This is a genomic window from Dactylosporangium sp. NPDC050588 (genome assembly GCF_040654975.1).
In the GTDB taxonomy this organism is placed as follows: Bacteria; Actinomycetota; Actinomycetes; order Mycobacteriales; family Micromonosporaceae; genus Dactylosporangium; species Dactylosporangium maewongense.
On record NZ_JBFAJA010000051.1, the window covers coordinates 1 to 57,671 of the forward strand.

General features: G+C 73.6%; 43 protein-coding genes and 1 pseudogene (1 of these 44 running past the window's edge). 17 read left to right on the plus strand and 27 right to left on the minus strand.

The window, feature by feature from the left end:
• Positions 1 to 106 precede the first annotated feature (106 nt).
• Both urtA and AB0I21_RS31775 read right to left on the minus strand, forming a co-directional pair.
• Entirely contained in the window at positions 107 to 1,351 is a 1,245-nt protein-coding gene (urtA, locus tag AB0I21_RS31770; RefSeq protein ID WP_360566668.1) for an urea ABC transporter substrate-binding protein, read from the minus strand.
• A 398-nt stretch (positions 1,352 to 1,749) separates the two neighbouring features.
• Positions 1,750 to 2,880 (minus strand): substrate-binding domain-containing protein, encoded by a 1,131-nt coding sequence (locus tag AB0I21_RS31775; protein ID WP_360566670.1) that lies wholly within the window; start codon positions 2,878 to 2,880, stop codon positions 1,750 to 1,752.
• A gap of 97 nt (positions 2,881 to 2,977) precedes the next feature.
• Between AB0I21_RS31775 and AB0I21_RS31780 the strand changes: the two genes are divergently transcribed.
• Positions 2,978 to 3,445, plus strand: a complete 468-nt coding sequence (locus AB0I21_RS31780; RefSeq protein ID WP_360566671.1) for a MarR family transcriptional regulator — start codon at positions 2,978 to 2,980, stop codon at positions 3,443 to 3,445.
• A gap of 13 nt (positions 3,446 to 3,458) precedes the next feature.
• On the opposite strand, the gene AB0I21_RS31785 is transcribed toward AB0I21_RS31780, so the two are convergent.
• Positions 3,459 to 4,574, minus strand: a complete 1,116-nt coding sequence (locus AB0I21_RS31785) for a MerR family transcriptional regulator (RefSeq protein ID WP_360566672.1) — start codon at positions 4,572 to 4,574, stop codon at positions 3,459 to 3,461.
• A 123-nt stretch (positions 4,575 to 4,697) separates the two neighbouring features.
• Here AB0I21_RS31785 and AB0I21_RS31790 point away from each other — a divergent pair, with 123 nt between their 5' ends.
• The 5 genes from AB0I21_RS31790 (at position 4,698) to AB0I21_RS31810 (ending at position 15,364) form a co-directional block, all read left to right on the plus strand.
• Positions 4,698 to 6,101: an MFS transporter gene (locus tag AB0I21_RS31790; RefSeq protein ID WP_360566674.1), complete on the plus strand. Its 1,404-nt coding sequence runs from the start codon at positions 4,698 to 4,700 to the stop codon at positions 6,099 to 6,101.
• Between the two features lie 335 nt (positions 6,102 to 6,436).
• On the plus strand, positions 6,437 to 8,830 hold the full coding sequence (locus AB0I21_RS31795; RefSeq protein WP_360566676.1) for a hypothetical protein: 2,394 nt from the start codon (positions 6,437 to 6,439) through the stop codon (positions 8,828 to 8,830).
• A 323-nt stretch (positions 8,831 to 9,153) separates the two neighbouring features.
• Positions 9,154 to 9,651 (plus strand): sigma-70 family RNA polymerase sigma factor, encoded by a 498-nt coding sequence (locus AB0I21_RS31800; RefSeq protein ID WP_360566678.1) that lies wholly within the window; start codon positions 9,154 to 9,156, stop codon positions 9,649 to 9,651.
• Positions 9,648 to 10,847 (plus strand): hypothetical protein, encoded by a 1,200-nt coding sequence (locus AB0I21_RS31805; RefSeq protein ID WP_360566679.1) that lies wholly within the window; start codon positions 9,648 to 9,650, stop codon positions 10,845 to 10,847. The genes AB0I21_RS31800 and AB0I21_RS31805 overlap by 4 nt, the downstream gene beginning before the upstream one ends.
• On the plus strand, positions 10,844 to 15,364 hold the full coding sequence (locus AB0I21_RS31810) for an FtsK/SpoIIIE domain-containing protein (protein ID WP_360566681.1): 4,521 nt from the start codon (positions 10,844 to 10,846) through the stop codon (positions 15,362 to 15,364). Before AB0I21_RS31805 ends, AB0I21_RS31810 begins: the two co-directional genes overlap by 4 nt.
• Positions 15,365 to 15,377: 13 nt before the next feature.
• On the opposite strand, the gene AB0I21_RS31815 is transcribed toward AB0I21_RS31810, so the two are convergent.
• From AB0I21_RS31815 to AB0I21_RS31825, 3 genes are read right to left on the minus strand one after another with little or no spacing between them, the layout of a single operon-like run.
• Positions 15,378 to 16,217, minus strand: coding sequence for a ricin-type beta-trefoil lectin domain protein (locus AB0I21_RS31815; protein WP_360566682.1), 840 nt, complete (start codon positions 16,215 to 16,217; stop codon positions 15,378 to 15,380).
• Positions 16,218 to 16,234: 17 nt separating this feature from the next.
• Complete coding sequence (locus tag AB0I21_RS31820; protein ID WP_360566684.1) at positions 16,235 to 18,610, minus strand: right-handed parallel beta-helix repeat-containing protein; 2,376 nt, start codon at positions 18,608 to 18,610, stop codon at positions 16,235 to 16,237.
• On the minus strand, positions 18,607 to 26,403 hold the full coding sequence (locus AB0I21_RS31825; protein WP_360566686.1) for a hypothetical protein: 7,797 nt from the start codon (positions 26,401 to 26,403) through the stop codon (positions 18,607 to 18,609). The genes AB0I21_RS31820 and AB0I21_RS31825 overlap by 4 nt, the downstream gene beginning before the upstream one ends.
• Before the next feature lie 94 nt (positions 26,404 to 26,497).
• On the opposite strand from AB0I21_RS31825, the gene AB0I21_RS31830 reads away from it, so the two are divergent.
• Positions 26,498 to 27,382, plus strand: a complete 885-nt coding sequence (locus AB0I21_RS31830; protein ID WP_360566688.1) for a hypothetical protein — start codon at positions 26,498 to 26,500, stop codon at positions 27,380 to 27,382.
• A 15-nt stretch (positions 27,383 to 27,397) separates the two neighbouring features.
• Positions 27,398 to 27,703 carry a hypothetical protein gene (locus tag AB0I21_RS31835; RefSeq protein WP_203844309.1) on the plus strand — a complete coding sequence of 102 codons (306 nt, stop codon included), beginning with the start codon at positions 27,398 to 27,400 and terminating at the stop codon, positions 27,701 to 27,703.
• 106 nt (positions 27,704 to 27,809) lie between these two features.
• Here AB0I21_RS31835 and AB0I21_RS31840 read toward each other — a convergent pair whose 3' ends face one another.
• Entirely contained in the window at positions 27,810 to 28,283 is a 474-nt protein-coding gene (locus tag AB0I21_RS31840) for a DUF3995 domain-containing protein (RefSeq protein ID WP_360566690.1), read from the minus strand.
• 15 nt (positions 28,284 to 28,298) lie between these two features.
• Positions 28,299 to 29,105: a polysaccharide deacetylase family protein gene (locus AB0I21_RS31845; protein ID WP_360566692.1), complete on the minus strand. Its 807-nt coding sequence runs from the start codon at positions 29,103 to 29,105 to the stop codon at positions 28,299 to 28,301.
• 161 nt (positions 29,106 to 29,266) lie between these two features.
• On the opposite strand from AB0I21_RS31845, the gene AB0I21_RS31850 reads away from it, so the two are divergent.
• Positions 29,267 to 30,271, plus strand: a complete 1,005-nt coding sequence (locus AB0I21_RS31850; RefSeq protein ID WP_360566694.1) for an alcohol dehydrogenase catalytic domain-containing protein — start codon at positions 29,267 to 29,269, stop codon at positions 30,269 to 30,271.
• A gap of 703 nt (positions 30,272 to 30,974) precedes the next feature.
• Here AB0I21_RS31850 and AB0I21_RS31855 read toward each other — a convergent pair.
• Positions 30,975 to 31,595, minus strand: a pseudogene (locus AB0I21_RS31855) (phosphoribosyltransferase family protein); the annotation flags it as partial.
• A 108-nt stretch (positions 31,596 to 31,703) separates the two neighbouring features.
• Between AB0I21_RS31855 and AB0I21_RS31860 the strand changes: the two are divergent.
• Entirely contained in the window at positions 31,704 to 32,102 is a 399-nt protein-coding gene (locus tag AB0I21_RS31860) for a hypothetical protein (protein WP_360566696.1), read from the plus strand.
• Between the two features lie 72 nt (positions 32,103 to 32,174).
• Entirely contained in the window at positions 32,175 to 33,080 is a 906-nt protein-coding gene (locus AB0I21_RS31865; protein ID WP_360566698.1) for a universal stress protein, read from the plus strand.
• Between the two features lie 42 nt (positions 33,081 to 33,122).
• Here the strand turns inward: AB0I21_RS31865 and AB0I21_RS31870 are convergent, their stop codons facing one another.
• The 9 genes from AB0I21_RS31870 to AB0I21_RS31910 form a co-directional block, all read right to left on the minus strand.
• On the minus strand, positions 33,123 to 34,028 hold the full coding sequence (locus AB0I21_RS31870) for a universal stress protein (protein ID WP_360566700.1): 906 nt from the start codon (positions 34,026 to 34,028) through the stop codon (positions 33,123 to 33,125).
• Positions 34,029 to 34,310: 282 nt separating this feature from the next.
• A complete protein-coding gene (locus tag AB0I21_RS31875; protein ID WP_360566702.1) occupies positions 34,311 to 34,787 on the minus strand; it encodes a response regulator in 477 nt (158 codons plus the stop codon).
• Between the two features lie 224 nt (positions 34,788 to 35,011).
• Positions 35,012 to 35,605 (minus strand): hypothetical protein, encoded by a 594-nt coding sequence (locus tag AB0I21_RS31880; RefSeq protein ID WP_360566704.1) that lies wholly within the window; start codon positions 35,603 to 35,605, stop codon positions 35,012 to 35,014.
• 193 nt (positions 35,606 to 35,798) lie between these two features.
• Positions 35,799 to 36,980: an MFS transporter gene (locus AB0I21_RS31885; protein WP_360566706.1), complete on the minus strand. Its 1,182-nt coding sequence runs from the start codon at positions 36,978 to 36,980 to the stop codon at positions 35,799 to 35,801.
• 66 nt (positions 36,981 to 37,046) lie between these two features.
• Positions 37,047 to 37,346 carry a GlsB/YeaQ/YmgE family stress response membrane protein gene (locus AB0I21_RS31890; RefSeq protein WP_360566708.1) on the minus strand — a complete coding sequence of 100 codons (300 nt, stop codon included), beginning with the start codon at positions 37,344 to 37,346 and terminating at the stop codon, positions 37,047 to 37,049.
• A 52-nt stretch (positions 37,347 to 37,398) separates the two neighbouring features.
• Complete coding sequence (locus tag AB0I21_RS31895) at positions 37,399 to 38,139, minus strand: peptidylprolyl isomerase (protein ID WP_360566710.1); 741 nt, start codon at positions 38,137 to 38,139, stop codon at positions 37,399 to 37,401.
• Between the two features lie 21 nt (positions 38,140 to 38,160).
• A complete protein-coding gene (locus AB0I21_RS31900; protein WP_360566711.1) occupies positions 38,161 to 39,354 on the minus strand; it encodes an MFS transporter in 1,194 nt (397 codons plus the stop codon).
• 97 nt (positions 39,355 to 39,451) lie between these two features.
• Positions 39,452 to 40,072: a class F sortase gene (locus AB0I21_RS31905; protein WP_360566712.1), complete on the minus strand. Its 621-nt coding sequence runs from the start codon at positions 40,070 to 40,072 to the stop codon at positions 39,452 to 39,454.
• Positions 40,073 to 40,155: 83 nt separating this feature from the next.
• A complete protein-coding gene (locus AB0I21_RS31910) occupies positions 40,156 to 41,004 on the minus strand; it encodes a DUF4397 domain-containing protein (RefSeq protein WP_360566714.1) in 849 nt (282 codons plus the stop codon).
• A 123-nt stretch (positions 41,005 to 41,127) separates the two neighbouring features.
• On the opposite strand from AB0I21_RS31910, the gene AB0I21_RS31915 reads away from it, so the two are divergent.
• Together AB0I21_RS31915 and AB0I21_RS31920 are read left to right on the plus strand one after the other, a co-directional pair.
• Positions 41,128 to 41,427, plus strand: a complete 300-nt coding sequence (locus AB0I21_RS31915; RefSeq protein WP_360566715.1) for a hypothetical protein — start codon at positions 41,128 to 41,130, stop codon at positions 41,425 to 41,427.
• Between the two features lie 292 nt (positions 41,428 to 41,719).
• Entirely contained in the window at positions 41,720 to 44,293 is a 2,574-nt protein-coding gene (locus AB0I21_RS31920; protein ID WP_360566716.1) for an ATP-binding protein, read from the plus strand.
• A 74-nt stretch (positions 44,294 to 44,367) separates the two neighbouring features.
• Here the strand turns inward: AB0I21_RS31920 and AB0I21_RS31925 are convergent, their stop codons facing one another.
• Positions 44,368 to 45,480 (minus strand): hypothetical protein, encoded by a 1,113-nt coding sequence (locus tag AB0I21_RS31925; protein ID WP_360566718.1) that lies wholly within the window; start codon positions 45,478 to 45,480, stop codon positions 44,368 to 44,370.
• Between the two features lie 259 nt (positions 45,481 to 45,739).
• Entirely contained in the window at positions 45,740 to 46,252 is a 513-nt protein-coding gene (locus tag AB0I21_RS31930; protein ID WP_360566720.1) for a DUF2231 domain-containing protein, read from the minus strand.
• A 160-nt stretch (positions 46,253 to 46,412) separates the two neighbouring features.
• Between AB0I21_RS31930 and AB0I21_RS31935 the strand changes: the two genes are divergently transcribed.
• Both AB0I21_RS31935 and AB0I21_RS31940 read left to right on the plus strand, forming a co-directional pair.
• Complete coding sequence (locus AB0I21_RS31935) at positions 46,413 to 47,075, plus strand: response regulator transcription factor (RefSeq protein ID WP_360566722.1); 663 nt, start codon at positions 46,413 to 46,415, stop codon at positions 47,073 to 47,075.
• Entirely contained in the window at positions 47,072 to 48,304 is a 1,233-nt protein-coding gene (locus tag AB0I21_RS31940; RefSeq protein ID WP_360566724.1) for a HAMP domain-containing sensor histidine kinase, read from the plus strand. The genes AB0I21_RS31935 and AB0I21_RS31940 overlap by 4 nt, the downstream gene beginning before the upstream one ends.
• A 194-nt stretch (positions 48,305 to 48,498) precedes the next feature.
• On the opposite strand, the gene AB0I21_RS31945 is transcribed toward AB0I21_RS31940, so the two are convergent.
• From AB0I21_RS31945 to AB0I21_RS31970, 6 genes are all read right to left on the minus strand, one after another.
• Positions 48,499 to 49,656, minus strand: coding sequence for a multicopper oxidase domain-containing protein (locus AB0I21_RS31945; protein WP_360566725.1), 1,158 nt, complete (start codon positions 49,654 to 49,656; stop codon positions 48,499 to 48,501).
• Between the two features lie 566 nt (positions 49,657 to 50,222).
• On the minus strand, positions 50,223 to 50,807 hold the full coding sequence (locus tag AB0I21_RS31950) for an ATP/GTP-binding protein (protein WP_360566727.1): 585 nt from the start codon (positions 50,805 to 50,807) through the stop codon (positions 50,223 to 50,225).
• Entirely contained in the window at positions 50,785 to 51,237 is a 453-nt protein-coding gene (locus AB0I21_RS31955; protein ID WP_360566729.1) for a DUF742 domain-containing protein, read from the minus strand. Before AB0I21_RS31955 ends, AB0I21_RS31950 begins: the two co-directional genes overlap by 23 nt.
• Positions 51,234 to 51,716, minus strand: coding sequence for a roadblock/LC7 domain-containing protein (locus AB0I21_RS31960; protein ID WP_360566731.1), 483 nt, complete (start codon positions 51,714 to 51,716; stop codon positions 51,234 to 51,236). The genes AB0I21_RS31955 and AB0I21_RS31960 overlap by 4 nt, the downstream gene beginning before the upstream one ends.
• Positions 51,713 to 54,211, minus strand: a complete 2,499-nt coding sequence (locus AB0I21_RS31965; RefSeq protein ID WP_360566733.1) for a nitrate- and nitrite sensing domain-containing protein — start codon at positions 54,209 to 54,211, stop codon at positions 51,713 to 51,715. The genes AB0I21_RS31960 and AB0I21_RS31965 overlap by 4 nt, the downstream gene beginning before the upstream one ends.
• A complete protein-coding gene (locus tag AB0I21_RS31970) occupies positions 54,201 to 55,223 on the minus strand; it encodes a hypothetical protein (RefSeq protein ID WP_360566735.1) in 1,023 nt (340 codons plus the stop codon). Before AB0I21_RS31970 ends, AB0I21_RS31965 begins: the two co-directional genes overlap by 11 nt.
• A 340-nt stretch (positions 55,224 to 55,563) precedes the next feature.
• Between AB0I21_RS31970 and AB0I21_RS31975 the strand changes: the two genes are divergently transcribed.
• Entirely contained in the window at positions 55,564 to 56,247 is a 684-nt protein-coding gene (locus AB0I21_RS31975) for a 2'-5' RNA ligase family protein (protein WP_360566737.1), read from the plus strand.
• A 199-nt stretch (positions 56,248 to 56,446) separates the two neighbouring features.
• Positions 56,447 to 56,872, plus strand: coding sequence for an archease (locus AB0I21_RS31980; protein ID WP_360566738.1), 426 nt, complete (start codon positions 56,447 to 56,449; stop codon positions 56,870 to 56,872).
• 127 nt (positions 56,873 to 56,999) lie between these two features.
• Here the strand turns inward: AB0I21_RS31980 and AB0I21_RS31985 are convergent, their stop codons facing one another.
• Positions 57,000 to 57,671 carry the final stretch of an RtcB family protein gene (locus AB0I21_RS31985; RefSeq protein ID WP_360566740.1) on the minus strand. Its footprint extends 750 nt past the window's final position, so 672 of the gene's 1,422 nt are visible here — the last part of the coding sequence; its start codon lies off the right edge, out of view; it ends in the stop codon at positions 57,000 to 57,002.

The following is a 57,671-nucleotide window of genomic DNA, read 5'->3' on the forward strand; positions in this document are numbered from 1 at the left end:
ACGAGGCGCCGGCGCGACCCGGGTGGGAGCTCCACCGGCCGTTCCGCGAGGCGTGCGCGCGGGTCGGGCCGCAGGACGGGCCGTCCTGCGCCACCGGGCCGGGAGGTCAGGACAGGCCGGTCGCCCAGGGGTAGCCCTTGAGGTACGGGTCTGGCTTGACGGGCTGTCCGGAGTTCCACACCTCGGTGATCAGGCCGTCGGCGCCGACCTTGCCGATCCGGGCCGTCTTGTAGATGTGCTGGGTGGCGCCGTCGACGGTCACCTTGCCTTCGGGAGCGTCGAACGTGATGCCGTCGGAGGCGGCCTTGACCTTCTCCACGTCGAAGGTGCCGGCCTTCTCGACCATGGCCTTCCACAGGTAGACCGAGGTGTACGCGGCCTCCATCGGGTCGGACGTCGGCTTGTCCGCCCCGTACTTGGCCTTGTACGCCTTGACGAACTTGTCGTTCGCGGCGCCCGTCGTGGTCTGGTAGTAGTTCCACGCGGTGAGCTGGCCGTCGAGGTACTGGGTGCCGATGCTCTTGACCTCCTCCTCGGCGATCGACACGGACACCACCGGCATCGACGCGGCGGTCAGGCCGGCCGACTTGTACTCCTTGAAGAAGGCCACGTTGCTGTCGCCGTTGAGCGTGTTGAACACCGCCGCCGCCTTGGACGCCTTGACCTTGTTGACGATCGTGCCGAACTCGGTGGAGCCGAGCGGCGCGTAGTCCTCGCCGAGCACGGTCATCCCGTTGGCCGCGGCGTACGCCTTGATGATCTTGTTGGCGGTACGCGGGAACACGTAGTCGCTGCCGACCAGGTAGATCGAGGTCTTGCCCTGCGACTTGAGGTAGTCCAGGCCGGGCACGATCTGCTGGTTGGTGGTGGCGCCGGTGTAGAAGATGTACGGCGACTGCTCGAGCCCCTCGTACTGCACCGGGTAGAACAGCAGCGCCTTGTTCTTCTCGAAGACCGGCTTGACCGCCTTGCGGCTGGCCGAGGTCCAGCAGCCGAACACGGCGGCGACCTTGTCCTGCTTGATGAGCTTCTCGGCCTTCTCGGCGAAGGTGGGCCAGTCGGAGGCGCCGTCCTCGCTGACCGGCTGGATCTTCTTGCCGAGGACGCCGCCGGCGGCGTTGATCTCCTCGACGGCGAGCTTCAGCGAGTCGCGGACCGTGACCTCACTGATGGCCATGGTGCCGGACAGCGAGTTGAGCAGGCCCACCTTGACGGTGTCACCCGAGGTGTCGGCGGCCGCGCCGGGGCCGGCCGCGCTCTCGCCGGTCTTGCTGCCACATGCGGCGAGCGTCAATGCTGCCGCGAGCATCGCTGCACACGCCGCGACGCGGCGTCCGCGGAACCTGGACATGGAACCTCCTTGCTCCCCACAGGAGCACGAAATTCGGCATTCGGTGTTTGGCGCACGCATTCGTCGTGCCTGAACATCGGCGGCCGCGGCTCGTGGCGAGCGGCACTACGCGTCCAGGTGCTGGTGTGCGGTCAGCGTCATCGAGATTGATTTCTGCGACGTTTCCCAGCCCTTAATTCACCGTTTCTGCACGCTGCGTCGCAGGGCTTGCGGACGTGAAAAAAATAGCCGGCCAATAGGCCGGCAGAATGGGACACGACGAAGGCCCCCACCGCGGCGAACGGGCATGCGGGCGGGGGCAGTCCAACATCCGGAAGGTCCGCGACGTGCGGAGGTTCCCGAGATGCTTCACGCAGGAAGCATCTTCGAGGTCCGCGGCTCACGCTGTCAAGAGCGTCCTACAGCTGGGTCACCACGTCGAACTCGAGCCCCCGGGCCTCGGCAAGGTATATACGCTGGCGCATGTGCCGGGCCCGCATCCGCAGCAACCCGCGCGGCCCCTCGTAAGAAACCGTCCCGGCACTGGCGTCAATGGCCCGGACATCGAGTGACTGAGCCCGTTCGATCAGCGCCGCGAGCAGCAGCACCCCTTCGTAACAGGACTCGCCCAGGCTGCCCAGCGGCGGGGCGTCGACCCCGAACCGGCGCGCGTACTGCCCGTGGAAGTCCAGGTTCTCCGCGGTCACCAGCGACGCGAAGAACCCCGCGGCGCTGAACAGCCCACGGGTCGCCGCCGCGCCGCTGCCCAGCAGCATGTTCTCGTCCATCAGCGTGCTCAGCCGCAGGCACCGCTGGTCCAGCCCGTACCGGGCGAACGCCCGGTTGAACCGCACCGCGTCGTTGCCGACCAGCAGCATCAGGACCGCGTCGGCCTCGGCGTGCTCGACGCGGCGCAGCACGCCGGCGAAGTCGTGCGTGCCCAGCGGCACGTACGCCTCGCCGCAGATGCGTGCGCCGCACTGCGCCGCGTACCGCCGCGCCGCCCGCGCGGTGCGCCTCGGCCAGACGTAGTCGTTGCCGACGACGAACCAGCGCCGCAGCCCGCGCTCCCGGGCGAGGGTCCGCATCGCCGGGTACAGCTGCTGGTCGGGCGTCTCGCTGGTCAGGAACACCCCGTCGGTGCGTTCGCCGCCCTCGTACAGCGCCGTGTAGACGTACGGCACCCGGCCCGCGATCCGCGGCGCCACCGCCTGGCGCACCGACGAGATGTGCCACCCGGTGACACCGTGCACCGCCCCGACCGCCACCAGCGCCTCGACCTCGGCGGCCACCCGCTCGGGCGCGGCACCGCCGTCGACCGGGACCAGGCGCAGCTCGCGCCCCAGCACGCCGCCGGCCCGGTTGACCTCCTCGACCGCCAGCTCCGCGCACAGCTCACAGCTCGGCCCGAAGATCCCGGCCGGCCCCCGCATCGGCACGACCAGCGCCACGTCCAGCGTCTCGCCGCTCACGCGCAGCAGCTCGGAATGCCCGCGCGGCAACGGATCCGGCAGCACCGGACCGGGGACCAGCCGGTCAGACCGAGACATAGCGTCATGCTTCCCGGTGCCGCGCATGAACTCCAGAGCGTTCCCGCAGATGCGGCTGTTCTGTAGCATGACACTGCTCACCGGCCCAAGGAGTGGCATGACGATCTCGCGCACGCCTCAGCCACAGGACCTGATCCGGCTGCTGACGCGGGCCGAGCGGCTGCTGGGCCGGCGCCTGGCCACGGTCCTCGACGCCGAGGGCTGCACGCCGGAGGCCTGGCGGGTCATCACCCTGCTCTCCGACGGCGCCGGCCACCACATGACCGAGATCGCCGAGCACGCCTTCCTCCCGCCGGCCACGCTCACCAAGCTTCTCGACCACCTCGTGGAGGAGAACCTGGTGTACCGGCGGATCGACGAGATCGACCGGCGCCGCATCCGCGCCCACCTCACGCCCCGCGGCCGCCGGCTGCACCAGCGCGTCAGCCAGCGGGTCGACGCCAGCATGGCGGCTCTGCCCGCGGCCGCCGGCGACCACGACCTTCTGGAGGAGCTCCTGACGCGCCTCGTCGACTCCCTGGAAGGCCGTGAGGCCGCCGCGGTGCGCCTGCCCGGCGTGTCCTGACAGGACCTGAGGTTCAGGCGACGAGCAGGCGGAGGCCGAGCTCCGCGGCGTCGAGGTCGGCGAGCCCCGGGTTGCGTTCGGCCCACCGGCCCGACGTGAGGTCGTCGTGGAGGCTGCCGACGGCCCGCCGCTCGGCGTGCTGCCCCACCCGGGTCCAGACCGACACCGCGCGGCGCACGTGCTCGTCGAGGTACGCCTCGGGCCGGCGCCAGTAGGCCTCGAAGAAGCCGTCGGCGCAGTCCCACGGGATCGGCACCGGCTCCGCTCGGCCCCCGATCGCGCGGGTCATGTCGGCCACGGAGGGCCAGCCGACGAGCAGCTCCGCGAACTCCGGCAGGTAGTCGCGGATGAGCCAGAACCGTTGCCGCCAGCCGGTGCTGTCGGCGTCGTACGTCAGCACCACCACGCGACGGGCCACCCGCCGCATCTCCCGCAGCCCCGCGACCGGGTCGGGCCAGTGGTGCACGGTGCTGACCGCCATCGCCGCGTCGAACGACTGGTCCTCGAAGGGCAGGCGCCCGGCGACCGCGGCCACGCACGGCGCCGCGCCCGCGGGACGCTGCGCCCGCATGACCGCCGACGGCTCCACCGCCGTGACGTCGCGGTCCGGCGGCTCGTAGGAGCCCGTGCCGGCCCCGACGTTCAGGACCGTCCGCGCGTCCCCGAGCGCCGCCCAGATCCGGGCGGCGATGCGCGGCTCGGTGCGCCGGGTCGCCGGGTACGCGGACCCGATGGCGTCGTACAACCGTGCGCCGAACGCCTGCAGCTGCTCCTCCGGCGGTGTGCTGATCCCCATTGCCCGGGCCTCCAGTTCCTTGTCGATGGCCACCACCATGGCGGCGGCGCGGTCGCGCTGGTCGAGCAGCAGGCCGCGCAGCCGGCGCAGGTGCGCGACCGCGTCGGTGGCCGGGTCGTCGACCAGGTCCGCGATCTCGCGCAGGCCGAAGCCCAGCCGCCGGTACGCCAGCACCTCCCGCAACCGCACGACGTCGCCCGCCGAGTAGGCCCGGTGCCCCGCCGCAGTCCGTGAGGACGGCCGCACGAGGCCGATCTCGTCGTAGTGATGCAGCGTCCGGACGGACACTCCGGCCAGCTCGGCCACCCGCCCGACGCTCAACTGCGCTTCCACGGCACCGACTATCCGCCATGACGCCACGTGAGGGGCAAGCGCTGCGCGGCGATGGAATTGGTCCTCTCGACGAATGTGTCTGCGGCTCTCTGACGTACACCGTCCGGCTTCTACGGTCGGTGCATGACAGCGCTGACCGATCCCCCGCCACGGCTGCTCAGCCGGTCGCTGCTGCTGGTGTCCGCCGTCGACGTGCTCGGCCTGACCGCCTTCTACGCGCTGCTGCCGGTCGTGCCCGCGGCCATGGCCGCGTCCGGTGCCGGCGGGGCCGCCGCCGGGCTGACCACCGGCGTGCTCATGGCCTCGACGGTGGCCGCGGAGCTGGTGCTGCCACGGGTGGTGGCCCGGTTCGGGTACCGCGCCGTGGTCGCCGCCGGCCTGTTGCTGCTGGGCCTGCCCGCGCTCGGCCTCACCGCCACCACCGCCTTCGGCGCGGTCCTCGCCGTGTGCGCGCTGCGCGGCATCGGCGCGGCGACGATCTTCGTGGCCTGCGGCGCCTGGTCGGCGCAGCTGCTCCCGCCGGGCCGCCGCGGCGAAGGGCTCGGCCTGGTCGGCTTCGTCTCCGGGGTGCCGGCCGTGGTCGGGATGCCCGCCGGGCTGTGGCTCGCCGCGCACGCGGGCTTTCCCACCGCGTACGCGACCGGCGCGGTCCTCGCCCTCACCGCCCTGCTCGCGCTGCCGCTGCTGCCCGGAACGGACGGGGTGACCCGCCGCCCGCCCGCACCGCCCGACGCAGATGGGGTGACGCACCGCCCGCCATCACCGCCCGACGCAGACAGGGTGACGCACCGCCCGCCCTCACCGCCCGACGCAGACAGGGTGACCCGCCGTCCGCCCTCACCGTCCGGCGCAGACGACCGCGACGCCGGCGGGACGACCCGCGGTGTGCCCTCGCCGCCCGGCGCAGACGGACGCGCCGCGGACGGGATGAACCGCGGCCTGCCCTCGCCCGCCGCGGACGGGATGATGCGCGCCCTGCGCGAGCCGGTCCTGACCCGCCCGGCCATCGTCTTCGGCGGCGCCTGCACGCTCGCGGGCATCGTCGCGACGTTCCTGCCCGCGGCGCTGCCGCACGCCGGGGCCGGTGTCGTCGCGACGGCGCTGCTGCTGCAGGCGCTCACCGGCACCGTCACCCGCTGGTGGGCCGGCCGGGTCGGCGACCGGGTCGGCCCGCGGCGACTCCTGGCGCCCGCGATGCTGGCCGCCACCGCCGGCTTCGCCGGGCTGGCCGTCACCGACCGTCCGGTGGCCGTCCTGGCCGCCGCCGTCGTCTTCGGCACGGGGTTCGGCGCCCTGCAGACCGCGAGCCTCGCCGTGATGCTGGACGCGGCGCCGCCCGAGCGGTACGGCACCATCACCGCCCTGTGGAGCGTCGCGTACGACGGGGGACTCGGCGTCGGCGCGGCCGGCTTCGGCCTCCTGGCCACCGCGACCGGCTACCCGGCCGGGTTCGCCGTCACCGCCGCGCTCGCCGCCACGACGCTCCTCGCCCTGCGCCGCCGGACGGTGCGGGTCCGCGCGACGTAGGTGCCGGTGCCGGATCAGCGCTCCAGCAACCAGGTGACGATCGCCCGGGTCGCGCCGGCGACGGCGCCGCGGACGGCGGCGAGGCTGAGTTTCTCGCGCCAGGACGGGTTCGGTTCGGTGGACATCGGTGGCTCCCGGTGGTCGGTGGTGGTCCTGCGTTGACGGTTCCAAGGAACCGCTCCCGCCCGGGGTTCGGCACCGGGTGCGAAGGAAGCCGAACCCCACCCCGGGGATCCGGTCCGGTTGAGCTCGGCGTTCGCGGCCGATGCGGTGGGGTTCTACGGTGGTCCGGGGGTGTTCGGCGGGGTCGCCGAACACCCGAGGAGGGCGCGCAGATGACCGACGACCAGCTTCCCGGCGCCGGCGATCGGCTCGATCTCGCGTCGGTGCAGTCCCTCGCGGACTTCGCCGAGGCGTGCGGCCGGTTGCGTGCCGGCCGCTCGTACGCCGACCTGCGCAGGGCGGCACGGCCGCGCCCGCTGCCGGCCGCGACGGTGAGCGACCTGCTCAACGCCAGGTCCACGCCGACCCGCGACACCGTGGTCACCTTCCTGCTCGCGTGCGGCCTGCACGACGACGCGGCGCGGCGGCCATGGCTGGCCGTGTGGGAACGGGTGGCCACGGCCGGCCGGCCGCAGCCCGCCGGCGCGGTCCGGGTCCGGCTGGCCCGGCCGCGGCTGCTCGGCGTCCACGCCGCGATCCAGGTGTCCGGCACCGTCCGGGAGCTGCCGCCGTACGTGCCGCGGGACGTCGACGCCGACCTGCGGTCCGCGCTCGCCGAGGCCGCCGCGGAGGGCGGATTCGTGCTGCTCCTCGGTGGTTCGTCGGTCGGCAAGACCCGGGCCCTGCACGAGGCGGTCCTCGCCGCCCTACCCGAGTGGTGGCTGCTGCACCCGGCCGACACCGCGGCGATCGTCGAGCATGCCAAGGCGCCGGCGCCGCGGACGGTGCTGTGGCTGGACGAGCTGCAGCGCTTCCTCAACCGTCCCGCCGCGCTGCCGGCCGGCACCCTGCGGCAGCTCGTCACCGCCGGCACGGTCGTGGTCGCGACGCTGTGGCCGGAGGAGTACGCGGTGCGCACCGCCCAGACCTGCACCGGTCAGCAGGACCTGTACGCCAACGACCGCGAGCTGCTCGGCCTGGCCCGGCTGATCCAGGTGCCCGAGACGTTCAGCCGGGCCGAACGGCGCCACGGTGAGGCGCTCGCCGGCACCGACCCGCGCATCCGGATCGCCCTCGACACCACCGACGCCGGCTTCACCCAGGTCCTCGCCGCCGGCCCGGCCCTCATCCACCGGTGGGAGCACGCGCCCGCCGCCGACTGCTACGGCAGGGCCGTCATCACCGCCGCGCTCGACGCCCGCCGCGTCGGCGCCCAGCAACCCGCCACCCGCGCCTACCTCGAGGCCGCCGCGCCCGCCTACCTCACCGCGGCCCAGCAGGCGACCGCCCCCGCCGACTGGCTCGACCGCGCCCTGACGTACGCCACCGGCACGGTCCACGGCGCCGCCGCCTGCCTCACGCCCGTGCCCGCCGGTATGGGGGCGGTCGCCGGCTACCTGCCCGCCGACTACCTCCACCAGCACGCCCAGCGCACCCGCCGCACTGCCGCACTGCCCGACCTCGTGTGGAACGCGCTCCTCACCCACCGCGACCCGCGCGACAGCCTCGGCCTCGCCGGCAACGCCGAGCGCCGGGGCCGGCCGGAGCACGCCATCGCCTTCTACCGCGGTGCGCTGGCCACGGACGGGCTGCTCGCCGCCCTGCCGCTGGGCGCGGCGCTGATCAGGCACGGCGGCGCCGACGAAGGGCTGCAGATCCTGCGGGACCACGCCGCCGGCAACTCCGTCGTCGCCCACTTCCTGGCCGACATGCTGGTCCGCTGCGGCCGCGTCGACGAGGCCGTGCAGGTCCTGCGCGAGCTCGCCGACGGCGGCGACCGGTACGGGGTCCGGCGCCTGACCGCCCTGCTGGCCGAGTACAGCCGCCTCGACGAGGCACTGCAGGTGCTGCGCGACCACGCCGCCGGGGACCCGTTCGCCTACGAACAGCTCGCCGAGCTGCTGACCGAGCACGGCTGCCACGCCCAGGCGGCACGAGTCCTCTCCGAGCCCGGCGCGATCCGGTCCTTCACTGAGATGATCGACCTAGCCGCCGAGTTCCGCCGCGCCGTCGATGCACCGTTCGAGCTGCCGCCCGGCATCGCCGAAGCCTCGCACGCCCGCCGACTGGCCGCCGACCTCGCCAGGCAGGGCCGCCTCGAGGAGGCGCTGCAACTGCTCCGCGACCGCGCCGCCGCCGGCGACGACCAGGCCCTCCACCAGCTCGTCACCATGCTGGAGGAGCACAACCGGGCCGACGAGGCCCTGCAGGTGCTCCGCGACCACGTCGCCACCGGCGCGGCAGACGCCCGCTGGCTGGCCGGCAAGCTGAAGTCGCGCGACCGCGTCGAGGAGGCGCTGGAGGTCCTCCGCGACCGTGCCGCCGCCGGCGACGTGTACTGCCTCCAGCAGCTCGCCACCATGCTGGTGGAGCAGGACCGGGTCGACGAGGCATTGCAGGCGCTGCGCGAACACGCCACCGACGCGTCCGTCGGCTACCGGCTGACCGGCATGCTGGCCTGGCACGGCCGGACCGACGAACTGCTGGACGAGGTCGCGGCCGGCACGACAGGCGCCGTCGAGGCCCTCCCGAGACTGCGACGGACGAACAAGCCGACCGCACACTGACAGCGCACGGATCGCGGCCAGGTGCGTACAGCCGATCAGGGCCTGCGTGGTCAGGCCGCCGTCGGTGGCGGGTCCAGCGAACCGTCGGAGGGCTGCGCGGGTGCCTGGGCGGTGGCAGCGATGACGAGGCGACCGACGCCGTTCTGACGGTGGCGCCCCCCGTGCGCATCGACGTCTTATTGCTGTCTGTCAATGAATGGACACGCCATGTTCATCTTCGGCTACCCGTAGGCAATCCGGCGCTGTAAGTGTGGGCACGGAAGTGCTCAATGAACGACCATCCGGGCGCTTCGGACGAATGTACGCGAAAGGCTGCGCCCAACGTGAGCTCTGGCGATGCCGCCCGCGACCTCGGCGAACAGCGCGCCGCCCTGCACCGCTACGTGACCCGGCTCGTCGCCCCCGACCTGCACCAGGCCGAGGACATCGTGCAGGAGACCCTGCTGCGCGCGTGGCAGCACGCCGACCAGCTCGACTGGGCCGAGCGGCCGATCCGGCAGTGGCTGTTCAGGATCGCGCGCAACCTCGTCGTCGACGCCTGGCGCAAGGAGCGCAGCGTGCCGATCGGGATCGCGGCCGACCTGTTCCCCGAGCGGGCCGACCGCGGCGACCTGGCCGAGACCGTCGCCGACCGGCACCTCCTGGTGCACGGGCTGCGGCAGCTGCCGGCCCGGCACCGCGAGATCCTGGTGCACGTCCACCTGTTCGGACGCGGCGGCGACGACACCGCGGCGGCGCTCGGCATCCCCGGCGGCACCGTGAAGTCCCGCACCCACCACGCGCTGCGAGCCATGCGCGCGGTCCTCGGGGAGGCGGCATGATCGCGTACCTGTCGGCGCACCGCGGGCCGATCAGCGCCCTGCTCGGCGGTCTCGGCCTGCTCGTGCTCGCCCTCGTCCTGCTCCAGCGCGCGGTGCGGCGGGCCGGCGGCTGGCGGGTCGTGCGGCGCCGGTTCGCCCACGAGGTGCGGCGGACGGCGGCGGCGTTCGGGCGGCCCGTCCGGCGCTGGTGGCGGTACCGGCGACGCCTCGAACTCCTCAAAGGACTGCTCGCCGACCCGCAGGCCTGGACGACCGCCGAAGCGGCGCTGCGCGACATCCCGCTGCCCGGCCGGCGGCAGCCCTACGCCGTGATCGTCGCCGGCGACGCCGTCGGCGTGTACTTCGCCGGGGAGCCCTGCGCGGTCCCCGACGACTCGCCGTGGACCGCCGACGAGGACGACCCACTGCTGTGGTGGACCCCGCCGGGCCTCGACACCCCCGGCGAGGCGACCGCTGTGCTGGTGGCGGCCGGCGTGGAGGACACCCGCGGCGGCGTGGTGTTCCTCGACCTGACCGCCGGCCCCGCCACCGTCGCCACGACCGGCGACGAGCGCACCGGCCGCGCGCTCGTGCAGTCGATCGCCGCCCAGCTCGAGGCCCGCCTGCCCGGCGGCGCGGTCACCATCGGCTCCGGCGTCCACCCCGGGTTCGACGGCGAGCTGACCACGCCGGCCAGCGAGTTCCTCATCTGCGCGGGTGTACCCGGCAGCACGCGCACCGATCTGCGCACCGTCCGCATCGGCGGCGCCCAGGGCCATGCCAGGCTGCTCGCCGCCGACCGCACGGGACTCGTGCGCCCGGCCGGCACCCCGCTCGTCCTCGACGTCACCGCGCTGCCGCGATCGGTCGTCCGCACGCTCGCGACGATCCCGCCCGCGCCCCGGCGCCCGGACACCGGCCCGCTCCTGGACGAGGACGCCTTCGTGGCCTCCCTCGACGACCCGTCGTCCCGGCCGCCGGACCGAGGCGACCCGACGTCCCGGCCGCCGGACCGGACAGCGACGGCTCCGGAGGCGGATCCGCGGGCGGCAGCACCCTCGCATCGGCCGGCAGTGCCGCCGCCGGGGGACGCTGCCCGCGCCGGGGCGCCGCCGCCCATCCGGCCGGTCAGCGCCACCACGCACGACGAGGACGAGTTCGACGAGCCGGAACGCCCCGCCCCCGGCGTGTCCGCGACCACGGGGATGCCGGCATGAACCTGACACTCACCACCGTCGACGGCATCGACGGGACGCGCCGGGACCACCTCGTCGACCTGCCTGGCGCCTGCACCGTGGCCGAGCTCAGCGCCGCCCTCGACCGGCCCGCCGGCGACGGGAGCGCGGCCAGGTTCCTGGCCGGAGCCGGGCCGGCCAGGAAGGTGTACCTCGACGGCGTCGAGGTGCCGCTCTCCGCCCCGGTGCACGGCTCCGGCATCCGGTCAGGAGCGGTCCTGGGTCTGGGCCGGCCCGTCCGGCGACGGGACCTGGTCCGGCCCGACCCGGCCGACGCCGGCCCGGTGCTCGTCGAGCTGCACGCGGTCTCCGGGCCGGCCGCCGGCCGGAGCTGGCGGCTCACTCCGGGCAGCTGGGAGATCGGCACCGCCGATCACTGCGCGATCAGCGTCGACGGCCCCGACGCGCCCACCGGCGGGCTCTGGGTGACGGTCTCCACCCGGGGGACCGTGACGTGGCACCGCGAGCCCGGCGACGACGGCGAGGTCAGACCGGCGGTCGTGGAGCCGCCGTACGCGTTCGACCCGGAAACCGGCATCACCGTCGAGACCGGCGGTCGGCCGTCGGTACCGGACGCGCAGGACGACGACGAGCCCGCCAGGCGCTGGGAGCCCGGCACCGACCTCGCCGTCGGTCCGGTCCTGCTGAGGCTCGTCGCCCCGGTGGCGGCCGACGCCGCGGTCACGGACGCCGCCGACGGGGTCGGCCTGGACTACAACCGGCCGCCGCGGATCGCGCCGCATCTGGACGCCGAGCGGGTGCGGCTGCCGAACCCTCCGACCAAGCCGCCGCGCCAGCCCTTCCCGATGCTGATGCTCGTCGCCCCGATCGTGCTCGGGCTGGTCCTCGTCGGGGTGTTCCGCTCGTACTTCTACCTGGTCTTCATCCTGTTCACGCCGGTCATGGCGGTCACCAACTGGATGGTCGGCCGGCGCGGCAACCGCAAACAGCACGAGGACCAGTGGCGGCGGTACCGGCTGCGGATGGACTCCCTGCAACGCGAGATCCACGACGCGGTCCGGCAGGAGCGGCACGTGCGCTGCGTGACCGGACCCGACCCGGCGACGCTCGGCCTCGTCGCGACCGGCCCCGGGGTGCGGCTGTGGGAGCGGCGCCGGCGGGACCCCGACCACCTGCTGGTCCGGCTCGGCACCGCCGACCTGCCGTCCGTGAAGGAGATCGACGACCCGGGCCGGGACGAGAACCACCGCACGGTGCGCTGGAACATCCAGGACGTGCCGGTCGGCCTGGAGCTCGCCGAATACGGCGTCATCGGCGTCGCCGGCCCGGCCGCGCCGGTACAGGCGCTGGCGCGGTGGTTCGTCGCGCAGAGCGCCGTCCTGCACAGCCCCCGGGACCTGCGGGTGGTGGTGCTCACCGAGCCGCGGCGCAGCGACGGCTGGAGCTGGGTCCGGTGGCTGCCGCACCTGCGGCCCACCGGTGGGGGCGGCCCGATGGTCAGCGTCGGCAACGACCCGGAGAGCGTCGCCAACCGCGTCGCCGAGCTGGTCGCCCAGGTGCAGGCGCGCCAGAGGGCACTCGGCTCGTCGCTGGGCAAGGCCATGTTCACCGACCCCGACGTGCTCGTCGTCCTCGACGGCGCCCGCCAGCTGCGGGACGTCCCGGGCGTCGTGCAGCTGCTCACCGAGGGCCCGCGGGTCCGCCTGTTCAGCATCTGCCTCGACGAGCAGGAGCGGCTCCTGCCGGAGGAGTGCACCGCGGTCGTCGTGGCCGCCGCGACGACCGTCACGCTGCGCCGCACCGGCAGCGCCGACCTCACCGGCATCCGCGCCGACCTGGTCGACGTCGGCTGGTGCGAGTGGCTCGCCCGCGGCCTCGCCCCGCTGCGCGACGTCAGCCCCGAGCACGACGCCGGGCTGCCCCGCGAGGTGCGGCTGCTGGACCTGCTGGACCTCGAGCCGCCCGACCCCGCCGAGCTGCTGCGCCGGTGGGCGAAGCGGCCGGCCAGCACCACGTTCGCGCTCGGCCGCGGCTACGACGGGCCGCTCGCGCTGGACCTGGTCCGCGACGGGCCGCACGGGCTCGTCGCCGGCACCACCGGGTCCGGGAAGTCGGAGCTGCTGCAGGCGTTCGTGGCGTCGCTCGCCGCGGCGAACCGCCCCGACGAGCTGACCTTCGTCCTCGTCGACTACAAGGGCGGCAGCGCATTCCGGGAGTGCGCCGAGCTGCCGCACACCCTGGGCATGGTCACCGACCTCGACGCGCACCTCGTGCAGCGGGCGATGGACTCCCTCGGCGCCGAGCTCCGCCGCCGGGAGCGGATCCTCGCCGGCGCCGAGTGCAAGGACCTGCCCGCGTACCGGGCGAAACGTGCCGCCGACCCGGCACTGCCCCGGCTACCGCGGCTGCTGCTGGTGATCGACGAGTTCGCCACCCTCGTGCGTGAGGTGCCGGACTTCGTGCCCGGCCTGATCGGCATCGCGCAGCGTGGCCGGTCCCTGGGCATCCATCTCGTCCTCGCCACGCAACGGCCGGCCGGGGCGGTCACCCCCGACATCAAGGCCAACACCAACCTGCGGATCGCGCTGCGGGTCACCGACACGGTGGAGAGCCAGGACATCATCGACACCGGCGAGGCCGTCACCATCTCGCCCGGCAACCCGGGCCGGGCGCTGGTGCGCGCCGGGCACCGCACGACCGTGCCGTTCCAGGCCGCGTGGGTCGGGGCCGGCCGGCACCCCGAAGGCACCGCACCTGTCGCCGCGGCGCCGCTGCGCACCGCGGAGCTGTCGTGGCAGCGGCTCGGTCGCCCCGTCGACCTGCCCTCAGATCCCGCGGCCGACGTCGACCCGCACGCCCCCACCGCTCTCGTGCCGACGGACCTGCAGGTCTTCGTCGCCGCGGTGAACGAGGCCGCGGCCGGCCTCACCGACCTGGTGCCGCAGCCGAGCCCGTGGCTGCCGGCGCTGCACGAGCGGGCGCTGCTGGCGGAGCTGACCGTCCAGCGGGAGACGCCCGTGCACGAGAGCGTGCCGCCGCTGATCCCGTACGCGCTCGAAGACGTCCCGCAGCTCCAGCAGCGCCGGGTCGCGACGGTCGACCTCGGCACGTTCGGCCATCTCTACGTGATCGGCGCGCCGCGCTCCGGCCGGACCCAGGTGCTGCGGACCATCGCCGGCGCCGCCGCGCAACGGACGAAGGTCCGCGACGTGCACCTCTACGGCATCGACGCCGCGGGCGGCGGCCTCACCGCCCTCGAAGCCCTGCCGCACTGCGGCGCGGTGGTGTCGCGGCACGACATGGAACGCCTCGAACGCCTCCTGCGCCGCCTCGGCCGGGAGCTCACCGAGCGGCAGGAGCGCTGCGCCGCGCTCAGCTGCGCCGGGCTCGTCGAGCTGCGCCGGCGGCTGCCCGCCGCGGAGCGGCCGCCGCACATCCTGCTCTTCATCGACGGCTGGGACGCCCTCGCCCCGGTCCTCGACGAGCACGACCAGGGCCGGCTCCTCGGCGACGTCACCAGGATCGTGCGGGAAGGCGCCGCCGCCGGCATCCACGTCGTCGCCACCTCCGAGCGGGCCCTGCTCGGCGGCCGGCTCGCCGCGCACAACGACCACAAGCTGCTGCTGCGCCAGGCCGACCGCAACGACTACCAGCTCGTCGGCATCCTGCCGAGCAAGGTCCCGGCGACGATCGTGCCCGGCCGCGGCTGGCACGTGCTGTCCCGCACCGAGACGCAGGTCGCGCTCCTGGACCCCGACGACAGCGGCCAGGCCCAGGCCGCCGCCCTGCGCAGGATCGGGGCCGCGGCCGGCACCCCCGCGCAGGAACGGCCGTTCGCTGTCGCCGGCCTGCCTACGTCCGTCGCCTTCACCGACGCCTACGAGCAGGTCCCCGCCTCCCTGCGCCGCCCGATGTGGGGGCTGCTCGGTGTCGGCGGCGACGACGGCACCGCGGTCGGCGTCGACCTCGCCACGACGTCGGCGTTCTACGTCGGCGGCGCACCCGGCACCGGCCGCAGCAACGCCCTGGCCACCCTCGCGGTGTCGCTGCTGGCCGGCGGCACCGCCCTGATCGTGTTCACCCCGCGGGAGTCGCCGCTGCGCGCCCTCGCCCGGCACGCCCAGGTCCGTCTCTTCACCGACCCGGACCCGGCCAACGACGCCGTGCAGGCGGCGCTCACCGATCTGCGCGGTCCGGCGGTGGTCCTGGTGGACGACGCCGACCTGCTCACCACCCCCGCCGCCGACAAGGTCCTCCGTGCCGTCGCCACCTCGGGCCGCGACCACGGCCAGTCCATCGTCTACGCCGGCGCCGCCGACGCCCTCTCGATCGGCCTGGGCGCCTGGCTCACCGCCGCCCGCAGGGCCCGCCGGGGCCTGCTCCTCGCCCCCAGGTCAGTCACCGAGGGCGACGCCATCGGCGCCCGCCTGACCTCCAGCCAGGTCCGCGGCGCCGCCCCGGTCGGCCGCGCGTACACCTCCGGCCCGGCCGGCACGGCGATCGCCGTCCAGGTCCCGCTGACCGTCCTTCGCGACTGAAGGAGTCCAGCGGTCAGCGCCAGAACCATTTCTGGTTGTCCTGGCCGTTGCACCAGTAGAGCTTGACGGGGCTGCCGGTGGTGGTGCGGCGCTCGATGACGTCGGCGCACTTGTCCGCGTTGACGTTGACGAGGTCGTTGGAGGCGTTGAGGCGCCATTGCTGGGCGCGGTTGCCGCTGCAGTAGGCGACCTGGACGACGGTGTAGACGTCCGTGCCGGCCCAGGCGGCGTCCATGCAGAGGCTCACGGAGCGGATGGTGCCGTCGGGGAGGGTCTCCCAGTGCTGGGCGGCGGAGCCGTCGCAGGTGGCGATCACCAGGGCGGTGCCGTCCTTGCCCGCGGCGGCGCTGAGGCAGAGGCGGGACTGGACACCGACGATCGCGCGACCGGGGATCGAGGGCGGCGGGGCGACGGCCTTGGCGGTGGTCTTCGCCGGGGCGGCCGCGGTCGTGGTGGCGCCCGCCTGGGCTCCGGTCGCCGTGCCGCCGGAGCCCGAACCGCCCGCACCCGACCCGCCGGCACCCGCGCCGGAGCCCGACCCGCCTGAGCCGGGCCCCGGCCCGGCTGAGCCGTTGCCGCCCGAGCCGCCGGGGGGCGTGGGAGAGCTGGACGCGGCGGGACCGGCCGTGGGAGCGGGCGGCGTCGCGGAGGTGGAGGTCGCCGCCGCGGGGCGGGGAACGAAGCCCGGGCCGGCGGTGCGGCCGGCGTCAGCCGCGGGACCCGAGGGCAGGATGAACGGCAGGGCCGCCACGGCCAGTACGACACCCGACACCACGAACACGCGGGGCGCCGGGATGAAGCCCCGGCGGGGCACGGTGGGGCGGCGGGTGAAGGCGTCGGCGAACGGGGACATGGCTGCTCCAGTCGGGGCTATCGGGTGGGCAGGTCTTCGGGGGCGAGCAGGACGAGGTCGTCGCCGGTGGCGTCGGGGAGTTCGGCGACGCGTTGGGCCTGGCGTTCGGTCATCTCCTGGAAGACCTGGCGGGCCAGGCGGCCGTTGCCGAAGCCTTCGCCGCGGGGCAGGGCGGTGAAGTAGTCGACGAGGCCACCGCGGGCGGCGTCGGTGAGTTCGTACCGGTGTCCGGCGGCCTGGTGTTCGACGATGGCGACCAGCTCCGGGGTGTCGTAGTCGTCGAAGTGCAGGGTGCGGGTGAAGCGTGAGGCCAGGCCCGGGTTCGCGCCGATGAAGCGGTCCATCTCGCCCGGGTAGCCGGCGACGATGACGATGACGTCGTCGCGGTGGTCCTCCATCATCTTGACGAGGGTGGCGATGGCCTCCTGGCCGAAGTCGTTGCCGCCGTAGCGGGGCACGAGCGAGTAGGCCTCGTCGATGAACAGGACGCCGCCGAGGGCGCTGGTGACGGCGGCGGCGGTCTTCGGGCCGGTGTGGCCGACGTACTCGCCCACGAGGGCGCTGCGGTCGACCTCGACGAGGTGGCCGCGGCGCAGCAGGCCGAGGGCCTTGAGCAACCGGCCGTAGAGGCGGGCGACGGTCGTCTTGCCGGTGCCGGGGTTGCCGGCGAAGACCAGGTGCCGGCTCAGCGGCGGGGCGGGCAGGCCGGCCTCCTCGCGGCGGCGGACGGTCTGCATGAGCTTGACGAGCGTGCCGACGTCGCGTTTGACGCGGTCGAGGCCGACCAGCTCGGCCAGCTCGCCGAGCAGGTCGTCGAGCGAGAGCTCGTCGGGGGCGGGGACGGCGGTGACCTCCGGGGACTTCGCCGGGGACGCAGCCGGCAGCGCGAGCCCGGTGGCGGCGTCGTGGATGCGGCAGTCCTGAAACACCGGGTCGGCGGCGGTGTCGACGTGCAGGCCGGCGAAGCCGGTCGCGATCACGTCGCACCGGGTGAACTGCCCGCCGGCGCCCTGGGCGACGTAGATGCCGTTCTTCGCGACGCCGTCGACGCGCAGCCCTTCCACCTGCGGGCGGGAGCCGGTCCACGCGACCAGTCCGGAGCCTCCTCCGCCGGTGACGTCGGCGGCGGTGATCCGGACCGTGGCGGCCGTGTCGATGACGATGCCCGCGGCACCCGCGTCGGTGACGCGACCGCCGGTCAGGGTGAGCGCGCCTCCGGCGACGATCTCGACGCCGACCTCTTTGGGTCGCAGGACGGCGCACTGGCGCAGGTCGGCGGGGGACGAGGAGGCGATCCGCACGCCGGTGGCGACGTCGGCGATCGTGCAGCCGGCCACGGTGAGGCAGGCGCGGTCGCCGACGTGCAGGCCGGTCATGGTGAGGTCGCGCAGGTCGCAGTCGGTGAGCGTGACCCGGGACTGCTCCACGGCGTGGACGCCGTGCTCGGCGCCGTGCCGCACCCGGCAGGCGGTGAGCTGCACGTCGGCGGTGCCGCCGGTGTGCACGGCGCTGAACCCGGCGCCGGTGAGGTGGCAGCCGTCGAGGACGGCGCGGGCGGCGCCGACGGCGAGGAGCGCGTTGGCGGAGGTGTCGCGGACGGTGCAGCCGGCCGCGGTGAGCTCGGCGTCGTCGGTGACGACGAGACCGCTGGCGCCCGGCCCGGTGATGCGGCAGTCGGTGAGCCTGACCCGGGCGGCGCCGGACACCTGGACGGCGGCGGCGCCGGACAGGTCGATGCGGGACTCGTCGGCGACCACGGCCGCGGCGTCCTCGACGAGGAGCCCGTCGCGGCCGGCCCGGTCGATCCGGCAGTCGGTGAGACTGAGCCGGGCGGTGCCGCGCACGCGGATCCCGGACCCGTCGGTGGCGCGGACGAGGAGCCGGACCGCGGCGAGCTGGGCGGCGCCGGACAGCACGATCCCGACCCCGGCGACGGCCTCCAGGCGCACGTCGGACCCTTCGGCCTTGACGTCGCCGGCGAGGTGCAGCGCCGTGCCGGCGGCACCGCGCACGGCGACGTCGCGGAGGACGACGGCGGCGACGGCGTCGACCGCGCGGGCCTCGATCCGGCCACCGTGCACCTCGACGTGGTCCAGGATCGCGCCCGCGCCGTCCTGGACCGACACGGCGGGGCGGGACGGGTCGGCACCGCGCACGACCAGCCCGGTGACGGTGGCGGCCGCGGCGGTGAGGGTCAGGGTGCCGATCTCGACGCTGCCGGTGCCGTGCTCCGGGCGCAGGTGCACGTCACGGTCGAGGTGGACCGGCTCGGGGTAGCGGCCCGGCGCGACCACGATGGTGTCGCCGGGCGCGGCGGCGCGCACGGCCTCGGCGATCGTCCGGTGGGTGCCGCGGCCGCCGCGGGCGCCGGAGACGGTCAGGACCCTGGTCATCCGGCGTAGTACCAGGGGTTGTCGTGCATGCGGAACTCCTTGAGAAGCTGCGACGTGACCGTCTTCTCGATGATCTTCCAGGGCAGCTGGAGCGCGAACTCGGCGACGCCCTGGCGGTGGAACGCCCGGCCGCCGAGGCCGGAGTTGAAGAGCGTCTTGGCGATGCTGGTGGTGACGGCGCCGGTGACGCCGGCCGCGGCCGACAGCAGGCCGTCGTAGACGGCGGCGCCGCCGGTGAGGTAGACGGTGTTGCCGTTGGCGTCGGTGATGCCGAAGACGGCCGCGTTCATGCTGCCGTTGACGAAGCCGGTGAGCCCGGCGACGGGCACGTTGAACGCGAAGTCGTAGGTGCCGCCGCGCCAGCGGGTCGCGGTCTCGTTGCCGGCCCACTCGTTGGACCAGTGCTTGTCGTGGTTGAGCGGCTTGCGGTGCCAGCCCTTGCCGCCGTCGATGTTGGCGAGACCGGCCTTCCAGTCGCCGGAGCGTTGCATGGCGCCGAACTTGTTGTCGTGCACGAGCGAGCCGACGGCCTGCTTCACGGCCGCGCCGACCGCGGCGTTGGCGAACGCCTTCAACACGTCCTTGCCGTTGAACTGGGTGCCGGCGATCGCGTCGACGATGCCGTTGACGGCGAGGTTCGCGGCGAACTCGAGCAGGAACTCCTGGGAGAACTCCAGGGCCGCCTTCTGCAGGGCGAGCTTCCAGTACGGCTCGTACAGGGCCTCGGTGTGCGTGCCGAGCCGCAGCTCGCCGCCCCACTCCATGCGGTTGGCCTCGCGGATGCGCCGGTTCCAGCCCCGCACCTCGGTGACGCCGCCGCGGTAGTCGAGCTCGCGGCCGGCGCGCTGCCAGATCCCGCCGGCGCCGCGTTCGAAGACGTAGCCGTCGTCGGTGCGGCGGGCGATGGTGAGCCCGGTGGCGTCGTACTCGCGCCACTGCCCGCGCCAGGCGTCGCGCTCCAGGAACCCGGTGCCGAACTGCGAGCGGTCCCGGACGGTGGCGCCCATGTCGAACTCGCGCCACGCGCCGGGGGTGCCGAGGGTGTACTCGCGGATCCGGCCGATCTCGGCGCCGGCCGGGATCTCCCGGACCACGACCGCGGCGCCGGCGCCGTCGGTGACCTCGTCGCGGAAGCGGGTCGCGCCGCCGAACCAGTCGGCGACCCAGCCGCCGGCGCCGTTGCCCGCGTTGGTGTCCCACCAGCGGCGCAGCGGGTTGGCGCCCGGGGCCGCCGCGACGTTGCCGTACTTGTCGATCTTCCGCCACTGCCATTCGTGCCCGCCGCCGGGCAGGTCGACCCGCCACGAGTCGACGTAGCCGCCGCCGTCGAGCATCCGGCGCTCGCGGATGAGGACCTGGTGGCCGTCGGCGCCGCGGACCGTGTCGCGGAAGGAGTCGTCGTAGGTGGTGTGCGGGCCGTTGAAGCCGCGCCCGTATTCGCGCGTGCCGGTCTGGCCGGCGCCGTCGCGCCACTGCCAGGTGCGGCTGTCGCTGCGCGCGTTGTAGCCGGACCAGCTCCATGTGCCGGCGCGCTCCGGGGCGTCGGCCTCGACCCGGTTGACGCCGCCGGCGGGGTCCGGCCAGTCGTCGGCGCGACCGATGACCACGCCGTGCGGGTCCTTGCGCACCCAGACGCCGGTGCCTTCGTGCGCGGCGCCGCGGCTGGCGGACCCGCCGTCGGCGGCACCGGCGGCGGGCGGGCGGTGGAACTCCTTGATCGAGCCGTCGGCGTACCCGGCGCGGGCGACGAAGTGCTGCTGGCCGCCGAACTCGTACCAGTTGCCCTGCTGCTGCCCAGGGACGAACCGGTCCTCCCAGATCCGGCCGTCGGGGTGTGGGCCGACGTTGACCCGGTGCCCCGACAGGTTGCCGTTGCCCTCGGTCCACGGGATGCGGTTGGCGTCGTGGACCGCGCCGCCCGGGAGCGGGACGGTGTCGTGGCCGACCTTCAGGGTGTTGCCGTGGTCGAGCTTGGCGCTGGAGCGCACGAACCGGCCGGCGTTGGTGAAGTCGTAGGAGGCGTCGTTCATGCCGACGAACCGGAAGCCCTGCGCCCGCACGTTGCCGTGGGCGTCGAGGCGGCGCCACTCGTAGAGCTGGAAGCGGGTGTCGGTGCGCAGGTGCGGGTTGGCGCGGAACACGTCCTCGTCGACGCCGGCGAGGAACTTGCGGGCCCACTGCGGCGGCCGCTGCTCCGACCACCGGCGGGTCTCCAGGCGGTCGCCGCCCGGCAGCGCCTCGAGCTTCCCGGCGTCCTTGCCGTGCGGGGAGTGCGTCTGCCACGTGTCCCGGCGTACGCCGCCGGCGCCGAGGTCGAACTGCTGATACACGCCGGCGTTCGCGGGGCCGTGTGCGGTGCCCCACTGGCGCTGCACGACCGGCCCGGGGTTGCCGCCGGCCGGGGGCAGCCGGTCGGTCCAGCCGCCGTCGCGGTCCAGGGTGCGGGGGCCGTGGCCGAGCCGGTTGCCGGCGGCGTCGAAGCGGTGCCAGGTCCAGTCGCCGAGGGCGCCGCGCAGCCCCACGACGTCGCCGCCGCCGAGGCCCTGCCGGAACTCGTGCACGAGCCGGCCGTGGTGGTCGACGTCCCGCCAGCCGACGGCGTTGGTGTCGAACTTTCGTACGCCGTGGTCGACGACCCGGCCGTCGGGGGTGAGCTCCACCCATTGCGGGCGCTGCGCGGTGCGGCCGAAGTCGCCGTCGATGCGGCGGAACACGTCGAGGCTGGTGCCGCCCGGGATCGGGCGCCGGTCGAAGACCTCGACGCCGGACCGGTTGAGCAGCCGGACCCGCCCCGAGCCGGCGGCGGCCGCGTCGACGGTCCCCGCGTGGAACGCGCCGGCGGGCAGCGGGACGCCGTTGTCGGCGAGGTGCCAGGTCCGGCCGGCGGCGTTGACGACGAACTGCCGGGTGGTGGGTGCCGCGTCGCGCAGCACGTTGAAGGACTGCTCCAGGAGGTTGCCGGCGGCGCCGTACCGGCGGAACTCCCCGGCGTGCAGGCCCAGCTGGTCGGTGACCCGGTAGCCGGCGCCGTCCGCGGCGACCTGGAGGCCCTGGAGCCGCACGCCGGCCAGATCCTCGACGTGCCCGGCACCGCCGGCGGCAGGGGTGACCACGACCCGGTCGGCCCGGCCGGCGAGGTTGTGCACCGGCGTGCCGGTCTCCAGGTGGGCACCGGCGCCGTTGAAGCGCTGGAACGCGTTGCCGCCGAGCGTGTCCGTGATCTGGGTCCCGCCGCCGTGCGCAGTGACCGTGAACCGGGGGTCGGTGACCTCAATGCGGGCGGCCGCGCCGCCGGTCGGCTGGACGTGGAACCGGTCGCCGAGCACGTTGCCGCCCACGTCCCGCAGGGGCCGGCCGGTCTCGGTGGGCGCGCCGGTGCCGTCGAAGCGCTGGAACCCGTGGTGCGCCGCGGTGTCGGTGACCTGGAACCCGCCGCCGTGCGCCGCGACCGTGTACCTGGGGTCGGTGACCTCGATCCGGCCGCCGGCGCCGTGCGCGTCCGTCACCCAGAACCGGTGGTCGAGGACCCCGCCGCCCGTGTCGGTGAGCGGGCGGCCCGTCGCGGTCAGGGTGCCGGCCTGGTCGAAGCGCTGGAACGCGTGGTGCGCCGCGGTGTCGGTGATCTGGAACCCCGGGCCGTGCCTCGCGACCGTGAATCTGGCGTCAGTGACCTCGATGCGGGCCGGCGCGCCGCCGACCGGTCGGACGTGGAAGCGGTCGCCGAGCACGCCGCCGCCCGCGTCCCGCAGCGGCCGGCCGGTCTCGGTGAGCGCGCCGGTGTGGTCGAAGCGCTGGAAGGCGTGGTGCGCGGCGGTGTCCGTGACCTGGAACCCGCCGCCGTGCACGGCCGTGGTGAACCTGGGGTCGGCGACCTCGACGGTGTGGCCGCCGGCGCCGTGGGTGACGACGAACTGGCCGCCGACGGGGGCGCCCGTCGCGTCCCGCAGCGGGCGGCCGGTGGCCGTCGCGGTGCCCGTGGCGTCGAAGCGGTGGAAGCCGGCGCCGTCGGCGACCTGGAAGCCGTCGCCGTGCCGTGTGATCGCGTGGCCGCCGGTGCTCTCGATCCGCACGCCGCCCATGGCGTACCCGCCGACCGGCTCCACCACGAACCGGCCCTGCAGGTCGTGCCCGTCGAGCCCGCGCAGGACCGTGCCGACCTCGGTGAGGTCGCCGTCGGCGTCGAAGCGGCGGAACCCGGTGCCGCCGCCGATCTGGTACCCGCCGTCGAACTCCGTCACGGTCAGGTGCGGCACCACGGCGCCGTCGTCGTCGATCAGCCGCAGCTGCGCCGCGCCGGCGGCGTCGACGTGCTCGTCGATCCGCAGCCCGATCCCGCCACCGTCGGCGCCGCGAAGCACGACGTGCCCGTCGATCGGCGCGCCGGCCCACAGGTCGTTGACGATCCGCGAGAGGTTGCCGCCGCCGCCGAGCAGCCGCGGCCGGTCCCGCAGCGATCTGGCGGTGAGCTCGGAGATCCGGGCGTCCATCGCGGCCGGGTTGACGCCGAGGCCGCGCAGCTCGGTCTCCAGGCGCTCGACGCGCATCAGGGCGGCCTGGTGGGCGTTGCCGGCGTGCACGTGGGCGACACCCGGGCCGCTGGACGACTGCCCGGGCCGGGCCTGGATGTCGTTCCAGAGTGCCTCGACGCGGCCGAGTTCGTTGCGGGCTCCCGTGTACTGGCCCCAGGTGTCCAGGCGTTGCCGGCGCAGCGGATCGTCCATGGCGCCGAACAGTCCGGCGATGCGGTTGCTGTCATGCTGCCAGGCGGCGTCCAGCTGTGCGGCGGTCGGGCGGGCGCTCGACGCCGGCGGGGGCGGGGTGATGCCGGCGTCCCGGACCGCGGCGCCGCCGGCGTGCGGCGCGCCCCGGCTGATCTGCGTCTGCAGCAGGCCGAGCGCGAGGGTGACGGTGACCAGGTCGACGCCGGCGTCCGCCGCGCCGCCGCCGGGCGGGGTGGCCGGCCCGGGGTCGATGTCGCTGCCGGCCCGTCCACCCGGACCCAGGTCGACGCCGGTGCCGGCCCGTCCGCCCGGACCCAGGTCGACGCCGGCGCCGGCCCGTCCGCCCGGACCCGGGTCGACGCCGGCGCCGGTCCGGACGGTGTTGTCTGCGCCGCTCAGGGCTCGGACGTCGACGGCGAGCTGGGCGACCGGGGGTGGGGGCTGCACACCGGCGAGGTGGGCGGGGCTGCCCGAGGCGCCGGCGGGCACGTGGACCGTGGGTGTGCCGGCATGGTGCGGGCCGTGGATCGCCGGGGCGCCGGGGTCGTGCCGGGGCGGGGCGTGCAGGGCGGACGGATCCGCGCCGTGCCGCACCGGCGTGTGCGGGACGACCAGGTCACCGTTGTGCGGTGCCGCGTGCAGCGTGCCGTTCCCGTTCGGCGGGGAGCCGGCGACGTGGGCCGGGGTGGGATGCAGGCCCACGGCGCCGTTCAAGCCGGGCGGGGAGCCGGCGACGTGGGCCGGGGTGGGGTGCAGGCCGGCGGCACCGTTCGAGCCGGGCGGGGAGCCGGCGAGGTGTGCCGGGGTCGTGGCCGGGGCGCCGGGGTGGGCGGAGACGCCGTCGAGGCGGGTGACGACGAGCTGGGACACCGGCGGGGTGTCGAGGCCCCGGCTCAGGGCGCCGAGGTCCTGCGACACGTGCTGGGCGCCGATCGCGAGGCCGGTGTGATCGCCGATGCGGGCGCCGGCGCCGTTGACCGCGCCGCCCGGGGTGCCGATCAGCGTGTGCGCGGTGGGCGCCGCACCCGGGTGCTGGGCGAGCAGGTCCATCGCCCCGGCGTGCGCCGAGGGCGGCGGGCCGAGGTGCAGTCCGTTGTGCACGGACGGGGCCGGGGTGGCGTGCGTGAGGGCGCCCGGTGTGATCGCGTCCCCGAGCGCGACCGGCGCGGGACCGGCGTGCGTGAACCCGCCGGGCGCCGGCACGCCGTTCGCGATGACTGCCGGCGGGGGCGCGGCGTTCGCCAGTACCGGCGAGACACCGGCATGCGTGAGGCCCGCCGGTGGCGGCACGGCCGTCGCGAGGACCGGCGTGGCGCCCGCGTGGGTGAGACCCGCCGGAGGGGGGACGGCGTTGGCCAGGACGCTCGCCGGCGGGACGGCGTTGTGGGTGACGGCGCCCGGCGGGGTCAGGTGGACGGCGCCCGTCATGGAGCCGGTCTCACCGAGATGGATGCCGCCGAGCAGGGAGCTCGGCGGCGGGGCGGTGACCGCGGAGACGGCCGGCAGGTGCAGGTTGCCGCCGACGCCCGCGTGCTGCGCCGGCGACACCGGCTGCAGGTGTACGCCGGCGCTGACGCCCGTGCCGGGGTCGAAGGTGTGCAGGGGCGGCATGCCGATGCTCATGCCCTCCACCCGCACCCGGGTCAGCGTGTCCATCGGCGACAGCATGATGGCGTCGATGCTGCGGACCGCGTCGCCGCTGAAGTGGAAGCCGTCGCCGATGGTGCTGTGCAGCTGCATCGCCGGCGGGGTCGGGGTGATCCTGCCGATGCCTTCGAACGACCCGACGTTGACGGTCTCGATCCGGGGCGGGACGGTGAGGTTGCCGGTGCGCACGTCGTTGAGGTCCAGATGTACGCCGCCGCCCCCGCTCTCCGGGAGGAAGACGTGCGGACGGGGCAGGCCGTACAGGTGATGGCCCAGGACACCGCGGTCGAAGACGGCGAGCTTCGTCGCCTTCCACACGCCGAGGTGCAGCTCGTCGGCCTCGGCGGGCAGGAAGAGCCGCAGCCAGCGGTTGCCGCCGAACTCGGTCTTCAGGAACGTCCAGGTGCTGGCGCCGAACTTGGCGACCATCGAGGGCACGCTCGTGGCGAACGCCTGGATACCGCGGACGCCGTTGACCACGAAGAGCCCCGCCTTCGACAGCGCGATGCCGGTGAGGGCGGGCAGGTCGGTGATGCCGGTCCGCAGCCACAGAGCGCCGTTGCGGATCCAGGTGCCGGCGACGGTCGCGATGTCGTGCAGTCCGGGGAAGATCACGAACGGGTGGCTGATGATGCCGCGGAACGCGTTGCCGAAGAACTTGAACACCGCGAACGCGCCGGCCTTCAGCCCGTTCCAGGCGAACTTCGCGCCGGCGGCGATGATCTGGAAGATCGGCACGGCCCGGGTGGTGGGGGCGAGAATGCCCAGGGCGGAGAGGAAGAACTCCAGCGCGGTGGCGTTGCCGTGGGCGAAGTCGACCGCGGTCTTGATGAACAGGGCCAGGTTGACGCCGATGGCCACGAGCGCGATCGGGCCGCCGAAGACCAGCGCCGGCAGGATCAGGGCGATCGCGATCCACTTGAAGATCTCCCAGAACTCCTCGCAGCCGGACACGGGCTGCTTGATGTTCTGGTACGCCTCGACGATCCGGTTCGAGGCGGTGTCGGCCGCGGCGCTCTGGTGCTCCCCCGCGGTGCGGGCGGTGTCGGTGAGCGCCGGCCGGCCAGGGTCGTCCTCCGCCATCCCTCGGGCCTGGGTGAGTGCCTGGTCGGCGCGCCACTGCTCGTCGCGCATCACCGCCACGTAGGTGGTGAGCGCCGTCGCCGACCACTCGAACGCCTCGGCGAGGCTCTGCACGAATCCGCGCAGCCGGCCGCTGATCTTCTCCCGCAGCGCCTCGGCGGTCTTGCCGGCGAACGCCTCCGGGCCGGCGGTGTCCAGGACGGCGGCGAGCGCGGTGTCGACCTCGCGGGCGACGGTGCCGAGACTGCGCAGCGAGGCGATGACCTCGTCGATCCGGGCGGGGTCGCCGGGGGTCGGGTCGCCGCCGAGGCCGACCTTGTCCCAGTCGGTCGGTCGTGGCACGCGGACACCCCCTCGTAGCGGATCTGCATGACCACGTGTGAACCCGCCGGACGGTTCACACGTGGTCGAGGCGGGACCACGAGAGGAGGCCGCGTTGCCCGACTTCGCCATCGACTACGGGCTGTTGCACGAGGCCAAGAAGGACCTGCACGATCTCGCCGACCGGATCGGGCCGAAGCTCGGCGACACGGTGTTCTCGCAGGTCGGCAGCATCGAATACGAGGACTCGGACGCGGTGTTCGGCAACGACGGACTGGCTGGGTCGTTTCGCAGCCTGTACCGGATGGCCCAGCATCCGATGAGCAAGGCCGAGGACGACCTGCGGGAGCTCGGTGACATCTTCGGCGCGGTCGCCGACGGGTACTTCGACGTCGACGCCCAGATCGCCAACGGGATGGGCATGATGGGCGCCAGCCTGGACCTGGACCGCTGGAAGGAAGCCAAGGACGCCTGGGACTACCTGCAGGCGCACCGCGGTGACTGCGTGCCGGGGCCGGACGGGTCGATGCCGGGCTTCTGCTCCGCGACCGACCCGGGCCCGCCGCCGACCGACTCGACGATCACGACCGAGACGGGATCGGTGCACACCCACCTGACGCTCGACGAGAACTACAACGTGATCAAGGAGGAGACCACGGTCGTCAACGGCGACCAGCGGTACACCTCGACCACCACGTATTCGGCGGATCGCACGTCGTACACGACGGACACCACCTACAGCGACGGCAGCACGACCCACTCGGTGACGACGACAGGTGAGCACGGCTCGTCGGTGACCGACACCACGGCGGGCGACGGCTCGACCACGCACACCGTCATCGCCCTGAACGAGGGCGGCGGCGGCACGATGACCGTGACCGAGAGCGACGGCACGGTGACGAAGTACACGCGCGGCGATCAGTACGCGCGCTGGGACGAGGTCGAGAAGACCACGCCCGAGGACGAGACCGACTACTCCAGCTACCCGATCGGCGTCTGACCGAAGGAGCCCGCCATGCCCAACATCTCACTCGACTACGACAAGATCGAGGCGACCTCGACCCGCCTCGACGGCGCCGTCCGCGACATCCTCCCGATGCTCGAGTCCCTGCGCAGCGACGTGTCCAACCTGCTCGAGGACGGCCTGGTCTTCCAGCAGTCCAGCCCCGCGATGAAGGAGTCGTACGACAAGTTCAACACCAGCCTCCTCGCCGCGATGAAGGGCATCAACGACTTCGCGAAGCAGTTCCGCGACATCCGCACCTCGATGGAGGAGATGGACGTCGACATGGCCGGCAAGATCCGCTCCGCCGGCTCCTGACCCCACCGCCGCTGCTGGTCCGTTCCCCGGGCGGACCAGCAGGGCCGTTGCGGGAGGAAGCACACGGCGCCAGCAGGCCCTTGACCGCCACAAGCCCGTCTCGTGGCTATTCGCGCGCCGGCCGGGCGACACGCAGGCCGGCCCCGAGGAGCAGACCCCACACGAGAAACAGCGGATCCCACAGGTAGGCGTGGCCGATCATCGCTTGCCGATCGAAGCCACCCTCCGGTCGCAGTGCACCACCCAGAACGAGCCAGGCCGCGGTGGAATTCAACGCCCCGTATCCGGTGAGCACGATGGCGGCCAGCCACGCGAACGCTCGCCATGCGCCCGGGCGAGGGAGCGACCTTCTGCTGGTCAGCAGCGGCACGACCACGACCGTGCACTTCACCGCAGCGACGGCGACCAGCACCAAACCGGCGGTGACCGGCGCTTCCCGCGCAACGGTCACTGCCCACTGGCCAACCGTCGGAAGCAGCCAGCGACCACCAAACGCCCAGTAGAGACTGAACCCAGCATGCAGTAGGCCCGCGGCTGCGGCTCCCATGAGGAGACGGGCTGCTGCGGGCTTGTCTGCCATGGCTCTCGACCGGCGTCAGGGGCGGCGGGTGGCCGGGTCCTGGTCCGCGGCGAGCAGCTCCGACACCGTCACGAAGCGGAAGCCCCGCGCCCGCAGGCCGGCGAACATCTCGCCGAGGTGGCGCAGCGCCACCAGCCGGCGCGGCTGGCCGACGTCGTGCGCCAGGACGATCGACCCTGGCTGCACGGCGTCGACGATGGCGCGGACCTGCTCCTGCGGGTCGCGCTGGTAGCGCCGTTCGTCCATCTGGTGCGACCACAGCACCAGCCGGTAGCCGAGCTTGTCGGCGGCGAGGACGGTGGAGCCGCCGAGGTGCCCGTACGGCGGCCGCAACAGCGTGGGCGCGCGCCCGGTCATCTCGCGGATCGCCTCGTCGCCGCGGCGCACCTCGTCGACGGCGTGGCGCAGGTCGAGCGTGGCGAGGTCGGGGTGTGACCACGTGTGGTTGCCGATCTCGTGGCGGTCGAGCCGCCCGTGTACGACGTCCGCGTGCCGCCTGAGATTGCGGCCCACCATGAAGAACGTCGCCGGCACCTGCCACTCGTCGAGGGCGTCGAGGACCATGGGCGTCCACTTCGGCGCCGGCCCGTCGTCGAAGGTGAACGCGACGAGCGGCTCGTCGGTGCGCACGTGGTAGGTGATGGTGGTGCTCGGCGACTGCGCGTCGGCGAGCACGTCGGCGGCCGACGCGTACCCACCGCTCAACGGCGGGTGGTCCAGCCCGAACGCCCGCCGCGCGAGCGGACCGCCCGACGCCCCGGCCAGCACCCCGCCCGCGGCCAGCCCCGCCCCCGCCAGGAATCTTCGTCGCGACAGCGCCATCGCTGCTCCCCCGTCCGCCCGTGGCAGCATCGTGTCACGGAGACACGAGGCGGGTCGTCCTCCCCGCGACCGGTTTGATCACCCGCACCACCAAGGGCTTTCCCTGAGTTCTGCATCATGGACATCCCCGAGCCGGTGGTCCGCCGCGCCATCATTGCCGCATGGACAACGACGACACCGGCGTGGCGGTGCGGCTGCACGGCATCGGCGCGCTGCGCGGCACCAGCGAGCCCAGGCCGGTCGCCGGCGACGGCATGAGCCTGGTGCGGGTCACCGCCGTCGGGCTGTGCGGCTCGGACCTGCACTGGTTCACCCACGGCGGCATCGGCGACGCGCGGCTGACCCGGCCGGTCGTGCCGGGCCACGAGTTCGCCGGCGTCGTGACAGGCGGTCCCCTGCACGGCCGCCGCGTCGCCGTCGACCCGGCCATCCCGTGCGGGCGGTGCGCCAGATGCCTCGAGGGGAACCGCAACCTCTGCCCCACCGTCCGTTTCGCCGGGCACGGCGAGCTCGACGGCGCGCTGCGCGAGTGGCTGGCGTGGCCGACGGGCCTGCTGCACCCGCTGCCCGACGACCTCTCCGACACCGACGGCGCGATGCTGGAGCCGCTCGGCATCGCGGTCCACGCCTTCGACCTCGGGCACCTGCGGCTCGGCGGGTCGGTCGCGGTCGTCGGCTGCGGACCGATCGGCCTGCTGCTGATCCAGCTCGCACGGGTGGCCGGCGCGACCCGTGTGGTGGCGATGGATCCCCTCGTACACCGCACGGATGCGGCACGCAGACTCGGCGCCGACGAGACCGTGACCGCCGAGACCGCGGACCACATGGACGGCGTCGACGCCGACGTGGTGTTCGAGGTGGCCGGCAACGACCGGGCCGTGCATGCGGCGGTCGCCGCGGCCCGGCCCGGCGGGCGGGTCGTCCTGGTCGGCATCCCGGACGAGGACACGACGACGCTCCCGGCGGGGGCGGCCCGGCGCAAGGGCCTGACGTTCGCGATGTGCCGGCGGATGAACCACGTCTATCCGCGCGCGATCGACCTCGTCCAGCGCGGGCGGGTGGACGTCGCGTCGCTCGTCACGCACCGCTTCCCGCTCTCCGAGGCCACGGAGGCGTTCCGCACCGCGGTCCGGCGCGCCGGCCTGAAGGTCGTCGTCACGCCCTGAACCCGGTGGCCTGCCGTAGTCCGTGTTTCACGAACCAGCCGCGGGCCTGCAGGGCGGCGGTGGTCAGGGTGCCCGGTTCCTCGAACAGGTGCGTGGCGCCGGGCACGACGATCAGCTGGCTGGGGCAGCGCAGCTGGGCCTGCGCGGCCCGGTTGAGCGCCAGGACCCGGGTGTCGCGGCCACCGACGATGAGCAGGGTGGGTGCGGTCACCGCGGACAGCCGCCACCCGGCCAGGTCGGGGCGGCCGCTCCGGGAGACGATCGCCGCGATGTCGGCATGCGGCTCCGCGGCCGCCCACAACGCCGCGGCCGCGCCCGTGCTGGCGCCGCACCAGCCGACCGGCAACGTCGCGCACAGCGGGTGCTCGCGCGCCCACGCGGTGACCTCGGTGAGCCGGTGGGCGAGCCGCGCGATGTCGAACACCTGGTCCCGGTCGGCCGCTTCGTCCGGGGTGAGCAGGTCGAACAGCAGCGTGGCGAGCCCGCCCTGGTGCATCACGGCGGCGAGGTACTCGTTGCGCGGGCTGCGCATGCTGCTGCCGCTGCCGTGGGCGAAGACGACCAGTCCGTCGGCGCCGGCGGGCACGGTGAGGCGCCCGGGCAGGCGCAGGGTCCGCGGGCAGGCGACGACCTGCTCGTCGTGCCAGTGCGCCCGGACCGGTGCCGGGTGGCTCGCCGCCCGGTGCTGGATGAGCAGGTCGCGGACCTCGTCGTCGGTGGTCGGCGTGAAGTCCTCGTACGACTGGCCGACCGACGACAGCCTGTGCAGCGACCGGACGGCGACCACCTCGTCGCAGTCGCGCAGCAGCGGTCCGATCGCGTCGGTGGGCGCGACCGGGACGGCGAGGACGACGCGGGCGGCGCCTCGGGCGCGGGCGACCCACGCGGCGGCCCGTGCGGTCGACCCGGTCGCGATGCCGTCGTCGACGATGACGACGGTCCGCCCCGCCAGGTCGATCGCCGGCCGGTCGCCGCGCAGCAGGCCGGCGCGGCGGCGCAGTGCCGCCAGTTCGGTCCGCTCGACCGCGGCCAGTTGCTCGTCGCCGATCCCGGCCAGGTTGATGACGCGCTGGTTGAGCACGCGCACGCCGTCCTCGCCGATGGCACCCATGCCGAGCTCGGGCTGCCACGGCACGCCGAGCTTCCGCACGACGATGACGTCCAGCGGGGCGTTCAGCTCCTCGGCGACCTGGGCGGCGACGGGCACGCCGCCACGGGGCAGGCCCAGCACCACGACGTCCTGGCCGCGCAGCCGGGTCAGCTTGCGGCCCAGTCGGCGGCCCGCGTCGACCCGGTCGCTGAAGAGCGGGGTTGCGATCTTCATGATCCACCTCCAGGTGGCAGCGGCGGCGGCAGTGGCCGACCGCCGTCCGGACCTCGTACAGGTCGGTACGCGGCCCGCACATCGGCCTCACCCGGCCACCGTGACGCGGTGACGGCGGAGATCGTCAGGGCCGAAGGTCCCGTGCCGCCACCTCACCGCCGGGCGCGACGCAACGCGGCGCGGGCCGGCCGCTCGGGACCAACGGTGCTGGGCGTGCCAGGCGATCCGCGCGACGCTGGATACGACAAGCATCCCGCGACTCAGCCGTTCCTCAGAACGAAGATGGCATCCGATGAGCGAACGCACGCAGAAGACGGCGGCGACCGCGAGCGAGCCGATATGGCCGGCTACGCCTGGGTCCGGCACGACTTCACCTGGCAGCACGCCCGGTCGTGGTTGTCCGGCAGGCTCGATGGCCGGGGGCTCGATGGCCGAGGGCTCGATGGCCGGGGGCTCGACATCGGCCACGAGGCGGCCGACTGGCTCTGCACGGCCGGCGCCGCGTGACCGCGGCTCCCCGGCCGCCACGCCGCGCTCCGCGGAGGAACTCACCCCGTAGCACCGTCAAGGGAGGTCACCATGGTTGCCGAACACACCGTCGTCGTCGGCGTCGACGGCTCCCCTCCGAGCCTGGAAGCTGTCGACTGGGCAGCCGCGGAGGCGGTGCGCCGGGGCCGGCCGATGCACATCCTGCACGCGTTCCAGTGGCCGCCGCCGATCTACGCGCCGGTTGTCGCGCCGTCGCCGTCACCGTTCGAGCTCGGGATCCAGGAGGCGGCCGCGCAGATCGTCGACGAGGCCGCCGACCGGGCGAGAGCTGCCGCGCCCACAGTGCGGCTCACCACGGCCACCCGGGCGGAGCCGGCCGCGGTGGCGTTGCTGGACACCGCCAGGACCGCCGCCGAGGTGGTGGTCGGCAGCCGCGGCCACGGCGGCTTCGCCGGTCTCCTGCTGGGCTCGGTCAGCACGCAGGTCGCCACGCATGCCCCCTGCCCGGTCGTGGTCGTGCGGCACCTCGACCGCCCGCCCGGCCCGGAAGCGGGACGGGTCGTGGTCGGGGTCGACGGCTCACACGACGCCGGCGACGCGCTGCGGTTCGCGTTCGAGCACGCGTCGTCGTGCGGCGCCGGTCTGACGGCGGTCCTGGCCCACCGGCGGGCGGGCTCGTCCGGCCGCCCCGACGGCCCGCTGCCGCTGATCGTCGACGCCGACGACCAGGGCGAGGACGTGCAGCGCACCCTGGCCGAGTCCACTGCCGGGTGGCGGGAGAAGTACCCAGACGTCGACTTCCGCACGATCACCGTGCGCGGCCGTGCCTCCGAGGTCCTCGTGGACCGGTCCGCCGGCGCCCGGCTGCTGGTGGTCGGTTCCCGCGGCCGCGGCGGGTTCACGGGGCTGCTGCTGGGCTCGGTGTCGCTCACCACCGTCCAGCACGCGGCCTGCCCCGTCGCCGTCGTCCGCCACGGGAGGCCCGGACCGTCGTAGCACGGCTCCTGACCCCGGCGACGTGCCCGACCGTTCGCTCGACTACCCGCAGATGTCGCCGTCCGGCGCGCTCAGCAGCCGGTCCGCAGCGGCGACGACCGCCACGGGGCAGCCCGCATCGCGCAGCAGTCCACCTGTGACCGGGCCGAGGATCCGCGCGCCTGTCTCGAGCCGGCTCCGCGCGGCCACCACCATCATGCAGGCGTCCCGTGTCAGGGCCGCGATGCCGTGCTCCACGTCGGGGCCGTGAACGACGCACCGTTCGATCGGCACGTCCGGGAACCGGGCCGGCCAGCCGGCAAGCGTCTCCGCCAGGAGCCGCTCGGCCACGTCGGTCGGCGTCAACCCGATCGCCGCCGGCGCCGGCACGGACAGGCCCGCCAGGAAGTCGGACCGGTGCCAGTGCCGCGCCGTCGCGGCGTCGCTCAGGTGGACCACGCGCAGTGGCACCCCGCGGCGCGCTGCCTCATCGAAGGCGAACTCCAGGACCGCGTCGGACGCGGCGCCGCCGGCCAGCCCGGCCGTCACCGGGGCGCCCTGCGTCGCCGGCCGCGCCGGCACCACGAGCACTGGCACGGCGCTGCGGCGAGCCACCGGGCATGCCTCCGAGTCGCCGTCCGGGCGGACCGCCGCCGCGGCCAGGACGACCAGCGACGCATGCGGTGCCTGGGCGACCAGGGCGCCGGCGAGGTCGCCACAGACCATCCGGGCGTCGACGTCGATCGACCGGCCCGCCAAGGCGACCGCCCGCATCATCCGGGCCAGTGCCTCGTCACGGGGTTGCCACCGCGCTTCGGGCAGCGCATCCGGGGGCGGCGGGGCGAACGCCGAGAACAGATGCAGCGGCTGGTCACGTAGCCGCGCCTCGACGGCTCCGGCCCGCACGGCCACCAGTTCGTCGTCGGCGTCGTCGAGGCCGACGAGCACCGGCCGGGCTTGGACGGTCATGGCACGGCTCCTGTCATGTCGGCGGGGCTCACACCTCCCAACGTGCCACCGGCGCGACGCCCGGGTCATGGCCGAACTACCCGCCGCCGCCGGGACGTTCGGCCGCCTTCCTCGGCGGTACGGCACCATCCGTGCCGGCCGTCGCGTGCCCGGTTGGCGGGCTTTACGCGATGCCGCGAATGGCGTCATGGCTTCCCATCCGGTCGGGTGGGAAGTACATCCGAACGGCCGTGAGACCGTTGCTGAAGTGCGTGGTCAGCCGGGCCGGCCCGGCGGGCCGGACTACTCGTCGTCAGCGTCGAGGCGGCTGACGTCGGAGACGCGACTGGGCAGGGTGACGGTGTGGCCGTAGAAGTTGCGGATCTCGGCGACGACGCGCTCGAACTGGTCGAGGTCGATCGGCTTGGTGACGAACGCGTTGGCGTTGCGGGAGTAGCTGGCCGCGATGTCGCTCTCCGTCGACGACGTGGTGAACACGATGACCGGGATCGACTTGAGCTTGTCCTCCTGCTTGATGAGCGTGAGCGCCTGGCGGCCGTCGACGCGCGGCATGTTCAGGTCCAGCAGGATCAGGTCGGGCCGGGGTGCGTCGGTGTACGGCTCCTCCCGGTGCAGGAACGCCAACGCTTCCCCGCCGTCGGCCACGTGGTGCAGCTCGCTGCGGATGCTGTGGTCTTCGAAGACGCTCTCCATCAGCGCCACGTCGGCGGGGTCGTCCTCGACGAGCAGGACCTGCAGGACGGATGGCTCAGTCGGCATCGCGGTGCTCTCTGCTGGTTGGTCCGCCGCCGGGCGGCGTGGTCGGAGCGTCGATGCCGGCCGTTCGGGCCGACAGGCCTCGGTCACCCCTCCGGTGTGCGCCGGCGCTGCCGGCGACCTTGACAGCGGTACAGTACGGCACCGGTGCAGCTTGCCCGAAGACTCGGACCGGGAAACCTGCGCCGCCGGTCGACCGCCGGGACTCCCCGGTGCCCACCCCGCTGTCAGCGCAGGCGGGACAGCCCCGCCTCCAGCAGGACCACGACGGCTGCGCGGGCGTCCTCGTCGCCGGCAACGGTCCACCGATCGGCCCGCAGCTCCGTCAGGGTGCCCGCCAGCGCCTCACGCGCCAGCTCGATCGTGTCCGCCGGAAGCAGCAGTGCCGCGTCGTCGGCCCGGTGCGCGTCCTCGGCGGCCGATCCGATCATCATCATGCAGCTGGCCACGCGCCCCAGGATCGCCGCCAACGCCGGCTGCGGCCGGGCGGCGTTGAGCAGGGCGCAGTGGGTGGTGACGCCGAGAGCGACGAAGAGGCCGCCGGCCTCGTCGAGGTCCAGCACCGCGGGGGAGCCGGGGGACGCCGGCCCGGACACCGTCGCGACGACGGTGTCGGTGATCGCGATGGCCAGGGCCTGGGCGGTCGCGGCATCGAGACCGTTCACGTCCAGCGCCAGCGGGCGGGCGGTCGTGAGGTGCCGCTCGACGACGGCCTGCACGAGCCACCGCGGCGCCAGGATGCCGCGACCGTGCAGCTCCTGGCTCACACGGTGGATGATCTGCCGCAGCGGTCCCGGCGCGGAGGCGTCGTCCAGGTCCATTCGACACCCTCCGGCACGTCAACGATGTCCCGGCGGCACGAGACCCGCAGGTGGCCGTCGCGCAACGACCCTCCGCATTCTGTTCCCACGTCGAATTCGACGCAAGAATCGACGCAACCACGACCTCGTCTCGTGGTGGCCGAACCGGCGAAGGGGTGTCGCTGGTCGTCCACCAGCGGCATGGTTGTGCGGCTCAGCCGGGGTCGGCGGCGCGGAAGGCTTGGCCCGACGTCGCGACGAGGGCCAGGGCGACCGCGCCGGCGGCCATGGCCACGAGTGGGATCGCCGTCACCGAGCCGGCCGCGTAGCACCATGAGCCGAGGGCCGAGCCGGAGACGATGCCGATCTGGAAGACGATGCCGTACACGGCGTTGGCCGGTTCGGCGGCTCGACCCGGGGCGCGCCGCAGGACCGCCAGGGAGGTCGCCACCACGAGGACGGAGAAGGTGCCGCCCCACACGAGCAGCATCGGCACGCCGGCGTACGGGGCCGCCGCCAGACCCGCCGACCAGACGCCGGCGAGCGCCACCACGAAGACCACCGACGCCGCGCGGGTGCCGGCGATCGGGCGGGTGTCGCTGAGCCGGCCGCCGAGGTTGCTGCCGATGACCGCGCATATGCCGTACACCAGCAGCAGCACGGTCAAGGTGGTGCCGTGCAAACCGAGTCGTTCGGCCGCGAACGGGGCCACGTAGGTGAACAGGGCGAAGTGTCCGACCACCGTGGCGAGCAGCACGCCGAGGACGGGGACGAGCCCGGGCAGCCGCAGCACCTCGGGCAGGCGGGGATGGTCCGCGGGGGTGCCGGGCTCGTCCGCGACGGACGGCACCAGGAAGAGCACGGCCACGGCGAGCAGCAGCGACACCGCGGCGATGGCGAGCAGGGCGACCCGCCAGCCGGCGAGCTGGCCCAGGCCGGTGGCGAGCGGCGTGCCGACGACGAGCGCCGCCGCGCCGCCGACCATCACCCGTCCGGCCGCGCGCCCACGCGTCGACGGGCGGGCGAGGCGCTGGGCGGTGGGTGCGGCGAGCGCGAAGAACAGCCCGTGCCCGACCGCGGCGAGCCCGCGGCCGGCGGCGAGGACCGTGAGGTTGCCGGCGGCGGCGGACGCGACGTGCCCGACGCTGAACGCCGCCGTGCTCGCGGCCAGGACCCAGCGGCGGTCGAACCGGGCCGTCCACCGTGTCAGCGGGACCGCGGTGCCGCCGGCGACCAGGGCATACCAGCTGACCGTCAGCCCGACCCGGCTCTCGGTGCTACCGACGCCAGAGGCGATGTCGCTGATCAGCCCGATCGGGGTGGTCTCGCCGGTGACGACGATGAAGGCCAGAGCCGCCAGGGCGAACGTGGCGACGAGTTCGGTACGCGGATGCATCGGCACCGACTCTGTCACGGCCCGGGCCGGCTCCGCCTCCGAACGTGATCCACGACTCGCGGACGTTCAGTCGTCATCCGAGGAGAACGCGCGGGCCAGCAACGCGGCGATGGCGACACCGACCACGGCGATGGCGACCTGCACGCCGATGACCAGCCAGTCGTACCGGTGACCGGCCACCACCAGGACCTTGTCGCTGCTGATGTCCCACCGGTCGGCGGCCCACGTGCCGGCGACGGCGGCACCCATCCCGATCAGCACGGTCAGGATCAGGCCGATCGGCTGGCGGCCCGGCAGCAGGATCCGCGCGACGACACCGATGACCGCACCGAACACGATCGCGGACACGTAATCCTGTGCACCCACCGAGCGACCTCCTCGTCCCGATCCGCCTCGCATTGTGCCGCAGCCGCGCAAGTCAGCTGTAGACGACGGTCACCCGCTGCAGGACGATCGCGACCTTCGGGGCGCCGTCGTCCGGGCTGCTGCCGCCGGGTTTGACGCCGCCGTCGGCGACCTTGTCGATGACGTCCATGCCCTTGGTGACGGTGCCGAAGCGGGTGTAGTCCGCGGGGAGCATCGGGTTGTCGTCGTAGTTGATGAAGAACTGGCTGCCGCTCGTCCCAGGTTTATCGGTGCGGGCCAGGGCCACCGAGCCGCGCCGGTAGCCGGGCTGGGTGCCGAGGTTCTCCTCCGCGAACTGGTACGCGGGGCCGCCGGTGCTCGTGCCGGACGGGTCGCCGCACTGCAGGACGAACAGCCCGGCCGTCGTGAGGCGGTGGCAGGCGGTGCCGTCGAAGAACTTCTTGCCGGCCAGATAGGCGAAGCTGGCCACCGCACACGGGGCGGCCTTGGCCTCCATCGCGATCTCGACCACGCCGAGACTGGTGGTCAGCGTCATGGTCGCCTTGGTGCCACCGGGGACCGTGGCCGGCGGTGTGCCGACGTCCTTGATGGCCGGTTGGTTACCGGCGGCGACCGGCGACCAGCGGCACGCGCCGGCGGCAGCCGACGACGGCGGCGATGATGATGACGATGACGACGCGGATGGGGCGATCCGCTGACCGAACTGCTGCCCTGGCGACGATGCCGTGGTGCACCCGGCGAGCAGCGACACGGCCACCGCCGCGCTCAGCAGGCCATGCGGTCGACGAATCATGCGTGCACAGTACGACACCTGTCAGGCCGGAGGGCGGGGAGCCAGGGCCACGACGAGCGGCAGCGGGATCAGCGCGGCCATGGTGACGGCGAGACCGACCTGGTCGGCGACCCAGCCGATGAGGGCCGGACCGAGCAGGATCCCGGTGTAGGTGAACGTGGTCAGCCGCGAGATCAGGGTCGCCGCCGGAGCGCCCCGCAGCCGGCCGACCGCGCTGAAGGTCAGCGGTATCAGCACCGAGGCACCCAGCCCCGCCAGGGCGAAACCGGCCACCGCCGCGGCCGGGTGCGGCGTCAGCACGGCGACCGCGAAGCCGCCCGCGGCGATCGCCGCGCCGAGGCGGAACAGCGTGTTGCCGCCCCAGCGGCCGGTGAGCCGGTCGCCGACCAGCCTTCCCGCGGTCTGGCCGCCGGTGTACGCCGTGATCGCCGCCGCGGCCAGGCTGAGGCCGGCGTGCCGCTCCTGATGCAGGAAGATGCCGCCCCAGCCGAGCACCGCACCCTCATAGACCATGATCGCGGTGGCGGTCAGGCCCAGCACGATCAGGGCGCCGCTCCAGCCGGTCCGCGGGCCGGCGGCGGCGCCGTCCTGCCCGGCCGGGCCGCCGGCCTCGGCTTCCCCGCGCCCGTTCTCCGGCACCAGCCGGGGTCCGAGCGCGAGACCGGCGGCCAGCAGCAGGGCGCCGGCGGTGACGAGGTGGGCGGCGAGCGAGACCCCGGCGTGCGCCAGGGCGGCGGTGGACAGCGACGCGACGACCGCGCTGATGCTCCAGGCCGCGTGGCAGCCGTTGAGGACCGGGCGCCCGGCCCGGCGTTCGACGGCGACCGCGCTGGTGTTCATCGCCGCGTCGGTGGTGCCGTGGACCGCGCCGAGCAGGGTCGCCAGGGCGGTGAACCACCACGGGCCGGGCGCCACAGCGATGCCGGCCAGCAGCAGCGGCATGACCGCGAGGGTCACGCGCAGCACCGCCCGGGCCCCCACCCGGGCGGTCAGCGGCCCGACGAACTGCATGCAGGCCAGCGCGGCACCCGCGAACAGCAGCCCGGTAAAGCCGAACCGCCCGTCGCTGAGCTGGTGGGCGTCCTTGATCGAGGGCGCCCGCACGATGTAGGTCGACAGCGTGAGCCCGTTGAGGAAGAACACGGCGGTCACGGCCCACCGCCCCGGCGTCCTCACGGCCGGCTGATCGATGATGGTCTGGTCACTGACGGTCATGCACGCCACCCACTCCCGGAACGGACCCCGGTCGGGCCCCACCTGGATGACGAACGGCGACCGGCCGAAACCGACAACCACCACCGGCAAGATCTGGTCAGGTCGCGATCGGCTGGGCGGTGATCACGACGTTGTCGCGGTAATGCCTGGTCGCGCTGTCGAACGGGCCGCCGCAGGTGATGAGGGTGAGTCGCACGGCGCCGTCACGGGCGAAGTACCGCTGCAGCGGGATCGCCGTCTTCGGGTGGATCTCGCGGGCCACGACACCGAACCGGTGCACGGTGCCGTCGCCGCCGGTGACGTCGATCCGGTCGCCCGGGCCGAGGTCGCGCAGCTTGAAGAAGGCCCCGCCACCCTGCTGGGCGCTGTCGACGTGCCCGGCGATGACGATCGACCCGGCGGTGGCCTCCAGCCCCGGCCCGTACCGGTACCAGCCGACGACGTCGACGCTCGGCGGCACCGCGAAGTCGCCGGTGCGCTCGTCCACGCCGACAGGGTTCACGGTCGCGTTCACGCCGAGCTTCCCGATGCGCAGCCGGGCCGGTGGCACCGCGGCGACCGCGGGCGGCGGCGCGCCGGCGACGATCGGCACACCGCCGCCGGACGGGGAGGGTGTCGCGGAGGCGAGCGCCGCCGCGCCGGCCGCTCCGACCGTCGGCGCCGGTCGCTGCGCGCAGGCCGCGACCGCGGCACCAGCGAGCAGCACGGCTCCGATCATCACGGCGACCCAGGCCGCCGGCCGGCCGGGGCGCGCCCCCGCAGCAGTCTGCGGGGACGCGCCGTCGCTCGACCGGGCCGGCATCACGCCCGGACCCCGCCGACCACCCGTCGTGCGCCGCGGCGCAGGACCAGGGCACCGCCGAGCAGCAGCATCAGCCCGGCGCCCGCCGCCGCGTAGGTCCAGGCGGCGGGGCCCCGGTCGGCGGTGCCGCCGGTGCCGGAGTTGACGCTTCCGGGCGTGCCGTGCAGGCCGGTGATGGTCTGGGCCACCACCCCGAGGGTCTTGCCCTCCGCGGAGCCGACGGCGTAGACGATCGTCGAGGTGCCCTCGGCCAGGTTGACGTCCGCGGCGGGGATCGCCACCGTGCTCGTCCCGGCCAGCACGACGTCGGCGCTCACCGTCCCGGCCGCCAGGTCGGCCTTGGCCTCGTTCGGGTTGGTGAGGTTCTTGAACACCGGCTGGCCGCCCGCCCGCACGTCGACGGCCGGCGCCGCCGCCGTGTGCCGCACGACCAGCCGGGCCTTGCCCGGGGCGAGGGTCTTCGTGTCGTTGACGAACGGGGTCAGCGTCGGCTTGCCGTCGGCCGTCAGGTGCGCCACCAGGCTGATGTTCGCGTCGGCGGGCACGGCCGCCTGGTCGACCTTGACGACGGGGCTGGTGACCGGGTCGCCGGGCTTGACGATGACGATGTCGTACTTGCCGGCCGGCAGGTCGAGCGGCCCGGCGACCTTCGACGGCTGGAAGTTGTCGAGGGTCTTCTTGCCGTTGACGTACACGTCGACCGGCTGGCCCGGAATCCCGTGCACCACCGACACCTTGCTCGACCCGGCGGCGTGCGCCGGCGACGCGACCAGCAGTGTGGCCGCGGCGACGGCGCCGAGCGCCCCGGCTCCGGCGGCGATGCGGCGCAATGTCAGACGAATGCTCATGGTGAAGCCCTTCCAGTTCCGGACACGCGAGCGGCTTGCTCCGTCGCCAGGTCCTTCGTGCGCCGGAGGGCGTCGCGGATTCAGGCGGTGGGACTTGCCACGAATCGCATCCAGCCGGGGGTCGTGACACGTACCTGCTTCGATGCGGTCGAGCCGGGCGTCGCCGCGCTGGCAGCGGGTGTACCGGCGAGCCTGTACGGCGCGGAGCTCTACGACAAGCTGGGGATCGACGCGGCGGGCGAACCCGTCCCGGAGCTGATGCTCGACGACCTGCCGAACTCCGACGTGGCCGCCTACCGGCGCAGCATGCAGTTCCTCGCCGACCTCGACGTGTCCGTCGTCCATCCCGGCCACGGGCACAGCTTCGACAGGACCCGCCTGCACCAGTTGGCCCAGGCCTACCTGGCCAGCAGAGCCTGTTGATCTTCTTGATGTGACCGCCGCTGATTCGGGCCATGCGGGTCGGCGGACGGCGTAACGTCTTGGGCGAGTACGCGTCGGCGCGCCCTCGGTGCGGTGGGTGATCGGCCGCGAGCTGGCCTCTGCTGTGCATCCGCCGCTTCCGGACCGGGCGGCGGACCGGCGTGGATGCCGGGAAGGTAGCCGCCATATGAGCACGCGGGAGACCCGCCCGGTTGCGGCCCCACCGGGACCGGTGGGGACCTTGCGCCGTAGAAGGCGATGGCCGCTGCGGTCATACCTGATCGGGCTGTTGATGCTGTTCGTGGTCACGGCCGGCGCAGGAATATGTGCGGGGTGGGTGCAGGCCCGCCACGACGCGGTGTCCGCCGCCCGGGCGGACGCGTCGACGGCGGCCCGTCTGGCGGCGCGGCAGATCGGCGAGCACCTCGCCGTCGTGCGCGGCACCGTCGAGTCCGTCGCGTCCAGCGCGGGCGTGGCGCAGGTGTTCGCCGACCCGAGCGCCTGCCGGCTGGCGTTCTCCCTCGGCGGTGCCGACGACGGGCACCTGGACGTCCTGCGCCCTGACGGGACCATCGCGTGCTCGTCCAGGCCACCGCCCGACGGTCGACCGGCGAACGCCTACACCAAGGCGTCGTGGCTGCCCGCCGCGGTGCGCACGCCGCAGGCCGTGGCGCCGGTCCGCGACGACCGCACCGGACGACCCGCCTTCCTGGTCACCGCCGTGATCCCCGGACTCGGCCTGGTCGCCGCGTTCGTCGACCTGACCGCCCTCGGCGCGGCGGCGGGCAATCTGTTCGGCGGACCCCGCCACCTGGAATTCGTGATCACCACCGAGGACGGCTCGATCGTGCTGACGCGGTGGCCCGATGGGTCGCGGTGGGCCGGCACCCCGGTGCGCGACAGCCGATTCGCGATGACCGATGTCGATACCGGTGCCGGGGTCGACGTGACGGGGCTGCCCCGGTTGTACGGCCGGACGGCCGTCGAGGGCTCCGGCTGGCAGGTCCTGGCCGGCGCGGACCGGTCGGCCGCGCTGGCCGGCGCCGACCGGCTGGCCCGGCGCCAGGCCCTGATCGTGGCGCTCGGCCTGCTCGCGGGACTGCTGGCCACCATGGTCGTGCAGCGGCACGTCACCGCCCCGATCGGCAGGCTCCGCACCGCGGTACGTACCGCCACCGCCTCCGGCAACCTGGACACGACCGTCACGGTGTCCGGCCCGCGGGAGGTCGCCGAACTCGGCGAGGACTTCACCACGCTGCTGGCCACCGTCGACCGGGAACTGCGGGAACGCCGCCGCGCCGAAGCAGCTGCCCAGGAGCACGAACGCAACTACCGGCAGATGTTCGACGCCAGCCCCAACCCCGTTGTGGTCTTCGACGCCGGCACCCTCGACATCGTCGCCGCGAACGCCGCCGCTGTCGCGTACTACGGCCGGCCCGAAGACGCCCTGCTCACGATGACCTACACCGGCCTGCTCGCGGCGCAGGACCCCACCGTGCCGGCAGCCGGCACCGCGGCAGCCGAGCCGGTCGAACGTGACCAGCCGCAGCGCCACCTCAAGCACGACGGCACCATCACCGAGGTCAGCGTCACCACCTACCTGACGTCCTTCGCCGGGCGGAAGGTCCGCTGCGCCGTCATCACCGACGTCACCGAACGCGAGCACCTGCAACGACGCCTGCGCCAGTCCGACCGCCTCGAAAGCCTCGGACAGCTCGCCGCCGGGGTCGCGCACGACTTCAACAACCTCCTCGGCATCATCAACGGCTACGCCGGCATGGCCGCCGCGGACCTGGAGCCGGCCGCCGCCGCTGACCCCGCCTGGCGCACCCTGCACGCCGACCTGACCGAGATCGTCGCCGCCGGTGACCGCGCGACCGCCCTCACCCGGCAGCTGCTGTCGTTCGCCCGCGCCGACCCCGCACCCGAGACCCGGGTCCTGGACCTCAACACCATCGTCGCCGACCTCGGCACCCTGCTGCGGCGCGCTCTCGGCGAGGACATCACCCTCATCACCGACCTCACCGCGCAGCCGTGGCCGATCAGCGCCGACCCCGGCCGCCTCGAGCAGGTCCTGGTGAACCTGGCCGTCAACGCCCGCGACGCCATGCCCGGCGGCGGGATCCTCACCATCGAGACCGCACCTGTCACCGTCGACGAGCACTACGCCGCCCAGCACCCGGGCACACGAACCGGCCGCTACATGCGGCTGCGAGTCAGCGACACCGGCACCGGCATGGACCGGGCCACCCTGGAGCGCGCCTTCGAACCGTTCTTCACCACGAAACCCAAGGGCCACGGCACCGGCCTCGGCCTGGCCACCATCTACGGCATCGTCACCCAGGCCGGCGGCCACGCACAGATCTACTCCGAACCAGGCCACGGCACGACCATCATCACGCTGCTGCCGGTCACCGATGACCTCACCGAACCGGACGCCACGCCGGCGGAGCAGCACCGGCCGGGCGCCGGCGAGACGATCCTGCTCGTCGAGGACGACGACAACCTCCGCGCGATCACCGAACGCGTCCTGCACAACGCCGGCTACACGGTCCTGTCCGCCGCCACGGTCACCGACGCCCAGCGGCTCGCCGCGGCCGACCCCGACATCGCGCTGCTGCTCACCGACGTGATCCTGCCCGACACGCACGGACCCGCCCTCGCCGCCGCACTGCACCGCGCCCGACCAGGACTGCCCGTCATCTATCTGTCCGGATACACCGAGACGATCCTCGCCAGCCGCAGCGCCATCCCGGCCGGCGCGACCTTGCTCACCAAACCGGTCAGTGCCCACCAGCTCCTGCGCACGGTCACCCGCGTCCTGGACCACACAGCAGCGCAGGCCCCCGGCCCGCGGCCGTACTGACGCGGCTCCGCGACGCTTCGAGCGGACGGCGTCCATCGCCGACATCGAGGGGGTCTGCGGGGCTCTCCACGCGGTCAGACGGTGTACAGCAGCCTACCGGTCAGAGGGTCCTGGCCGTAGCGCAGACACAGGTCCGCCAGCACGTCCTCGTGCGTCACGGCCACGTTCATGACCGTGTCGTTGCCGGCGTAGTAGACGACGACCGTGCCGTCGGCCTCGCGTACCAGGCCGCAGGAGAAGACCACGTTCGGCACGTGGACGTAGTCGGTGTCGGGGACGTGGCAGTCGGCGCGCGACGGGAACAGGATCGGGATGCTCGACACGCGCACCACGCTCGGGTCGTCGAGATCGTGCAGGGCGACGCCGAGCACGTACGGATTGCCGTCCATCGTGCTGCGTACGCCGTGGAAGACGTTGAGCCAGCCGTGCGGCGTGCGCACCGGCGGCGCACCCGGCCCGATCTTGTCGGAGAAGGCGCTCGGGCCCACGCCCGTACGCAGCACCGGCTCGTCGGCGACCTCCCACGGCCCGGTCCGGAAGTCGTCCGCGTAGCCGATCCTGACCTGCGTGTACACGCCGCCGACGTCGCCCGGACCGACGTCGTTGGGCCGGAACAGCCCGACGTACCGCCCGCCGATCCGCTCCGGGAACACGACCACGTTGCGCATGTCCCGATCGAGCATCGGACCGTGCCTGGTGAACGTGGTGAGATCGTCGGTGAGGGCGAGCGACACGCGCACCCGGTTGCGAATCCCGGCGTGGTAGGCGCTGTACGTGACCGCGAACGTGCCCTCGACCGGGTTGATCCGGGCGTCCTCGACGCCGCCGGATTCGGTGTCGACGAGGTGCCGCCGGTCGATGCCGTCGACGCACGCGTCCCGCTCGGTCGCCGGCGACAGCACCGGCCGCGGGTGCACGGTCCAGTCCGTGACGCCGTCGGCGCTGACCGCGAGGCCGAGCACGCTGATCCCGCAGCGCAGGTGCGACCGGAACAGCAGCGCCGTCCGGTCCGCGAGCCTCGCCGCGCCCGCGTTGTGCACGGTGACCACCTGAAGGTGCGGCTCACGCCAGACCGCGTTGACCTGTCGCGCGGTGAGGATCGGATTGGCCGGATGCCGCAGGACCGGCCGGTCCAGCGAGACGGTGCCGGTCGTCGCGTCGCCGAAGCGTACGTCGCGCGTCGTCACAGCGCCCACGGTCGCACGCGTCCGGCCGTCCCGGGTCACTCATCGAGGGCGACGACACCGGGACTTCACCGACGGTCCGCGGCGCCACCGTGCCTGCGCGGCGCAGACGTCACCGGTGGCCCGTCGCGGAAGGTGGAAGCCACGCTGCGGGCCGCCCGGTCGTGTGGGCCGCGGTCGACGAGGGACACATCGCCGCACCACAGGACGGCGCAGCGGTGTGAGGTTCGTGAACGACCGCCTCGGCACGCCTGCCGGGCGATCAGTCGCCGTGGCCCCGGTCCCGGCCGACGGTGCTGAACGTGCCGCTCCATGAGGCCTTCGCCCCGGAGTCGCCGATGCGGTACGTGTCGAAGACGGCCCAGCCGGCGATGACGACGGCCAGCACGACGATCGCCCTGGTGATCGGGGCCGACAGCGGCGCCAGGTAGGTGCGCCGGGTCGTCGGCGACGTCGTCTCCCGTTGCCGCCACCAGATGGCCAGGGCCAGGACGGCTACCGGGAGGGCGGCCCAGATGGCGGTGTCACCGAGCTCGGTGTGCCGCTCCAGCAGCGCGGTCTCCTCGACCCGGTGCTCCAGCCACTCGCCGGCGCTGGTCGTGACGGGAACGAGTGCCACGAGGAGCACGGACAGGATCGCGTTCGGACCGGCGAACCGCCGGCGGGCCGCGGGCCAGACGGCAGTCAGCACGAGCAGCAGAGCCGCGAGCGGGAGCAGCACCACAATGGCGTGTACGAGCAGAATGTGTGCCGGCAGTCCGTTGACCGTGCCCATGGAGATTCCTTCCGGAAACGATGGCCGCGGTGGCAGGAGTTCGGTGTCATGCCCCACGGCTCACGACCCGGCAGATGCTACGAAGCGATTCTTCGAACTTTCCCATCTCCGGCGGAGAAGCTGGACCGGTGGCCGGGCAGGAGAGGAGCACGGAGCGGGCATGAGCGCTGCGAGGGTGCTGGTGGTCGAGGACGACCGTGAACTCGGCCCGCTGCTGCTGCGCCTGCTCCGCAGCGCCGGGCACGAGCCCGAACTCGCCCCTGACGGCCAGGCCGGCCTGCATCTGGCGCTCACCCGCCAGTACGACGCGATGATCCTGGATCGGGGGCTCCCGGCCATCGAGGGCCTCGACCTGCTCGGCCGGCTGCGCAGGACCGGCGTGACCGTTCCGGCGCTGGTGCTGACCGCCCTCGGGACCGTGCCGGACCGGGTGACCGGACTCGACGCCGGCGCCGAGGACTACGTCGTCAAGCCCTTCGAGGTCGACGAGTTGCTCGCTCGCGTCCGGGTGCTGCTGCGCGGGCACTCCCGGTCCGGGCCGCATCTGATGGTCGGGGATGCGACGTTCGACCTGATCACGAGGACGGTGACCGCTCCGGACGGGTCGATCGCGGCGCTGTCCGGCCGCGAGAGTGACCTGCTGCGGCTGCTGGCCCGGCACCCGGCGCGGGCGTTCACCCGGGAGGAGATCGTGCTCCAGGTGTTTCCGGAGGCCGCCACCGTCGCGCTGGTCGACACGTACGTGCATTACCTGCGACGCAAACTCGGGACGGCCGCGGTCGCCACCGTCCGGGGTGTGGGCTATCGGCTCGGGCGCGGATGAAGGGCCGGAGCGCCGCCGGGACCGATCCGGACCAGAACCTGCTGTCGCGGGCACGCCGTGTCATCGCGGTGCAGACCGCGGCCGCGATCACGGTGAGCCTGCTGGTCCTCGGCGGGCTGGCGTTCGCCGTGGTGGCCCACAGCCAGGACACCGCCTCGATGGCGCTGCTGCGGCAGACCGCGGCGAACGCGGAGGATGTGGGCGATCCACCGCCGGATGGGTGGATCTTCATTCAGGAGTCCGGCGGCGCCATCAGGGCCACGCCGGGCGCGCCCACGCAGTTGCCCGACCGAGGTGCGCTCCAGCGTGTCGGCGCCGGCGGAGTGAGCGAAGCCGGCACCATCGCCGGCAGCGAAGGCGGCTACCTGACCCTGACCCTGCCGCGAGGGGCCCGCACCGTACAGGTGGTCCTGAGCCGGCACGAGCAGCACGAAGAGCGGGAGCGGCTGCTCGGCGCCCTCGTCGTCGGCGAACTCGCCGGCCTGCTCATCGCGCTGCTGTCCGCGGCGTTGCTCGCCCGCCGCGCCACGGCACCCCTGGCGGACGCCCTCGCCCGGCAACGGCGGTTCGTCGCCGACGCGAGCCACGAACTGCGCACCCCACTGACCCAGCTGCACACCCGGGCGCAACTGCTCCAGATGGATCTGCGGGCCGGCGTGGACGTCACGGACGTCACCACGGACGTCGACCAGCTCGTCACCGGTACCCGGCACCTCGGTGAGGTGGTCGAGGACCTGCTGCTGTCCACCCAGCTCAGCCGCCGCGACGACACCCGTGCTCCGGTCGACCTCGAGGCGGTCGCCGCGGACGTCATCGCCTGCCACGCCGATCGCGCCCGGGGACAGGACGTCGACCTGGCCCTGCTGCCCGGCACCGGGGCACCCTCGACGGTCCCCGGCCACGAAGCCGCCCTACGGCGCGTGCTCACCGCCCTGGTCGACAACGCCCTCAGCCACACCCGGCAAGGCGGCCACGTGAGCCTCGAACTCGGCACCGACGGCGCGTTCGTCACCGTCGTCGTCCGGGACGACGGCACCGGCTTCGACCCGGCCGACGCCGAGCGGCTGTTCGCCAGGTTCGCGCGCGGCCACGGCGATCACCGCCGCTTCGGGCTCGGCCTCGCCCTCGCCCGAGAGGTCGTCACCGGACACGGCGGAACCATCGAGGCGTCGGGCCGCCCGGGCGAAGGCGCCGCCTTCACCATCCGTCTCCCCGCAGCGGCGGAGTAGTACATCGCATCAGCCGTTCCCGCACCCGCGGCACCGGCGGACGGTGGATCGTCCGAGCCACGGCGGTCGATGTGTTCGTCGGTTCCGGGGAGCCTGCGGCGTTCACTCCGTGCGCGGACCGGTACGTGGCGCAGGGTGCGGTGGGGGTCCCGGGGCGGCCGGTCCTCGACGCTGAGGCCGGCCGCCCCGGGCCGTCAGTTGTGCACGTGGGCGTCGTCGGTGGCGGGTGCGGCGGCGGCCGCCGGGGCGGCGGCCGCGTGCTGGTGGTCCATGCCGGACGGCATGTTCCCGTTCTCGTCCAGCACGTGCAGCATCGTCGACATGCCGGCGTCGGAGTGGAACTGCATGTGGCAGTGCAGCATCCAGTGCCCCGGTCCGACCGAGTCGCCGGCGACGAAGCTGACCCCGAACGTCTGGGCCGGGCCGAGCACCTTGGTGTCGATGATCGGCACGGAGTCGGCAAGCGGCTGCCCGTTGCTCACCACCCCGGTCCGGGTGTCCGCCCAAGAGTGCCCGTGCAGGTGGAAGGTGTGCATGTCGTTGCCGGCGCCGACCACCACCAGTTCCACCCGCTCCCCCTTGCGGGCGACCAGGCAGGTCGGGCCGGGCTGCGGGTTCACCTCCGCGCAGGTGTCGGTGGCCGCGCCGCGACGCAGGTTGATGCTCTGCTGGTTGCCGAAGACGACCGTGTAGGTGCGGTCCGGTTTCGGGTCGCCGGGGCGGCGGACCACCAGGCCGCCGAAGAGGCCGGCGGCGAGCCCCTGGGTGCCGTGCGGGCCACCAACCACGTGGTCGTGGTACCACCAGTACCCGGCGGTGCCCTGCGCCCCGGTCTTGGTGTTACGGGGCTGGGCGTACCAGGTGTAGGTGCGGGTGCCGCCCGGCGGGACGTACGACCCGCTCTGCACCGTGCCGTCGGACTCCTGGGTGTACTTGACCCCGTGGACGTGCAGGGAGACGCCGAGCGGGTGGCTCGGGTTGGTGCGCAGCGCCGCCAGGGTCGCCTCGGGCACCTGGTTGTGCAGGGTGATGGCGAGGCACTCCCCCTCCATCATCTCCATCAGCGGGCCCGGGTAGGACGCCGTCTCCGGGGTGAGGCCGTAGCCGATCCGGGTCTGTGTGCCGTCCTTGGGCAGCTCCACCGCGTACAGCTGGACGCTGCGGTCAGGCTGGGTGCAGCCGTCCGGACGCTCGGCGAACATCCCGGTCTGGGCGGCGGCCAATCCACCGGCGCCGACCAGGCCGACCAGCATGACCGCCGCGACGACCAGGTACCGTCCGACGGCACGCGGACGCTCGGGGGCGGGCTGCGGCTCCGCCGGCTCGTCCTCGACCAGGCGCCACGCCCTCATCGGGCACCTCGCAGCAGGGTACGGCGATCGATCCTGTTCCTTGCCATGGTGCATTCCCTTCGTTCAACAGCAGATGCCGCCCGGGCCGCAGGCGGTCAGCGGGGCGATCCGTTCCGGAGGCTGATGCCGTCGTTCTCCGGGCAGACGTGTCCGCCCGGCCGGTGCGGCGCGGGACGAAGACGGCGCACGGGGGTGCGTCAGGCAGGGGAACGGGGCGACGCGGGTGCGGCACGCCCGGAGGGAAAGCGCGCAGCGAGTGGGGTGCTGTGGTGGTGCTGCGATGACGTCGCGCCGGAGTGCCGCCGGGATCCCGCGATGCGGGGCGGCACTCGCCGTCAATGCATAGCCGTCACGGTATCGGTCGCCGGCACCAAAAGAAATAGCCGCGCCATCGAAAGTTCGTTCAGTTTGGATCGAACTTTTGCCTTCACAAGCAAAAGCCCTCCACTTGGGTAGCAAGTGAAGGGCAGTGCATCTCCATCAAGAGCGAAGGCCGGGTGGCCGGCGTTACAGGTCGCGTCAGGCGAGGGCGGTTGGCGCCGGGCGCCTTCGTGCAGTGCCTCCGCCTATGAATGGGAACCGCTGACGGCCCGGTCCAGCGCCCGGTCGAGCACCACGAGCAGCGCGTCGCGCACCGACAGGCGCTCGCGGGCGTCGAACGCGATCACCGGCACGTGGTCGGCGACGGCGAGTGCCCACCGGACGCTCTCCAGGTCGTTGGCGAGCACGCCGTCGAAGGCGTTGACCGCCACCACGAACGGCAGCCCCGACTGCTCGAAGTAGTCCACGGCCGGGTAGCAGTCGTCGAGGCGGGAGCTGTCCACGACGACGAGCGCGCCGAGGGCGCCACGGACGAGGTCGTCCCACATGAACCCGAAGCGTGCCTGGCCGGGCGTGCCGAACAGGTACAGCTTGAGCGTGCGGTCGATCGTCACGCAGCCGAAGTCCATGGCGACGGTGGTGGTCACCTTGTTGACGCGATGCCCGGGGTTGTCGATGCCGACCCCCGCGGAGGTCATCTCGGCCTCGGTGGTCAGGGGAGGAATCTCGGAGATCGCGGCGACCGTCGTGGTCTTGCCCACGCCGAAGCCACCGGCGACAACGATCTTGACTGGTATGGGTGCTGCGTCAGGAGATCGCACGGAGTCCATGGATTACTCGCAAGATGACGTCGGGACTGTGGACGGGGTCGACCTCGAGCTGGTGGATGTCCAGAAATCCGGCGGCGCACAGGTCGCCGACGAGGATCTTGGTCACGCCGAGATGCAGGTGGGCCTGAGCGGAGATCTCGGCGACCGACACCGGGGACACGCAGGTGGCGAGGATCGCCTGGAGCTCGGTCGGCATGGACCGCGCGGCGTCCGGTGGCGCCCCCGGCCGGATCGTCACCTGCGTCTCCAGGTTCACCGCCGGGTCGTCGCCCTGCACCCGCCCGGACGTCAGGACGTAGGGCCTCAGGTTGTCCGGTGCGCGGTGCGCGGGGCGGTTCCACGCCGCCGGCGGAGCCGGTGAGACCGGCGCGGCCGGTGAACGCAGATACGGCCGGATGCCGGGCGGCTCCTGCCCGGGCGGCACGGTCACCGCTGGACCGCGTTCTTCAACTCGGCGATGAGCTGCGGGGTGAGCGCCGCGCCGGCCCGGCTGGCGAAGAGCGTCATCTCGTAGGCCACCGTGCTCAGGTTGGCCGCGCGGGTCGCGATGACACCGAGGACCGACCCGGCGCTGATGGCGGTGATCAACAGGTAGCCGTCGACCAGGTCGACGATGACCCGGTTGAGCCCGCCGAGGGTGTACGAGGCGGAAGCGCCGCTGGCGAGGCTGGTCATCCCGGAGACGATGGCGGCCAGGCGCTCCGCGTTGGCCCGTTCCTTCGAGGCCGACGCAGCCATCAGCAGGCCGTCCGCGGACACCGCGATGGCCTCCACCACGCCGGCGGTGCCGGACGTGAACGAGTCGAGCAGCCAGTTGAAGGTCTGCACCTCCGTGCTCATCGGTGCGGCGTCGAACGTCCCACCAGAGGTCTGACGGGGCGTGCTGTCCTGGATGAACGGACTCGTCATTGTGATGATCCTTCTGATCTGACCTCGCGCAGTGCGCGCAGGACGCCGGATTCGAACTGCTCGACAAGGTTCAACGCACTGTCGGGATCGTGGGACGGCTGGCTCTCCACCAGGTGGAGCCCCGGTCTCGGGATGGCACCGGGGCCCCGCAACGTGGCACCCGGCACCCGTCTGCTCAGGTTCCGACCGGCGGTGGCCGGCCGCACCGGCGTCGACTGGAGCTGCGGCGTCGGCGCGAGCGGTGGCGTCTGGTCGACCGGGGGTGCCGCGACGTCGTGCTGCGCCCGGCGTACACCATCCTCGAACGCCTCGACGAATGCCTGCGCGCTGCTCGGGTCGGGAGGAGCCGCCACGAACTGCGGCGCGGTCGTGGCAGCCTGACCGTCGGCCGGCCACTGCGCCCCCGGCACCCGCCGTCGCAACGCTTGCCCCTGCCGCTGCTGCGCAGGGATCTCAGCGGTGGCGGCGGCATCCGGCGGTGCCACGGCAGCGGCGATGGCCGGCGGCGGCGCGGCGGCGGTGAGCGCGTGCGGCGCGGCGAACGCGTTCCACGGCTGTCGGCCGTCGATCGAGTGGGTGGCCCGGGTGAATGCGTCGATGTCGATGACCGAAGCGATCGTCTCCCGCGGTTGCGGGACCGGCGCGGCCGAGCCGTCCAGTAGCTCCCGCCCGACGACGACGGTCGCGGTGACGCCACCGCCGGGCGTGTCGCTCAACGACACCTGCAGCCCGTGCCGACGGGCCAGCCGGCCCACCACGAACAGGCCGAGCACCTCCGTCGGGGCGAGGTCGATGCGCTCGCGGCGCTCCAGCCGGGCGTTCTCGACCGCGAGCCGCTCGGCCGGCATGCCGATGCCGTGATCGACGATCGACACCCGCACGCCGGTCGCGCTCTCGCCGGTGGTGACGGCGACCCGGGTGTGCGGCGGCGAGTTGGAGGTGGCGTTCTCCATCAGCTCGGCCAGCATCAGGACCAGGTCGCTGATGACCGCGGGCGCCAGCATGATCGTGCCGGTGAGCTGCACGTCGACGCGGTCGTACTCCTCGATCTCACCGAGCGCCAGGCGGACCGCGTCGGCCAGTGCCAGCGGCGCCAGGTGCGGGTTGGCGCCGGTACCGCCGGACAGGACGACCAGGCTGCTGGCGTTGCGGCGCAGGCGGCTGGCGACGTGGTCCAGCCGGTACAGCTGCCGCAGCCGGTCGGGCTCCGTCTCGTCGCGCTCCAGCTGGTCGATGAGGCCGAGCTGCCGGCCGACGAGGTTCTGCGTGCGGCGGCCGACGTGACCGAACATCTGCGCGACGTTGCGGCGGCTGGCCACCTGCCGCTCGACCAGCTGCGCCGCGGTCTGCTGCACGCGCTCGAAGGTCCGGGCCAGGTCGCCGATCTCGTCCCTGCCGCCGACGGTGATCCGCTCCAGGCGCACCGGCTCGGGCGCGGCGGACTCGTCGTCCGCGACCCGGACCAGCTCGTCCTCGGTGACCTGCGCGACGCGGGCGGCGGATGCGGTCAGCAGGGTCAGCGGCCGCGCGACCGTGCGCGCGATCGCCGTGCTCAGCAGGATGACGAGCAGCAGCAGGACGAGCATGCCGGCGCTGAACCCATACGCGATCGTGGTCTGCCGCCGCTCCTGGTCGGCCATCGTGGCGGTGACGTCGGTGACGATCCGCTTCTCCACGAAGCGGCCGAGCGCGATGTAGGCCTCCAGCGACGGGAACAGCGTGGCGACCCGCAGGTCGGCGATCGCCCTGGTCGGGTCGGTCTCGACGTTCTCCACGAAACCGCCGCCGACGCGGGAGGCGAACGCGGCCGTGACCAGACCGTACAGATCCACCTGTTCGGGGGTCCCGGAGGCGGTGAACCGGTCCAGGTTCGGCCGCACGGCGGCGGCGTTGGCGAGGTACCTGGCGAGGTCACGCTGGGCGCGGGTGGCGACCATGACGGTGATCAGTGCGGCGCCGGCGCTGTTGCCCTCATCGACCCGCAGCAGCGCGTCCAGCGCCAGGAGCTGCCGGCCCTCGGCGGTGGTCGCGTCGGCCGCGTCCATCAGCCGCAGCGCGTCGATCAGCCGGCCGATGACCGCGGTGAACTGGGTCAGCACCCCCTCGACGTCGGCGCTGCCGGCCACCAGCGAGCCGCGCAGCCCGGCGAGCGACTTCACGTCGTCGATCGCTTCGGCCACCTCCGGTGACAGGTTGCCGGCGTAGTCGAGCTTGAGGTTGGTGACCCGGTCGGTGACCGCCGCCGTCTGCAGCAGCAGCCGCGAACGGCCGACCACCTGGACGAGGTGTCCAACCGCGATCAGCCGTTCCTGCTGCAGGTCCTGGATGAGCGCGCCGACGTCACCGGCGACCCGGGCGGTCCGGGCGGTGTCCGCCGCCCGGCCGGCCTGCCCGACCCGGTCGACCACGACGACGACCGTGAGCAGCACGATCGCGACCAGCGGGGCGATGAGGAGGACCGCGAGCTTGCCGCGGATGCGAAGCCTAGCGAGCACCGGTCGGCTCCCGGCGCCAGGCGGGGACCACGTCCTCGGCCGGCTGGGGGGCCGGTGGGACGGGTGGGTTCGCGACCGGTCGACGGCGGGGGCGGACGAGCCGCACGGTCAACGGGACCAGCGCCAGCAGCACCGCCACCGCCAGGGTGACCGCCGCCGTCTGCCGCTGCCGGTCCAGGTCCTCGATCCGGGCGCTGATCAGCAGGTCGAGCTCGTCCAGAATCGTCGCCGCCAGCTCGGACGCGGACGTCTGGACCTCGTTGCGGACGTCCCGCAGCGCCGCGGTGTTCACCGCGGTCCGGCCGTCGACCGGCACCGTCGTCGCGGTCAGCGTCTCCATGCCGCGCCGGAACCGGTCCAGCCGGCTCAGCAGGTTGCCACTGAGGGTCCGGCTGCTGGTGCCGTCGACCGCGGCCTGCAGGCCGGCGGCGAGGTTGTTGGCCGGGTAGGTCACCGCGTCACGGGCGTTGAGCAGGTTGGCGGCCGTGCCCGCCGGGTCGTTGCGGGGCCGCCCGGCGGCGATGACCGCCAGGTCCATGAACCGGCCGGCGGCCACCACGGCCTCGGGCAGCTGCTGCGCCGCGCCTTCCTGCAGGTAGGACGCGTCGATGTCCTGCTCGCGGGTCAGCTGCGAGTTGTCGCGGACCTCCTTGTACAGCGCGAGGAGCAGGTCGGTCGCCTCACCGAAGGTGCTGAACGCCGCGGCGGGGTCGATGACGCCCAGCGCCGCCAGCGCCTCGATCTTGGCGCGCAGCCCGGACCATCGCTCGTGGGTGCGCAGGTCCCCACCGAGCCGGGCGTCGACCGAAGCGGTGGCCTCGACCACGCGGGTGACCGTGTCCCGCGGGAACGGGCGCCCCGCGACCGCGGCGGACTGAGCGTCCGTCAGGGCGATCGTGAGCTGACCGAGGCTGCGGAGGTACTGGATGCCGTTGCGTTCCGACTGGGCGAACCGGGTCCGCTCCCCGACCGAGCCCCAGACCTGGTTGAACAGGAGCGCAGTCGGCGCCATCAGGGCGAATGCCAGCAGGCAGTGCAGAAGGACGGCGATCAATGAACGGGATCGCGTCGCGTGTTGTGCCATCGTCGGGGCCTCCGGCTACGTGCCAAGGTGGCGGCCACACGCTGTGACGAGCCGTCGCGGTGCGTTCTGTTGACGGCCCGGCCGTGTGCCGGTCGCAGAGGGTAGACCAAAGTCCCCGGGCCGCCGGGCGATTGAACCGCACAATTTCTCGGTAAAGCGTTCCAAATTCGGACCGTGCGGCAGCACTCACGAATAGCGACCGAAAATTGTCCGCTCCCGTACCGCTCTGCGGCCCGGAATACGATTTACGCCCAATGCCGGTGGTGTCATGGCATCGGGCGAATCTCCTGGTCAGTTCGAATTATCCCGCAAAGGTCGTCCCTCATCGACGCAGCGTTTCATCGAAACATCAACAATAAGGAATTATTGTAGTGCCGACCCGGCCCGACACGTCCTCGTGGCGAGAAGAGAGAGCTACCGTCGAGCGGTGGCCCTGGCTGTCTGCTTGCTCTTCGACGGTCGCACCGAGCGTGCCCTGACGAATCTGTGGGACAGGCTCGAGGAGCAGGGCGTCGCGACACTTCGCTCGCACACCCACGGGATGCATCATCCCCATCTGTCATACGTCGTCCTGCTGCGGTGGGATCTCGCCGCCGTCCGCGACACCGTGGCGGGGCTCCCGGACCGAGGCGGCTTCGAGGTCACCTTCGACGCGCTGGGCGCCTTCCGGCGGGGCCGGATCTGCCTCGTTCCCGCCGTGCCGGCGGAACTCATCGCGCGGCAACAGGGCGTCGTCGAGGCGGTCCGCGCCACGGGTGCGCTGGTCCACGCACACTATGAGGTCGACGCGTGGCTGCCACACTGCTCGATCGCCCCGCGCGCCCGATCCGAGCAGTTGCCCGTCGTCGCCGCCACCGTCTACGGCATCCTCCCTCTCACCGCCCGGATCACCCGCGGCGTGCTCATCGACAGCGCAACCGGGCAGCTGTGGCCGCTGCCGAACGTGCCCTGACCGCCCGACGGATCGTACGATTGCCTGGGCGGCCGGGTGCGTCAGCAGGGTAACCGTCACTGCCGGCCTTGACGCCGTCGTCCACGACACCGAGCTGTGAGGGCGGCGATGAGCCGGCCGGCGTCGGCCATGAGGCGCACTGGTGCGTGGTCGATCTGCCCGACACGCCGGCACGGCGGGTGGCGGGTTGGAGGCTGTGATGGGCGAACGGCCCGCAGCGGGGCATCGGAGCGTTCCGCACACCGCGGACGTGCGGATCGAGGCGTGGGCGCCGTCGCGGGAACGCTGTGTGGTGGAGGCGGTCGCGGCGACGGTGGGCAACTTCGCCGAGGTGTCCGGCGTTGTGCCGACCGCGACCGTTCGGTTCCGGGCCGGCCCCGGCCCGGACGCCGACCTGCTGGTCGCGGTGCTCGACGAGGTGATCTATCTGATCGACACCGCTCGCCGGCTTCCGGTCGCGGCGCAGGTGGAGGCCGATGACGGCAGTCTGGACGTGCGGTTGTCGATGGTCGACGCCGACCGGGTGGAGCTGGTGGGCGCGATACCGAAGGGGGTCTCGCTGCACGAATTGTGGTTCGGCTGCGAAGGAGCCGGCTGGTCGTGCTCGGTGACCATCGACGTGTGAGCCCAACGAAGCGGGTCGGCCCCGGTGCCTCTTCGGCTCGACCGCGGCAGAAGTCGCCGCGCACAGCGATGTCGTCGCCCGCCAGCTGCCGTAGCAGGTCCTGGCACACACCGACCGGCCGGTCGTCTCACCCCTTGACCACGCCGATCGGCACCAGCCGCGCGACCCGCACGCACAGCCCGGCGCCCTGCGCGGCGTCCACGACGGTGTCGATGTCCTTGTACGCCTCCGGTGTCTCCTCGGCCAGGCCGCGCCACGACGCCCCGCGCACCATGATGCCCTCGGCCTGCAGCCGCTCGCGCAGCTCCTTGCCGTGCACCGTCTTGGCTGCCTGATGGCGGCTGAGCAAACGGCCGGCGCCGTGGCAGGTGGAGGCGAACGCCGGCGCACCCGGCCGGCCGGTGAGCACATAGGACGCGGTGCCCATGGTGCCGGGGATGAGCACCGGTTGCCCGGCGCCGCGCAGGTCGGCCGGCAGGTCCGGATGGCCCGGCGGCAGCGCCCGCGTGGCACCCTTCCGGTGCACGCACAGCCGCCGCGGCAGCCCGGCCACCTCGTGTGTCTCGATCTTGGCGAGGTTGTGCGAGATGTCGTACACCAGCGCCAGTTCCCGACCGGTGACCCTGCCGAACACGCGTCGGGCCGCCACGGCGAGCAACTGCCGGTTGGCGCGGGCGTAGTTGGCCGCCGCGGCCATCGCCCCGAGATACGCCTGACCCTCCGGCGACGAGACCGGCGCGCACGCCAGCTGCCGGTCCGGGACGGTGATACCGAACCTGTGCATGGCGCGTTCTATGAC

Excerpts from the sequence above, each read along its gene's own strand:
- urtA (WP_360566668.1), bottom strand. The coding sequence starts at position 1,351 with ATGTCCAGGTTCCGCGGACGCCGCGTCGCGGCGTGTGCAGCGATGCTC.
- AB0I21_RS31775 (WP_360566670.1), bottom strand. The coding sequence starts at position 2,880 with ATGTCTCGGTCTGACCGGCTGGTCCCCGGTCCGGTGCTGCCGGATCCG.
- AB0I21_RS31780 (WP_360566671.1), top strand. The coding sequence starts at position 2,978 with ATGACGATCTCGCGCACGCCTCAGCCACAGGACCTGATCCGGCTGCTG.
- AB0I21_RS31790 (WP_360566674.1), top strand. The coding sequence starts at position 4,698 with ATGACAGCGCTGACCGATCCCCCGCCACGGCTGCTCAGCCGGTCGCTG.
- AB0I21_RS31795 (WP_360566676.1), top strand. The coding sequence starts at position 6,437 with ATGACCGACGACCAGCTTCCCGGCGCCGGCGATCGGCTCGATCTCGCG.
- AB0I21_RS31805 (WP_360566679.1), top strand. The coding sequence starts at position 9,648 with ATGATCGCGTACCTGTCGGCGCACCGCGGGCCGATCAGCGCCCTGCTC.
- AB0I21_RS31810 (WP_360566681.1), top strand. The coding sequence starts at position 10,844 with ATGAACCTGACACTCACCACCGTCGACGGCATCGACGGGACGCGCCGG.
- AB0I21_RS31815 (WP_360566682.1), bottom strand. The coding sequence starts at position 16,217 with ATGTCCCCGTTCGCCGACGCCTTCACCCGCCGCCCCACCGTGCCCCGC.
- AB0I21_RS31820 (WP_360566684.1), bottom strand. The coding sequence starts at position 18,610 with ATGACCAGGGTCCTGACCGTCTCCGGCGCCCGCGGCGGCCGCGGCACC.
- AB0I21_RS31835 (WP_203844309.1), top strand. The coding sequence starts at position 27,398 with ATGCCCAACATCTCACTCGACTACGACAAGATCGAGGCGACCTCGACC.
- AB0I21_RS31840 (WP_360566690.1), bottom strand. The coding sequence starts at position 28,283 with ATGGCAGACAAGCCCGCAGCAGCCCGTCTCCTCATGGGAGCCGCAGCC.
- AB0I21_RS31845 (WP_360566692.1), bottom strand. The coding sequence starts at position 29,105 with ATGGCGCTGTCGCGACGAAGATTCCTGGCGGGGGCGGGGCTGGCCGCG.
- AB0I21_RS31850 (WP_360566694.1), top strand. The coding sequence starts at position 29,267 with ATGGACAACGACGACACCGGCGTGGCGGTGCGGCTGCACGGCATCGGC.
- AB0I21_RS31865 (WP_360566698.1), top strand. The coding sequence starts at position 32,175 with ATGGTTGCCGAACACACCGTCGTCGTCGGCGTCGACGGCTCCCCTCCG.
- AB0I21_RS31870 (WP_360566700.1), bottom strand. The coding sequence starts at position 34,028 with ATGACCGTCCAAGCCCGGCCGGTGCTCGTCGGCCTCGACGACGCCGAC.
- AB0I21_RS31875 (WP_360566702.1), bottom strand. The coding sequence starts at position 34,787 with ATGCCGACTGAGCCATCCGTCCTGCAGGTCCTGCTCGTCGAGGACGAC.
- AB0I21_RS31880 (WP_360566704.1), bottom strand. The coding sequence starts at position 35,605 with ATGGACCTGGACGACGCCTCCGCGCCGGGACCGCTGCGGCAGATCATC.
- AB0I21_RS31885 (WP_360566706.1), bottom strand. The coding sequence starts at position 36,980 with ATGCATCCGCGTACCGAACTCGTCGCCACGTTCGCCCTGGCGGCTCTG.
- AB0I21_RS31895 (WP_360566710.1), bottom strand. The coding sequence starts at position 38,139 with ATGATTCGTCGACCGCATGGCCTGCTGAGCGCGGCGGTGGCCGTGTCG.
- AB0I21_RS31900 (WP_360566711.1), bottom strand. The coding sequence starts at position 39,354 with ATGACCGTCAGTGACCAGACCATCATCGATCAGCCGGCCGTGAGGACG.
- AB0I21_RS31905 (WP_360566712.1), bottom strand. The coding sequence starts at position 40,072 with ATGATCGGAGCCGTGCTGCTCGCTGGTGCCGCGGTCGCGGCCTGCGCG.
- AB0I21_RS31910 (WP_360566714.1), bottom strand. The coding sequence starts at position 41,004 with ATGAGCATTCGTCTGACATTGCGCCGCATCGCCGCCGGAGCCGGGGCG.
- AB0I21_RS31920 (WP_360566716.1), top strand. The coding sequence starts at position 41,720 with ATGCTGTTCGTGGTCACGGCCGGCGCAGGAATATGTGCGGGGTGGGTG.
- AB0I21_RS31930 (WP_360566720.1), bottom strand. The coding sequence starts at position 46,252 with ATGGGCACGGTCAACGGACTGCCGGCACACATTCTGCTCGTACACGCC.
- AB0I21_RS31935 (WP_360566722.1), top strand. The coding sequence starts at position 46,413 with ATGAGCGCTGCGAGGGTGCTGGTGGTCGAGGACGACCGTGAACTCGGC.
- AB0I21_RS31940 (WP_360566724.1), top strand. The coding sequence starts at position 47,072 with ATGAAGGGCCGGAGCGCCGCCGGGACCGATCCGGACCAGAACCTGCTG.
- AB0I21_RS31945 (WP_360566725.1), bottom strand. The coding sequence starts at position 49,656 with ATGAGGGCGTGGCGCCTGGTCGAGGACGAGCCGGCGGAGCCGCAGCCC.
- AB0I21_RS31950 (WP_360566727.1), bottom strand. The coding sequence starts at position 50,807 with ATGGACTCCGTGCGATCTCCTGACGCAGCACCCATACCAGTCAAGATC.
- AB0I21_RS31960 (WP_360566731.1), bottom strand. The coding sequence starts at position 51,716 with ATGACGAGTCCGTTCATCCAGGACAGCACGCCCCGTCAGACCTCTGGT.
- AB0I21_RS31970 (WP_360566735.1), bottom strand. The coding sequence starts at position 55,223 with ATGGCGCCGACTGCGCTCCTGTTCAACCAGGTCTGGGGCTCGGTCGGG.
- AB0I21_RS31975 (WP_360566737.1), top strand. The coding sequence starts at position 55,564 with ATGGCATCGGGCGAATCTCCTGGTCAGTTCGAATTATCCCGCAAAGGT.
- AB0I21_RS31980 (WP_360566738.1), top strand. The coding sequence starts at position 56,447 with ATGGGCGAACGGCCCGCAGCGGGGCATCGGAGCGTTCCGCACACCGCG.